This is a genomic window from Salinivibrio sharmensis, from assembly GCF_001995985.1.
GTDB classification, from domain to species: Bacteria; Pseudomonadota; Gammaproteobacteria; order Enterobacterales; family Vibrionaceae; genus Salinivibrio; species Salinivibrio sharmensis.
Genome location: NZ_MUFC01000007.1, coordinates 115,343 through 171,736 on the forward strand (window position 1 = coordinate 115,343; position 56,394 = coordinate 171,736).

Annotated in this window: 52 protein-coding genes and 1 pseudogene; 13 read left to right on the plus strand and 40 right to left on the minus strand. The window is 50.4% G+C overall.

Annotated features, from left to right (window positions below; genetic code table 11):
* Positions 1 to 185 precede the first annotated feature (185 nt).
* Positions 186 to 2,150 carry a bifunctional 2',3'-cyclic-nucleotide 2'-phosphodiesterase/3'-nucleotidase gene (locus tag BZG74_RS08845; protein WP_077772256.1) on the plus strand — a complete coding sequence of 655 codons (1,965 nt, stop codon included), beginning with the start codon at positions 186 to 188 and terminating at the stop codon, positions 2,148 to 2,150.
* Between the two features lie 79 nt (positions 2,151 to 2,229).
* A complete protein-coding gene (locus BZG74_RS08850) occupies positions 2,230 to 2,697 on the plus strand; it encodes a GNAT family N-acetyltransferase (protein WP_077772257.1) in 468 nt (155 codons plus the stop codon).
* A 63-nt stretch (positions 2,698 to 2,760) separates the two neighbouring features.
* Here the strand turns inward: BZG74_RS08850 and BZG74_RS08855 are convergent, their stop codons facing one another.
* The gene (locus tag BZG74_RS08855; protein ID WP_077772258.1) at positions 2,761 to 4,392 is read right to left on the minus strand and encodes a methyl-accepting chemotaxis protein; all 1,632 of its coding nucleotides are present in this window, start codon (positions 4,390 to 4,392) and stop codon (positions 2,761 to 2,763) included.
* Positions 4,393 to 4,798: 406 nt separating this feature from the next.
* Entirely contained in the window at positions 4,799 to 5,422 is a 624-nt protein-coding gene (locus BZG74_RS08860) for a LysM-like peptidoglycan-binding domain-containing protein (protein WP_162274011.1), read from the minus strand.
* A 125-nt stretch (positions 5,423 to 5,547) separates the two neighbouring features.
* Here BZG74_RS08860 and BZG74_RS08865 point away from each other — a divergent pair, with 125 nt between their 5' ends.
* Positions 5,548 to 6,168 (plus strand): FKBP-type peptidyl-prolyl cis-trans isomerase, encoded by a 621-nt coding sequence (locus tag BZG74_RS08865; RefSeq protein WP_077772260.1) that lies wholly within the window; start codon positions 5,548 to 5,550, stop codon positions 6,166 to 6,168.
* A gap of 47 nt (positions 6,169 to 6,215) precedes the next feature.
* Here the strand turns inward: BZG74_RS08865 and BZG74_RS15905 are convergent, their stop codons facing one another.
* The 13 genes from BZG74_RS15905 to azu form a co-directional block, all read right to left on the minus strand.
* The gene (locus BZG74_RS15905) at positions 6,216 to 6,554 is read right to left on the minus strand and encodes a transporter substrate-binding domain-containing protein (protein ID WP_201247370.1); all 339 of its coding nucleotides are present in this window, start codon (positions 6,552 to 6,554) and stop codon (positions 6,216 to 6,218) included.
* Positions 6,551 to 7,042 carry a transporter substrate-binding domain-containing protein gene (locus BZG74_RS15910; protein ID WP_201247371.1) on the minus strand — a complete coding sequence of 164 codons (492 nt, stop codon included), beginning with the start codon at positions 7,040 to 7,042 and terminating at the stop codon, positions 6,551 to 6,553. The genes BZG74_RS15905 and BZG74_RS15910 overlap by 4 nt, the downstream gene beginning before the upstream one ends.
* Before the next feature lie 199 nt (positions 7,043 to 7,241).
* Positions 7,242 to 8,477: an alanine racemase gene (alr, locus tag BZG74_RS08875; protein ID WP_077772261.1), complete on the minus strand. Its 1,236-nt coding sequence runs from the start codon at positions 8,475 to 8,477 to the stop codon at positions 7,242 to 7,244.
* A 228-nt stretch (positions 8,478 to 8,705) separates the two neighbouring features.
* Entirely contained in the window at positions 8,706 to 9,485 is a 780-nt protein-coding gene (locus BZG74_RS08880) for a phosphoadenylyl-sulfate reductase (RefSeq protein ID WP_077772262.1), read from the minus strand.
* Positions 9,478 to 11,193: an assimilatory sulfite reductase (NADPH) hemoprotein subunit gene (gene cysI / locus BZG74_RS08885; protein ID WP_077772263.1), complete on the minus strand. Its 1,716-nt coding sequence runs from the start codon at positions 11,191 to 11,193 to the stop codon at positions 9,478 to 9,480. The genes BZG74_RS08880 and cysI overlap by 8 nt, the downstream gene beginning before the upstream one ends.
* Positions 11,193 to 13,001, minus strand: coding sequence for an assimilatory sulfite reductase (NADPH) flavoprotein subunit (locus BZG74_RS08890; RefSeq protein WP_077772264.1), 1,809 nt, complete (start codon positions 12,999 to 13,001; stop codon positions 11,193 to 11,195). The genes cysI and BZG74_RS08890 overlap by 1 nt, the downstream gene beginning before the upstream one ends.
* 140 nt (positions 13,002 to 13,141) lie before the next feature.
* Positions 13,142 to 13,369 (minus strand): thymidylate kinase, encoded by a 228-nt coding sequence (locus BZG74_RS08895; protein ID WP_069361645.1) that lies wholly within the window; start codon positions 13,367 to 13,369, stop codon positions 13,142 to 13,144.
* A 123-nt stretch (positions 13,370 to 13,492) separates the two neighbouring features.
* Positions 13,493 to 15,001: an acetaldehyde dehydrogenase ExaC gene (gene exaC, locus BZG74_RS08900; protein WP_077772265.1), complete on the minus strand. Its 1,509-nt coding sequence runs from the start codon at positions 14,999 to 15,001 to the stop codon at positions 13,493 to 13,495.
* Positions 15,002 to 15,216: 215 nt separating this feature from the next.
* Positions 15,217 to 15,870 carry a TIGR04219 family outer membrane beta-barrel protein gene (locus BZG74_RS08905; RefSeq protein WP_077772266.1) on the minus strand — a complete coding sequence of 218 codons (654 nt, stop codon included), beginning with the start codon at positions 15,868 to 15,870 and terminating at the stop codon, positions 15,217 to 15,219.
* A 162-nt stretch (positions 15,871 to 16,032) separates the two neighbouring features.
* On the minus strand, positions 16,033 to 16,296 hold the full coding sequence (gene pspG, locus BZG74_RS08910) for an envelope stress response protein PspG (RefSeq protein WP_077772267.1): 264 nt from the start codon (positions 16,294 to 16,296) through the stop codon (positions 16,033 to 16,035).
* A gap of 158 nt (positions 16,297 to 16,454) precedes the next feature.
* Positions 16,455 to 17,483 (minus strand): tRNA dihydrouridine(20/20a) synthase DusA, encoded by a 1,029-nt coding sequence (gene dusA, locus BZG74_RS08915; RefSeq protein ID WP_077772268.1) that lies wholly within the window; start codon positions 17,481 to 17,483, stop codon positions 16,455 to 16,457.
* 183 nt (positions 17,484 to 17,666) lie between these two features.
* Positions 17,667 to 18,599, minus strand: a complete 933-nt coding sequence (locus tag BZG74_RS08920; RefSeq protein ID WP_077772307.1) for a glycosyl transferase family 90 — start codon at positions 18,597 to 18,599, stop codon at positions 17,667 to 17,669.
* A 98-nt stretch (positions 18,600 to 18,697) separates the two neighbouring features.
* Positions 18,698 to 19,144, minus strand: a complete 447-nt coding sequence (gene azu, locus BZG74_RS08925) for an azurin (RefSeq protein WP_077772269.1) — start codon at positions 19,142 to 19,144, stop codon at positions 18,698 to 18,700.
* Positions 19,145 to 19,426: 282 nt separating this feature from the next.
* Here azu and zur point away from each other — a divergent pair, with 282 nt between their 5' ends.
* Positions 19,427 to 19,870 (plus strand): zinc uptake transcriptional repressor Zur, encoded by a 444-nt coding sequence (gene zur / locus BZG74_RS08930; protein WP_046074361.1) that lies wholly within the window; start codon positions 19,427 to 19,429, stop codon positions 19,868 to 19,870.
* A 29-nt stretch (positions 19,871 to 19,899) separates the two neighbouring features.
* On the plus strand, positions 19,900 to 20,364 hold the full coding sequence (locus BZG74_RS08935; RefSeq protein ID WP_046074362.1) for a chemotaxis protein CheX: 465 nt from the start codon (positions 19,900 to 19,902) through the stop codon (positions 20,362 to 20,364).
* An 89-nt stretch (positions 20,365 to 20,453) separates the two neighbouring features.
* Here BZG74_RS08935 and pgi read toward each other — a convergent pair whose 3' ends face one another.
* Positions 20,454 to 22,109 (minus strand): glucose-6-phosphate isomerase, encoded by a 1,656-nt coding sequence (pgi, locus tag BZG74_RS08940; RefSeq protein WP_077772270.1) that lies wholly within the window; start codon positions 22,107 to 22,109, stop codon positions 20,454 to 20,456.
* Between the two features lie 229 nt (positions 22,110 to 22,338).
* Between pgi and BZG74_RS08945 the strand changes: the two genes are divergently transcribed.
* A complete protein-coding gene (locus BZG74_RS08945; RefSeq protein WP_077772271.1) occupies positions 22,339 to 22,773 on the plus strand; it encodes a secondary thiamine-phosphate synthase enzyme YjbQ in 435 nt (144 codons plus the stop codon).
* Positions 22,774 to 22,816: 43 nt separating this feature from the next.
* On the opposite strand, the gene alr (BZG74_RS08950) is transcribed toward BZG74_RS08945, so the two are convergent.
* The gene (gene alr / locus BZG74_RS08950; RefSeq protein WP_077772272.1) at positions 22,817 to 23,947 is read right to left on the minus strand and encodes an alanine racemase; all 1,131 of its coding nucleotides are present in this window, start codon (positions 23,945 to 23,947) and stop codon (positions 22,817 to 22,819) included.
* The gene (locus tag BZG74_RS08955) at positions 23,937 to 25,328 is read right to left on the minus strand and encodes a replicative DNA helicase (protein WP_046074366.1); all 1,392 of its coding nucleotides are present in this window, start codon (positions 25,326 to 25,328) and stop codon (positions 23,937 to 23,939) included. Before BZG74_RS08955 ends, alr (BZG74_RS08950) begins: the two co-directional genes overlap by 11 nt.
* 174 nt (positions 25,329 to 25,502) lie before the next feature.
* On the opposite strand from BZG74_RS08955, the gene BZG74_RS08960 reads away from it, so the two are divergent.
* Positions 25,503 to 26,252: a DUF481 domain-containing protein gene (locus tag BZG74_RS08960; RefSeq protein ID WP_077772273.1), complete on the plus strand. Its 750-nt coding sequence runs from the start codon at positions 25,503 to 25,505 to the stop codon at positions 26,250 to 26,252.
* A gap of 55 nt (positions 26,253 to 26,307) precedes the next feature.
* On the opposite strand, the gene rplI is transcribed toward BZG74_RS08960, so the two are convergent.
* From rplI to rpsF, 4 genes are read right to left on the minus strand one after another with little or no spacing between them, the layout of a single operon-like run.
* Positions 26,308 to 26,757, minus strand: coding sequence for a 50S ribosomal protein L9 (rplI, locus tag BZG74_RS08965; RefSeq protein WP_046074368.1), 450 nt, complete (start codon positions 26,755 to 26,757; stop codon positions 26,308 to 26,310).
* Positions 26,758 to 26,789: 32 nt separating this feature from the next.
* Positions 26,790 to 27,017, minus strand: a complete 228-nt coding sequence (rpsR, locus tag BZG74_RS08970; RefSeq protein WP_069589695.1) for a 30S ribosomal protein S18 — start codon at positions 27,015 to 27,017, stop codon at positions 26,790 to 26,792.
* Between the two features lie 16 nt (positions 27,018 to 27,033).
* Positions 27,034 to 27,336 carry a primosomal replication protein N gene (gene priB, locus BZG74_RS08975; protein WP_077772274.1) on the minus strand — a complete coding sequence of 101 codons (303 nt, stop codon included), beginning with the start codon at positions 27,334 to 27,336 and terminating at the stop codon, positions 27,034 to 27,036.
* An 8-nt stretch (positions 27,337 to 27,344) separates the two neighbouring features.
* Positions 27,345 to 27,773 (minus strand): 30S ribosomal protein S6, encoded by a 429-nt coding sequence (gene rpsF, locus BZG74_RS08980; protein ID WP_069361595.1) that lies wholly within the window; start codon positions 27,771 to 27,773, stop codon positions 27,345 to 27,347.
* 601 nt (positions 27,774 to 28,374) lie between these two features.
* Here rpsF and BZG74_RS08985 point away from each other — a divergent pair.
* From BZG74_RS08985 to BZG74_RS08995, 3 genes are read left to right on the plus strand one after another with little or no spacing between them, the layout of a single operon-like run.
* Positions 28,375 to 31,200: a glycosyl hydrolase family 18 protein gene (locus BZG74_RS08985; protein ID WP_077772275.1), complete on the plus strand. Its 2,826-nt coding sequence runs from the start codon at positions 28,375 to 28,377 to the stop codon at positions 31,198 to 31,200.
* 52 nt (positions 31,201 to 31,252) lie between these two features.
* Positions 31,253 to 32,425 (plus strand): lytic polysaccharide monooxygenase, encoded by a 1,173-nt coding sequence (locus tag BZG74_RS08990; protein ID WP_077772276.1) that lies wholly within the window; start codon positions 31,253 to 31,255, stop codon positions 32,423 to 32,425.
* A gap of 9 nt (positions 32,426 to 32,434) precedes the next feature.
* On the plus strand, positions 32,435 to 35,065 hold the full coding sequence (locus BZG74_RS08995; protein ID WP_077772277.1) for a glycosyl hydrolase family 18 protein: 2,631 nt from the start codon (positions 32,435 to 32,437) through the stop codon (positions 35,063 to 35,065).
* A gap of 323 nt (positions 35,066 to 35,388) precedes the next feature.
* On the opposite strand, the gene BZG74_RS09000 is transcribed toward BZG74_RS08995, so the two are convergent.
* The 5 genes from BZG74_RS09000 to nhaA all read right to left on the minus strand — a co-directional run bounded on the left by BZG74_RS09000 (position 35,389) and on the right by nhaA (position 39,926).
* A complete protein-coding gene (locus BZG74_RS09000) occupies positions 35,389 to 36,825 on the minus strand; it encodes an IS1182 family transposase (protein WP_077772278.1) in 1,437 nt (478 codons plus the stop codon).
* Positions 36,826 to 37,138: 313 nt separating this feature from the next.
* The gene (locus BZG74_RS09005) at positions 37,139 to 37,444 is read right to left on the minus strand and encodes an ArsR/SmtB family transcription factor (RefSeq protein ID WP_077772279.1); all 306 of its coding nucleotides are present in this window, start codon (positions 37,442 to 37,444) and stop codon (positions 37,139 to 37,141) included.
* A 66-nt stretch (positions 37,445 to 37,510) separates the two neighbouring features.
* Positions 37,511 to 38,404, minus strand: a complete 894-nt coding sequence (gene nhaR / locus BZG74_RS09010; protein ID WP_077772280.1) for a transcriptional activator NhaR — start codon at positions 38,402 to 38,404, stop codon at positions 37,511 to 37,513.
* 72 nt (positions 38,405 to 38,476) lie between these two features.
* On the minus strand, positions 38,477 to 38,752 hold the full coding sequence (locus BZG74_RS09015; RefSeq protein WP_077772281.1) for a hypothetical protein: 276 nt from the start codon (positions 38,750 to 38,752) through the stop codon (positions 38,477 to 38,479).
* Positions 38,721 to 39,926 carry a Na+/H+ antiporter NhaA gene (gene nhaA / locus BZG74_RS09020; protein WP_077772282.1) on the minus strand — a complete coding sequence of 402 codons (1,206 nt, stop codon included), beginning with the start codon at positions 39,924 to 39,926 and terminating at the stop codon, positions 38,721 to 38,723. The genes BZG74_RS09015 and nhaA overlap by 32 nt, the downstream gene beginning before the upstream one ends.
* A 419-nt stretch (positions 39,927 to 40,345) precedes the next feature.
* On the opposite strand from nhaA, the gene BZG74_RS09025 reads away from it, so the two are divergent.
* On the plus strand, positions 40,346 to 41,494 hold the full coding sequence (locus BZG74_RS09025; protein ID WP_077772283.1) for a Na/Pi symporter: 1,149 nt from the start codon (positions 40,346 to 40,348) through the stop codon (positions 41,492 to 41,494).
* A 100-nt stretch (positions 41,495 to 41,594) separates the two neighbouring features.
* Here BZG74_RS09025 and BZG74_RS09030 read toward each other — a convergent pair whose 3' ends face one another.
* The 5 genes from BZG74_RS09030 to rppH all read right to left on the minus strand — a co-directional run bounded on the left by BZG74_RS09030 (position 41,595) and on the right by rppH (position 46,927).
* On the minus strand, positions 41,595 to 42,434 hold the full coding sequence (locus tag BZG74_RS09030; protein ID WP_077772284.1) for a thymidylate synthase: 840 nt from the start codon (positions 42,432 to 42,434) through the stop codon (positions 41,595 to 41,597).
* An 88-nt stretch (positions 42,435 to 42,522) separates the two neighbouring features.
* Entirely contained in the window at positions 42,523 to 43,320 is a 798-nt protein-coding gene (gene lgt, locus BZG74_RS09035) for a prolipoprotein diacylglyceryl transferase (RefSeq protein WP_077772285.1), read from the minus strand.
* Positions 43,321 to 43,332: 12 nt separating this feature from the next.
* Positions 43,333 to 44,139 (minus strand): sulfite exporter TauE/SafE family protein, encoded by an 807-nt coding sequence (locus BZG74_RS09040; RefSeq protein ID WP_101494690.1) that lies wholly within the window; start codon positions 44,137 to 44,139, stop codon positions 43,333 to 43,335.
* Positions 44,139 to 46,397: a phosphoenolpyruvate--protein phosphotransferase gene (gene ptsP, locus BZG74_RS09045; protein WP_077772287.1), complete on the minus strand. Its 2,259-nt coding sequence runs from the start codon at positions 46,395 to 46,397 to the stop codon at positions 44,139 to 44,141. Before ptsP ends, BZG74_RS09040 begins: the two co-directional genes overlap by 1 nt.
* 17 nt (positions 46,398 to 46,414) lie before the next feature.
* The gene (gene rppH / locus BZG74_RS09050; RefSeq protein WP_077772288.1) at positions 46,415 to 46,927 is read right to left on the minus strand and encodes an RNA pyrophosphohydrolase; all 513 of its coding nucleotides are present in this window, start codon (positions 46,925 to 46,927) and stop codon (positions 46,415 to 46,417) included.
* Positions 46,928 to 47,545: 618 nt separating this feature from the next.
* Here rppH and mutH point away from each other — a divergent pair.
* Positions 47,546 to 48,220 (plus strand): DNA mismatch repair endonuclease MutH, encoded by a 675-nt coding sequence (mutH, locus tag BZG74_RS09055; RefSeq protein ID WP_077772289.1) that lies wholly within the window; start codon positions 47,546 to 47,548, stop codon positions 48,218 to 48,220.
* 48 nt (positions 48,221 to 48,268) lie between these two features.
* Here mutH and BZG74_RS09060 read toward each other — a convergent pair whose 3' ends face one another.
* Entirely contained in the window at positions 48,269 to 48,571 is a 303-nt protein-coding gene (locus BZG74_RS09060) for a DUF6482 family protein (protein ID WP_077772290.1), read from the minus strand.
* 199 nt (positions 48,572 to 48,770) lie between these two features.
* On the opposite strand from BZG74_RS09060, the gene BZG74_RS09065 reads away from it, so the two are divergent.
* The gene (locus BZG74_RS09065; protein WP_077772291.1) at positions 48,771 to 49,805 is read left to right on the plus strand and encodes an NADP(H)-dependent aldo-keto reductase; all 1,035 of its coding nucleotides are present in this window, start codon (positions 48,771 to 48,773) and stop codon (positions 49,803 to 49,805) included.
* Between the two features lie 90 nt (positions 49,806 to 49,895).
* On the opposite strand, the gene BZG74_RS09070 is transcribed toward BZG74_RS09065, so the two are convergent.
* The 7 genes and pseudogenes from BZG74_RS09070 to BZG74_RS15515 all read right to left on the minus strand — a co-directional run.
* On the minus strand, positions 49,896 to 50,126 hold the full coding sequence (locus tag BZG74_RS09070; protein WP_069362108.1) for a hypothetical protein: 231 nt from the start codon (positions 50,124 to 50,126) through the stop codon (positions 49,896 to 49,898).
* 413 nt (positions 50,127 to 50,539) lie between these two features.
* The gene (locus BZG74_RS09075; RefSeq protein ID WP_077772292.1) at positions 50,540 to 51,472 is read right to left on the minus strand and encodes a GNAT family N-acetyltransferase; all 933 of its coding nucleotides are present in this window, start codon (positions 51,470 to 51,472) and stop codon (positions 50,540 to 50,542) included.
* Between the two features lie 108 nt (positions 51,473 to 51,580).
* Complete coding sequence (locus tag BZG74_RS09080) at positions 51,581 to 52,513, minus strand: EAL domain-containing protein (protein ID WP_077772293.1); 933 nt, start codon at positions 52,511 to 52,513, stop codon at positions 51,581 to 51,583.
* 400 nt (positions 52,514 to 52,913) lie between these two features.
* Positions 52,914 to 54,809: a methyl-accepting chemotaxis protein gene (locus BZG74_RS09090; protein ID WP_077772295.1), complete on the minus strand. Its 1,896-nt coding sequence runs from the start codon at positions 54,807 to 54,809 to the stop codon at positions 52,914 to 52,916.
* Positions 54,810 to 54,840: 31 nt separating this feature from the next.
* Complete coding sequence (locus BZG74_RS09095; protein ID WP_131825629.1) at positions 54,841 to 55,404, minus strand: hypothetical protein; 564 nt, start codon at positions 55,402 to 55,404, stop codon at positions 54,841 to 54,843.
* Between the two features lie 129 nt (positions 55,405 to 55,533).
* Complete coding sequence (locus BZG74_RS09100; protein WP_158020639.1) at positions 55,534 to 56,169, minus strand: helix-turn-helix transcriptional regulator; 636 nt, start codon at positions 56,167 to 56,169, stop codon at positions 55,534 to 55,536.
* Between the two features lie 51 nt (positions 56,170 to 56,220).
* A pseudogene (locus BZG74_RS15515) lies at positions 56,221 to 56,394 on the minus strand (ISAs1 family transposase); the annotation flags it as partial.

Genomic DNA, 56,394 nt, shown 5'->3' on the forward strand with positions numbered 1-56,394 from the left:
ATGAGGTAAAGGTCACGGTAACAGAAAGGATTAACGATGACTGAGATCGCAAAGCGTGCAAGATCCTTATGTTAAGCGGTAACCAAGGTTGATAAGCCGATCAATCGCACAGCTTTTTAGGTATGAGAAACGGCATAATTCATCTGCCTGATAACTAACGCACATTTTTCACTGGAGACTTTGTTATGCGTTTACTGCCTTCTGCTGTCGCCACCGCTGTGGTAGTCGGCTTATTTGCTGCCTCTGGCAGTGCTTTTGCCGACACCATCAACCTGCGTGTGATTGAAACCACCGACATTCACACCAACGTGATGGACTACGACTACTACAAAAACAAGCCCTCGCAAAAAATCGGTTTGGTTCGCGCCGCCACCGTGGTTAAGCAAGCGCGTGATGAAGCCAAAAACGCACTATTAGTGGATAACGGTGACCTTATTCAAGGCAGCCCGATGGGCGACTACATGGCCAGCAAAGGCATTAAACCCGGTGAAGTACATCCGGTATATAAAGCGATGAACTTGCTCGATTATGAAGTGGGTAACATCGGCAACCATGAGTTCAACTACGGCTTAGCGTTCTTAAAAGAGTCGATTAACGATGCCAACTTCCCGTATATCAACGCCAACGTGTTTGATGCAGAGACCGGCGAGCATTACTTTGACCCCTATTTAATTAAAGAATACCAACTGCAAGACGAAGACGGTGACAGCCACACCATCAAAGTCGGCTACATTGGGTTTGTTCCGCCGCAGATCATGACCTGGGATAAAGCCAACCTTGAAGGCAAAGTGATTGCCAAAGACATTAAACAAACCGCTGAAAAGCTTGTGCCAGAGATGAAAGCCAAGGGCGCGGATGTAGTGGTGGCTATTCCACACTCTGGTATCTCCCAAGCGCCGTATAAAGCGATGGCTGAAGATTCCGTGTATTACCTCACCAATGTCGACGGCATTGATGCGATTGCCTTTGGTCACTCACACGCTGTTTTCCCTGGCGAGGACTTTGCCAATATTCCCGGCGCCGATATTGAAAAAGGCACCATCAATGGCGTGGCCAGTGTGATGGCCGGCCGCTGGGGGAGCCATGTTGGGGTCATCGATCTTGCCTTGGAGCAAGTGGACGGTCAGTGGCAAGTCACTGATAGCAATGCGCATGCGCGGCCGATTTTTGATCGCGCCAACAATAAGGCACTGGTTGAAGCCGATAAGGAGGTGCTTGACGCGGTAGAGGCCGATCATAAAGCCACACAAGATTTTGTGAACCAACCGATCGGTAAAGCCAATGATGTGATGTACTCTTATTTAGCATTGCTCCAAGACGATCCGACTGTGCAGATTGTTAACCTTGCGCAGCAAGACTATGTCGAGCGCATGATCCAAGGCGATCCAGACTTGGCTGACCTCCCGGTTGTCTCTGCCGCTGCGCCCTTTAAGGCCGGTGGACGCAAAAACGACCCGAGCAACTTTACCGAAGTGGAAGCTGGGCAACTGACCTTCCGCAACGCCGCTGATTTGTATTTGTACCCCAATACTTTGGTGGCGCTGAAAGTCTCTGGCGCCGAACTCACCCAATGGCTGGAGTGCAGCGCCGGCCAGTTTAATCAAATCGATCCAAACGCGGCGCAGCCGCAATCGCTGATCAACTGGGACGGTTTCCGCACCTATAACTTTGATGTAATTGATGGGGTGGAATACCAAATTGATGTCACCCAGCCCGCGCGTTACGACGGCGATTGTAATGAAGTGAACCCAGACGCATCACGCATAGTTAACCTCACCTATCAAGGCGAGCCAGTTGACCCCGAGCAAACCTTCTTGGTGGCAACCAATAACTACCGAGCGTATGGGGCGAAGTTCCCAGGTACCGGCAGCGATCATATTGCCTTTGCCGCGCCGGATGAAAACCGTACCGTGGTCGCTAACTACATCAGTCGCGTGAGTGAAGAGGAAGGTGAGGTCACCGTTAGCGCTGACAATAACTGGTCAATTGCCCCGATTAAGGGAGATGCTGTGGTGAGCTTTGAAACCTCCCCGAGTGAGCAAGCAGCGCAGTTTATCGAGCAAAAAGGCCGCTGGTCGATGACGCGAGAAGGGAAAGATGAGGTCGGATTTGCCGTTTATCATGTTGATTTAGGCCAACCTCGCCAGTAATTAACACAGAAAGATAAATAGCCTTTGAATACCGCAGCCTGTCTGCGGTATTTTTTATGTTCAATCAAGAGGAAATGACATGGAGTGGCAACAGGCAACCTTTGACGCGCTGGATACCCGCACCTTATTCAAACTGATGAAATTGCGTGTCGATGTGTTTGTGGTCGAGCAAGCCTGCGCCTATCCAGAGCTGGATACGCACGATATCGCGCCAGATACCGTGCATTTAATGGGCTGGCTAAACGGCGAGCTTGCCGCCTATGCCCGTATTCTCGCCCCAGGGGCGAGCTACCCAGGGAGCAGCATTGGTCGGGTGATCATTGCCCCCGCACATCGCAGTGGGCAATGGGGTCATCAGCTGATCCGCCAAGCCGTTCAAGTATGCCAGCAACACTGGCCCGAGCAAAATATCGAAATAGGCGCTCAAGCACACCTACAACGCTTTTACCAAAAACACGATTTTGTCGCGTTTTCCGACGTTTACTTAGAAGACGGTATCCCCCATATCGATATGCGTTTAGCGGTCAGTGAGACGTCTGCTGTTTAAGCAAAAAAATCCCGCTCAAGGAGCGGGATTCACGGTAGTAAAGCATGCGCGGTCATTTCGCGATTATTTTGTCAGGCGGAAACGCTGCATGGTGCTTTGCAGTGATTGCGCCAATTGGCTCAACTCGCTACAGGCTTGCGCGGTTTGATCGGCGCCACCCGCCACTTCTTGGGCTGAGTCATTGATGCGCTCGATATTGCGGCTTAGCTCATCCGCTACCGAATCTTGCTCACCACAAGCACTGGCGATCTGCATACCCATATCAGCAATATTTTCCACTGAGGTTTCAATCCCACGCACCAATTGCTGCGCCTGATCGCCCTGCTCCACACATTGCTCGATGCTCTCACAACTTTGGGTGGTAGCATTGCTAGCCTGAGTTGCAAACTGCTGCAGTTTCTCAATGATGGTGGTGATTTCACCGGTCGAGTCTTGCGTCCGGCCCGCCAGGGTGCGCACTTCATCCGCGACCACCGCAAAGCCACGACCAGACTCACCCGCACGCGCCGCCTCAATTGCCGCGTTCAAGGCCAACAAGTTGGTTTGCTCAGCGATATCACGAATCACATCCACCACCATGTTGATTTGTTTCGACTGCTGATCCAACTCATTAACGGTATCACCGGTTTGACGCATGTCCTCGGCGACTTTACGAATCGAGGCCACCATGCCGTCAATGTCTTGTGCGCCCATGCGAGATTGCTCGCTGGCCTCATTAGCCGCGGTGGAGGAGCTTTCAGTATTCTGCGCCACATCCGCCACAGTGGCTTTCATTTGTGCCATCGCGGTCGCCACTTGTGAGACTTCATGCTGCTGGTTTTGCATGCCGCTGGAGGTTTGGCTAGACACCGCACTCACTTCTTCCACCGCACTGCTTAGCTGGGTTACCGCGGCAATCACTTCTTCAATCAGCGTGCGCAAGCTGTCTTGCATAGCGATACTGGAATCGGCCAATTTACCCATTTCATCATTGCCAATCTGGCTACGATCTAACTGGTAAGTCAGGTCGCCCTTGGCAATCGCAGACGATTGCTCCATCACCATACGTAGCGGATTAATGATCGCGCGGGTGAAGACCACCGCTACCACAATCATAAAGGCGATAACTGCAAGCAGTACCCCGATAATTGTCATGCTCACCGTCGACACTTGATTCAGCATGGAGGTGCGGTTTGAGGTAATAAAGCCTTGAGTCAGCTCAGACATTTCTTCAAGCGATTTCTCCAACTGACCAAAGGTGCCGAACGAGTTAGATAGAATTTGTTGTGCCGCGGTCAGTTGCCCGTCTTCAACAAGGTCAGGAAAAGCACTGAGCTCTTGATTGTATTGGTCCCAATTGTTCTGGATACGAGTAAAAATAGCACGCTCGCTGTCGTACCAAAGAGTTTCTTCATACGCATCGAGCGCGCGGCTGTAATCGCGCGTCATGGCATCGATTTCGCCCAAGATTTCACGTTGTTCTGCCGGATCACTAAAGGTAAGCACCGCATACTGATCTTGACGAATAAGAACGATTTCTTTATTGAGTCGCTCGACCTCAAGTACCGCAGGCAGGGTGTCGTCAGTAAAGTTCAGCATAGTATCGCGCATGCCGCTGACTTGGGTAAAAATGTAAAACCCAAAGATCACCACAGCGATACCAATTAGGGAAAAAGCCGCCGTAAACTTTTTACCAATAGATAGATTTTTCAACATGGAAAAGCGAGTCCTCAACAAAATAGTGATTAGCGTGTTAATGCCTAGACATCCATGTTGAGGCGGGCTTGCGTGTCTGTCCTACACAGCGGCACGAATGCTAGCACAAAAAATAACCAAAGTGTGATGAAAGACTCATTATTTTTGCAAAAAGTCTGTCATACAATGATGGCTGATTGAGTAGACATTCTTGCCCTGAACAGCAACTTATCCCTTTTCCGCCCCAATGGTGTAGCGTATTCGGCCCTATTGACCGATTTATAAAAAGTAGATCAAAAATCGTCCGGCAGCGACTTTAATCACACATCGAGTAGAAAAAAGACAGAACAAGGCTGAGATAAAGAGAGGCTGAGTACCGAAAGCACCCTGTTACTGTGCTTTCGGTTGGATTCTTGACATCAAAAGACTAACGCTGGCGAGCAAAACCGCCATCAGACAAACGGAAATAGAGTACCGATTGCCCTTTTTCGGTTTCGATTTGCAGGATGTCTAACGCACCACTCGGTGTACGTTTAAAGCGGATCCACTGCCCTGGCTGGATGCGACTAATCGGCTTTCCCTCACCTTCAATATTGGCAATCGCATACAAGTCGGTTAACGCTAAATCGTAGCGACGAAAGACTTTGGCCAGCGTGTCACCGGGTTCAATTTGATGGCTTACCCATGGGCTACCCTCTGTGGTTTCCGTCTGTTGCGCTGTTGGCTGAGCGGTTGACACGGCGACTGACGAATCATTTTGCGACGCTGACGATACATTCGACCCTGTATTCAGGGCAACGGGTTGACGAGTTTGGGGCGAGGGAGCTTTGGACGAGGGACTGGGAAGCACAGCCAACACCAATACGAGGGGGATCAGCACCATCAGTAAACGCCGATGCAAGACAGGAAGACGGTGCCAAACCTGCTTTAACGACGCTAAACCACGAAGGCCATGGTTCAAGTAGGGCCGATTTACTCTCTTCGCGTTCAGTTTCTCTCGCCATCCAGCACGCAGTTTGTTCCAGTGCGAACGCATTGCTGTTAACTTCATTGCCACTCCGCGCATGTTTTGTTGTTTTGTCCTCATCTTGGACGCCTTATTGGCACAAAAGTTTACCCACGAAACCATCACCTGTTATCCTTTCACACTTTATTGACGCAAAAAAGAGAGACGTTATGTCTGACGTACAACTGGAAACTGTCGAGCAAAAAGCAAGCTATGGTATTGGCCTACAAATGGGTCAACAGCTTGCAGGTAGCGGCCTGGAAGGCTTGCATGTTGATGCGATTGCAAAAGGCATCAGCACCGCACTCGCTGGCGAAATGCCAGAAATTGAAATTGACGACATCAATAACGCACTGCGTGAGCTTCACACAAAAGCGGAAGAAGTTCGTCAAGAGGCTGCAAAAGCACAGGCTGCAGAGGGCGACGCTTTTCTCGCAGACAATGCCAAGCGTGAAGAAGTGACCGTGACAGAGTCAGGTTTGCAGTACGAAGTACTGGTACAAGGTGACGGTGAGATCCCAACCAGCGATAAGCAGGTACGTGTCCACTACCACGGTCAATTGGTTGACGGCAGCGTATTTGACAGCTCTGTTACGCGTGGCGAGCCGGTTGAGTTCCCTGTAACAGGTGTGATTAAAGGTTGGGTTGAAGCCCTGCAAATGATGCCAGTTGGCTCTAAGTGGAAGTTGTATGTGCCACAAGATCTCGCCTACGGTGAACGTGGTGCTGGCGCCGCTATCCCACCGTTTGCGGCACTGGTATTTGAAGTCGAGCTGCTAGATATCCTGTAAGGATAGTGCGGTTTCTATTGCAAAGCGATGCCTCTGGCATCGCTTTTTTATTGGCGTTGGCACAGTTGTGATGTAGCGATCCCATCTGGATATTGCGCTTCACGGTAACCATATTTTTTTACCCGCTCTAACATCTGTTGGCTCCCCATATACTTGGCTTGCGCCTCATCAAATAACTCCACAAACGCGTTATCTTCTTTACGAAAACCAATACCGATATAGTGCCCTGTTTGGCTCGTCGCTCTCGCCGGATCACTCACAGAGATACTATCGGGTGCCTGTTTAGCAAGGTATAACGCCGTGAAATATGGTACCGCTCCTACCTCAGCACGCCCCTCTTTCACGGCGGAAAGAATTTCAGCAGGCCCGGGTACTTGAATAATCAAAGACTCGCTGAGTCCGCATCACGCGCCGAGGTGGTCATGTTGTATCCCACCCCCGTCACCAAACGCGCGCTTTCACGTACAACGTCTGGATAATCATGAATATCTTTGGGGTTACCTTTCGGCACAATAAAAGCGTCGCGAAAGCGCCCGATGGGTTCAGAGAATGCAACTTTCTGACAGCGACTACCAAGGATATACATCCCGCCAGTGATGATATCGAATCGCTTCGCGCGCAAACCGGGAATTAATCCGCCCCATTCAGTGAAAACAGGCTCGATATGGTTGATCCCCATGCGATTCAATATATCGATGGTATAATCATTAATCAGCCCAGTAGGTTTGCCATCACTGTCCAAGTAAGCCCAAGGCTTTTCATTCGCAAACCCTAACCGCACAGGTTTCCCCGCTTCGATCCGTGCGTTTAGCGTCTCTGCCGACACAGAGCTAATCAAAAGCAGACTGGCGATGATAATGACGATTTGGCGCATGGTGCATCCTTGAGACCCTTCACGGTCAATCAGTGATGATGTAATGTTAGTAAAAACCAACACCTCGCCTTAAAAACTAAGCACACAATAGCTAAAAACGCCAACCTACCCGTCCCCACGATTGCGACAACACGTCGCTGGTTTCGCAACATGGATTCAGGGATAAAAAAGCCCGGCTCGGGCCGGGCTTAGGTTGAGATTATTGCACGTACTCACGTGGGTTCACCGCTCCCCACCAGCTATAGATTTCGGGGAAAATCACATCCGCATTGGTCTCATACTCCACCGCACCAATGGTTTTATCCCCTTGCTGACCGAAGAGCACCACTTCGTCATTGGGCGCCACTTGATCAGCAATATCAGTAATATCAACCATAATGGTGTTCATAGAGGCAACCCCAACGACAGGCACCCGATGGCCCTGAATAAGCACATCGGCATCATTACCCATTTTACGTGGGAAACCATCCGAATAGCCGACCGGTAGGTTAGCCAATATAGAGTCACGCTCTAAAGTATAGGTGCTGTCATAACCGACCGTGCTACCAGCAGGCAAATGATGAACAGAGGCCACCTTGGTCTTAAAGCTCATGATGGGTGGGAACTCTCGGTTTGTGGGCTGATCACCATACAGCGCACCGCCAGGGCGAACCATGTCAAAATGCCCTTCTGGCACGTTTAAGGTGACAAACGAGTTCGCCGCATGCAGCAAAACCTCTTCACGCTTCAAACCAGCCTGTTCAATCAACCATTCGCTGTTTGCTTTAAATTGCCCTAGCTTGCTGCGGACATAGTCTTCTTGGTAGTTAGGGAAATGCGTCATGATACCGACCACGTCAAAACGCGCGTCAGTGGCAATATCCACAGCAACTTGCTTACCAGACTCCTCATTCATCTCGATGCCATTACGTCCCATACCACCGGCATTAAACGCCATATGAACGGGAATGGTCACGTCGTGTTTGTCGGCAAGTTGGCGCATTTGCTCAGCTTGTTCCGCTGAACCAACCAGTTCTTGAATATTAAGCGCTAAGCCACTTTCCATCTCTTGCAAAGTCGCGGTGCGCACACGCATGATTTCTCCGGTAAAGCCGCCCTCGCGAATAGTACGCGCCTCTTCGTTGCTGGCAATGCCAATACAATCAATCCCGCTAGCAATCACAGTCGGCAGTAGCCCTGCAATGCCGTTACCGTAAGCGTCGGCTTTCATCACCGCACAGATCTTGGTGCCTTCACTGACTTGCTGCTGAACACGCTGAATATTGTCGCCAAAGGTGGAGGTGCTCACTTCTAGCCAGCCGTTGCCATGGCCCATATAACGGTTACCCGTATCTGGCGTTGACGGCGCAGGTGAGGAGTAATCGATAACGGCGGGCGCCCCAAGGGCAACAACACCGGCGACGGCAAGCGCCACTAAAGAGAATTTTTTGTTCATAAGCTTCACTGTTGGTCACATAAATGGAGCATCCGTGACGTGTTGAAATAAAAGCTTGGCGCTTCTATTTGTGCCTCCTGGCATTGCGCGCTGTTTATATCACAGAACACTTCACGGCTGACGAGTCACTCAATAAAAAAGATAGACAAGTTCCGCCCACTTGAACAAAAAAACGCCACCCCACGGTGGCGTTTGAGAGAAGCATGGTTGCAGACAAGATTCAACCAGCTAGATGCCAGCCCCATCGTTCAGATCGTCTTCATGCAATCCACATTCGCGTTTTAAACCAAAAAAGCGCGTTTGTTCATCACGCATCCCTGGCTCCAAGCGCTGGGTAGTATGCACATCGCCCACCGACACATAGCCTTGATCACGCAAGGGGTGATACGGCAAGTCGTGCTCGCGCAGATAATCGTCCACCGCTTGATTCGACCAATCAATCACCGGCAAGAACTTAAACACCCCATGCTGAATACTGAGTATCGGCAAATTAGCGCGAGAGTCTGATTGCCCGCGGCGCAATCCCGAGAACCAGGTGCCAGCGTTGAGCTCTCGCAGCGCACGCTTCATCGGCTCAACTTTGTTGATTTGATTGTATTGGGTGATCCCGTCCACGCCTTGCTCCCACAGTTGGCCATAGCGTGCCTCCTGCCAAGCGGGACTGAGTTCGGCACGATATACCCGTAAGTCTAAATCCAACCGAGTGGTTAAGGTATCAATAAACCGGTAGGTCTCCGCAAACAAGTAGCCCGTGTCGGTTAGAATCACCGGAATATCCGATTTCACTTGGCTAACCAGATGCAGCATCAGCGCGGCTTGCACCCCAAAGCTCGATGAAAGGACAAATTGCCCCTCAAGGTGCTCTAACGCCCAGGCGACACGCTCAGGTGCCGAAAGTGTCTCCAAGGTGGCATTGACCTCCGCCAATGCCAGCGCTCGCTGGCTTTTATTCATCGCGGCAATGTCAGCTAAGGCTAACGTCGCGTTGGGTTGAATGGTTTCAGGCATAAAAGTCCCTCTTAGATACATGCACGGGGGCAACCACCTCGCCACGGATCAAGAAATCACCAAAGTGCTCGCCCGGTTCGCGCTCTGTCGCCCAGCGACCAATTAGCTGATCCAACTCCTCGAGGATTTGGCGATCGGTGATATTCTCTTTATACATTTTGGGGATCCGGGTGCCTTCCCAATTTCCACCTAAGTGCAGGTTGTAACGCCCAGGCGCTTTACCTACCAAACCGACCTCAGCCAGCATCGCGCGACCACAACCGTTCGGACAACCGGTTACGCGCAGCACAATCGGATCATCTTGCACTTGATGCTTTTGCTGAATTTTCTCCACTTCCGTGACAAAGTCCGGCAAGAAGCGTTCGGCTTCTGCCATCGCCAGTGGACACGTTGGGAAGGCCACACACGCCATCGAGTTTGTACGCTGAACACTGTGTTCATCGTCAATTAACCGATAACGACGCGCTAACGCCTCAATCTCGTCTTTTTGCGCTTCTGGGATCCCAGCAATGATCAGGTTTTGGTTGGCGGTCATGCGGAAATCGCCTTGGTGTACCTTGGCAATCTCTGCCATGCCGGTTTTGAGCGGCTTTTCTGGCGTATCACGCAAACGGCCATTTTCGATAAACAGGGCAAGGTGGTATTTACCGTCAATGCCTTTGGTCCAGCCTAAGCGATCGCCGCGTCCGGTAAAGGTATAAGGCCGGCTTGGTGCAAAGGTCACACCAGCACGCTTTTCCACTTCCGCTTTGAACACATCTGCGCCAACGCGATCAAGGGTATACTTAGTCTTCGCATTCTTACGGTTGGAACGGTTTCCCCAATCACGCTGGGTGGTGACCACGGCCTCAGCAATCTGCAACGTATGCTCTAGCGGAATAAAGCCAAAGTCATCGGCACGACGCGGATAGGTGTTGGTATCACCATGGGTCATCGCCAGCCCGCCACCGACGAGGACGTTAAAGCCGACAAGCTGCCCGTTTTCCGCAATCGCGACAAAGTTAAGATCATTGGCGTGCACATCCACATCGTTTTGTGGCGGGATCACCACCGTGGTTTTGAACTTACGTGGCAGATAACGCTCACCCAAAATAGGCTCTTTATCTTGGCTGCCTTCGACTTTTTCACCGTCGAGCCAAATCTCTGCGTAAGCGCGGGTTTTGGGCAGCAAGTGCTCGCTGATGCGCTTTGCCCAATCATAGGCTTGCTGATGGAGCTCTGACTCCACCGGGTTAGACGTGCACAACACGTTGCGATTGACATCGCCGGCGGTGGCAATCGAGTCAATGCCATATTCATTCAAGGTCTGGTGCATAAGCTTGATGTTCGGCTTAAGGATACCATGAAACTGAAAGGTTTGTCGGGTAGTCAGGCGAATACTGCCATAGAGCGAGCTCTCTCGCGCAAACTTATCAATCGCTAGCCATTGCTGGGGCGTAATGATCCCGCCCGGCATCCGCGCTCGCAACATCACATTGTGCAAAGGCTCAAGTTTTTGCTTTTGCCGCTCAGCGCGAATATCGCGATCGTCTTGCTGATACATGCCGTGAAAACGGATCAGTTGGAAGTTATCATCGGTAAAACCACCCGTGATAGGATCCTGTAAGTCTTGATCAATGGTGCCACGCAAATAATCACTGTCTTTTTTAAGCCGCTCATTATCGGCCAGTGGGCCCAGTGTATCGCCCTCAAATTTCTGTTCACTCATTAGTACACATCCCTTTGATAGCGCTTATCTTTGCGCAATTCATTAATAAAGGTTTCCGCTTGCTCACGGCTTTGTTGACCCTGTGTCTGGGCAATCTCAATTAAGGCTTCATGGACATCTTTCGCCATTTGGTTGGCATCACCACACACATAGATGTAGGCGCCGTTCGATAGCCATTGCCATACCGCCTCAGCACGCGCGAGCAACCGATGCTGGACATACACTTTCTCAGCCTGATCGCGGCTAAAGGCCACATCCATCCGCGTCAGCAAGCCAGATTTAAGGTATTGCTGCCATTCAACCTGATAGAGGAAATCGTCGGTGAAGGTGCGATCGCCAAAGAATAACCAGTTATCGCCTTTCGCCTCGCGCTGCTCTCGCTCTTGCAAGAAGGCGCGAAACGGCGCGATGCCGGTACCGGGGCCAATCATAATGATGGGGGTGTCATCGCTGGTTGGCAGTTTGAAGTTATCGTTGTGCTCAACAAACACTTTTACCGTCTCGGCCGCTTCAGCGCGGTGGGCAAGAAAGCTCGAGGCGCCACCTTGGCGTGACTCTCCACTCTCATGCTGATACTCCACCAGCCCTACGGTAAGGTGCACTTCGTCCTCCACTTCCGCTTGGCTAGAGGCGATCGAGTACAAACGCGGAGTCAGTCGGCGCAATATTGATTGAAATTGCTCGACATTTAGGCTGACGTCCGCCAGTGCCAAGACATCGATCAACTGGGTGCGATTAGCAAACTCGCGCAAGGCGGCTTTGTCTTCGGTCAATGCGGTGAGTGTGTCGCTCTCAGATAACGCAGCCAACGCTGTGATCTGCTGCGGGTTAGAAGCGGTGATCTCATAGTGGGCAATTAACGCGTCTCGCAGCGAGAGGCTATCACCGTCGATATCGACGCTTTCATCGCCACGCAGGCCCACCTTGGCGACGATGCTGTCCGCCAATTCGGGATCATTTTGGTACCACACCCCCAACGCATCGCCTGGCTGATATTCCATGCCGGATTCATCGAGATCGAGTTCAATATGGTAAACCGCTTTATCAGATCCACGCCCGGTAATGCGCTGGCAAGTAAGTAGCTCAGCCGTATAAGGCGACTGTTTAGTGTATTTTACCTGCGCGGTGGTTTGATGAAGAGGCACCACCTGCGCATCACCACTGGCCTTAAATTGTTGCTTCACCTCGGCTAAGGTTTGCTCTCGCCAAGCGCTGGCCGTGGCTTCATAATCCACATCGCAATCAAGACGAGCGACCATCGGCTTGGCGCCAAGCTTTTGCAAAAAGCCATCAAAGTCTTTACCTGTCTGGCAAAAATACTCATAGCTCGAATCCCCCAAGCTCAACACCGCATAATGCAGGTGATCAAGTTTGGGCGCTTTCTTGGATTGCAAAAATTCATGCAGCTCAATGGCGTTGTCCGGCGGCTCGCCTTCTCCATTGGTCGAGGCGACGATTACAAGATGGGTTTCTTTGCCCAGCTGCTTGCCTTTGTAGTTATCTGCCGCCACCAATTTAGCTGGGATCCCAGCCGCTTCCGCTTCCTGATGCAGCGCCTCCGCTACGCCTTTAGCGTTGCCGGTTTGTGACGCATACAAAATGGTCAGAGTCTGGTTAGGGGCAGAACTGGCTTGTGGCATAGCATTGGGTGCCGCCGCTTCACCAGCAGGTGTTTGGCTTAACCCCCAAAAATAACCACTAATCCAGGCCAGTTGCTGCGGTGACAACTCCGCCACGGCTTGTTGCAACTGGCCTATTTGCTGATCATTAAGCGGGCTGGTTAACCCGGAGAGATCCTTGAGTAACATGGTGACGACATTCCTTGCTAACATTGCGTGAATGCTAGCGTACCCTCACCAATTAATAACAATAAAGAATAGATACGAATGTTTTATAACGTTTTGTAAGGTAGGTACGTAATCGCGTGTCATTGAGCGGGAAAATAATGTTAGTCAGCAATACGTACTTGCTGAAAACCAATCTCAAGCGCGTTCAAGGTCGCTTGGTCAATATCGGTAAAGCATTGTTCAATCCCTTCAGCATTGGTAAGCGCCATTAAACCGCCACTGGTGTGGCGACACTCAACCACCCACCCTTCGCTATCTAACGAAGGCTCAACGACCGCTTCAATCAAAAGCTGTTGACGGTATAAAGCACGGAGCTGTTCGGCTGTCATGATGCTTTGCCCACTCAATTGGATCACTTATTGAGTTTAGTCTCAGATAAGCAAAGCTGCCATGCGGGAAGCTTGATGCGCAGAGGCGATGTTATCACCGCCCCTGCTTTGAGGGGTTCTCTATTAAAAGAAGCCCAATGGATCAATGTCGTAGCTAACGAGTAAGTTCTTCGTTTGTTGGTAGTGACCCAGCATCATTTTGTGTGTCTCTCGCCCAATCCCTGATTTTTTGTAGCCGCCAAAGGCGGCGTGTGCAGGATACAAGTGATAGCAGTTAGTCCAGACACGACCGGCTTCAATCGCACGTCCAACACGATAAGCGCGGTTCATATCGCGGGTCCAAAGCCCTGCGCCCAACCCGTACTCGGTGTGGTTGGCAATCGCCAACGCTTCCGCCTCATCTTTAAAGGTGGTCACCCCAATCACCGGCCCAAAGATCTCTTCTTGGAAAACCCGCATATTGTTATGGCCTTCCAATAAGGTCGGCTGCACATAATAGCCGCCGCCCAAATCCTGGTGGCTACCGCCAATTAAGACCTTCGCCCCTTCTTCTTGTCCGACCTTCAAATAGCTCATGATCTTATCAAACTGCTCATCGGACGCTTGCGCGCCCACTTGGGTCTCGGTGTCGAGCGGGTTGCCTTGTTTTATCGTCTCTGCACGCTCAATCACCCGTGCAATAAAATCGTCGTAGATGCTTTCCTGGATCAGCGCGCGCGACGGACAGGTACACACTTCGCCTTGGTTGAAAAAGCCAAGCAACAGACCTTCAACCGCTTTATTGATATACGCCTCTTCTTGCTGCATTACATCTTCAAAATAGATATTAGGCGATTTGCCGCCCAGCTCAACGGTTGAAGGAATGAGGTTTTCCGCCGCGCAACGTAGAATGTGCTGACCCACTGGCGTGGAGCCTGTAAACGCCAGTTTGGCAATCCGAGGCGATGTGGCGAGTGCTTGTCCCGCCTCTGCGCCATACCCATTGACGACGTTCACCACACCCGCAGGCAGCAGATCGCCAATCAACTCCATCAATAGCAAGATAGTCGTCGGGGTTTGCTCGGCCGGCTTGAGTACCACGCAGTTGCCCGCTGCCAATGCTGGCGCGAGTTTCCACGACGCCATCAGCAAAGGAAAATTCCACGGAATGATCTGCCCCACAACACCTAGCGGCTCGTAAATATGATAAGCCACTGTGCCTGCATCCAGCTCCGCCGCCGTGCCTTCTTGGGCGCGAATACAACCAGCAAAATAACGAAAGTGATCGGCGCAGAGCGGAATATCCGCCGCCAAGGTTTCACGCACCGCTTTACCGTTTTCCCAGGTTTCCGCTACCGCAAGCATTTCCAGATTTGCTTCAATCCGATCAGCTATTTTTAATAGGATATTGGCCCGATCAGTGACAGCGGTTTTGCCCCATGCGTCTTTAGCACCATGCGCGGCATCTAATGCCAAATCCACATCGTCGCTACTTGAGCGCGGCACTTCAGCAAGGGTTTCACCGGTACACGGTGAGGTATTGGCAAAATACTGCCCTTTCACCGGCGGCACCCATTCACCCCCAATAAAGTTTTGATAACGCGACTTAAAACTTACCACTGACCCATCTGTTCCTGGTTTTGCGTAGATCATACTCTTTCCTTATTCCGTGTTTGAGTAGATGGCGGAGCACGTACTGCTCTCTCCTTGCCGTTATTGCTCAAAAAGCGTRGCAGAGATTTTATTGGCTGGGTATTAGGCGAAAGTCGCAGTGAGACATGGGAAACAGAAGCGGACACGCGGATGATTAGGTATAAAAAAACCGCGCCTATGCGCGGTTTTTACTTGTCGTCTTGACGTTCAAGCGATTAAAAGTCGAGCTCTGCACCGACAAAGAAGCCAGTCACATCAAGCTCTCCGTCATTATTGTCAAAGTAGTCGAAGTCATGGTCGATCATCCGATACCCGCCTCGCACGTTCAAATCAGCGGCCACTAAACCTAACTGATATTGCAAGCCCGCTTCGGCATCCAAGGTGCTGGTACCATCAAACTCGCCTTTGCTCACGGTGGCAAATACAAATAAAGGCGTGCCGACTAGACCTACACGTGCATCGGCATACAGGTTTGGCTGCCATTCGTCGAAGCTCTCCCCGTTGAATTTACCAGATTGGAAACGCTGTAAATTAACGCCGGCATCTACCGACACGAGATCGTTATCGAGAAACTCGTAATAGGCAACAAAATCGATTTGGTCAAAATCGACTTTTCCCGTATCTGTTCCATCAACACTCACCGAGGTTTGACGGATCTTGGCATTGGGAATCAGCGGAAGTGGGTGCTCAATCGCCGCGTAATAAGAGCCCGCAGTGCTCGCATCATCGGCTTCTACATTATTGACATCAGCATCCATAAACCAGGCATCGGCGCCGACTTTTCCCCCGGCAAGGGTTGCTGCTTGAGACGGCATGGCCAGTAGCGCGGTAAACGCTGCGGCGGCAAGCGTCATTGAAGTGGTTTTCATGAGACTCTCCACATTGTCGATTAAAAAGTGTCGTCACGCGGAGGCGGCAAAGCCATGCCTTGTCGCCGGTTGCTTAGAATAATAGCAAGCTTTATGCCGAGGTGAAGAGAAAAACCCGCAACGGCGTGTGTTTGCTGTGTCAACGCGCAAAGTTTGCCCGCCTTAGCGGCGACGGAATCGTGCCCAGCGCTTTTCATTGATAATCACTTCAGGCTCACGTTTACGGCTGCGACGTTGGCGTTTAACCAGCCACACGATCAATGCGATCACCAAAAGCCATGGCAATAGCTTAAGCAGCGTACCTATCATCCCGGCCAGCATCATCACGGCAAAGCCTGCCAGCATGGCCAACACCATGCCCATGATGCTCACGCCTGTCATGAATAACACAACAGCAAAGCCAATCAGAAAGAGTATTTCGATCATTACGATCTCCTTGTCTTGGTAGCGAGACAGACTTTGCAGGTTTCAGGCCAATTTGTCACTCGATAATTTCTCATTAATTCAATAGATTACAACGCCGCCTTCATGGATAAATGAAGATACGGTTAGATTGACACCAACAAGTGGTGATTTTCACCGGATCAGGCGTCGAGCCATTGCTCAGGGATATGGCTCATTGCGGTGGTCAGTACCTCAACCCCCGCACCCGGCTTGTGCGCATTCTCGCTGATATAACGGCGCCATTGCCGCGCGCCTGGCATATTTTGGAACAGACCTAACATATGGCGGCTAATATGGTTGAGTTGCGCCCCTTGAGTAAGCTGCTGTTCGATGTATGGAAACATCGCCTCGACTGCTTGGCGACGTGTAATGCGAGGGGTTGTCTTGCCAAATAAACGCTGATCGACCTCGGCCAACATAAACGGGCTTTGATAGGCTTGGCGGCCAACCATCACACCATCAAGATGCGCAAGGTGCTGCTCCGCCTCCTCAAGGCTTTTCACGCCGCCATTGATGGCAAGCGTCAGGTGCGGAAAATCTTTTTTCAGCTGGTACACACGCGGGTAATCCAGCGGTGGGATCTCCCGATTTTCTTTAGGGCTCAGACCTTTCAACCACGCCTTACGTGCATGCACGATAAACATATCGCAGCCACTCTTTTCACTGACGATACCCACAAAGTCAGTCAAAAATTCATAGCTGTCTTGTTCATCAATACCAATGCGAGTTTTCACCGTAATAGGCACATCAGTCACTTCACGCATCGCGGCCACGCACTGCGCCACCAGCTCAGGTTCAGCCATTAAGCACGCCCCAAATCGCCCGTTTTGCACCCGATCCGATGGGCAACCAACGTTGAGGTTAATTTCATCATAACCACGCTCGGCCGCCAGCTTGGCGCACGTTGCCAAATCCGCCGGATCCGATCCCCCCAGCTGCAACGCCACCGGATGCTCCTGCTCGTTGTAAGCAAGATAGTCCGCTTTACCATGAATGATCGCGCCCGTGGTCACCATCTCGGTAAACAACAAAGTGTGTTCTGATAGTAAGCGATGAAAATAACGGCAGTGACGATCCGTCCAATCGAGCATGGGCGCAACAGAGAAACGCTGCATCACCGTTTTTGGCGTCACATCAGGGCTGGCGGCAGTTTTGCTGGAGGTAGTCATGGTCTCGAATCTCTGCAAATTACGTTAAACGACAGTCGTTTTCGACAGGCGGACGCGGATTATACACATTGCATCGGTAAGATTTAAGCAGAACCATCCCGCCTGACCACCAGGCAGATGAAAAGCATAAGCTAATAGTATGGCACCGCTGTGATGGCTTAAACGAAATGTGCCCCTGTGAACCTATAGCTGCTGCGAGAGCCGAAAGTATTTCTCTGCCACCAAGTAGCTGATCACCGCCTCTTTTTGTCGGTCGCGGAATTGATTCACCCATTGATGAGCATTGTTGATGATCGCTTGTGCTTCATGCGGATGAGTGAGGTAATAGTCGATGACTGCCTCTAGGTTGGAGAAATCAGCGTTGACCTCGGCATAGTGAACCCCGGGGATTAATTGGCCCTCCATAAACCAGGTTTCATATTCCATTGGGGGTGACAAGCAAAGCGAGTTGGAGGACATGATCCATTTTAAATTGGTGGCAACGTCTTTCCCTTCCACACTGAGAACAAACTTATGCTGAAGCTGCGCTTGCGGTGTAAGCGGGGCTTTTCGGTAAGCTTGGTCATTATCACTCGCTGCGCGTGTATCCCCAACATCAATGGTTGGATGCGTGTAAAAGCGCTGAAGAAGCTGGCGGCGCTTGTCATTGAAGCAGCGCCCACGCCATACCGCGCTATCACGTTTTTCCCCAAACGGCACAGGATCATTAATAAATTGGAAGTGACGCACCGCGTTGAGCTTGAGCAGGACAGCGTTTTGATTGTCGCCATGAATCGGTCGGCTTTTCACGAATGCGGGACAAACTGGTACATCGATAACATCCCCACCGATGTAGTGCATCAATAGCCCATCTGGAAAACGCCGCATGACTTGCAACATGTCGAGATAATAGGCTGAGCCACAGTCGCGTTTCAGATTACCTGTTAGGTGCTTGGTGAGCGAGGGCACAAAAGAAAACGGGTGAGCTAGACGGTTATAATATGCGACCCGATCATCAATGTAATCTTTGTGTTGATGATAAAGCCTATAAGTGTCTTTATTTAGTAGTTTACAATATAAAGACTTAGGGATTGCGTTGATCGCAATATTATAACTGTAGTATTGAAATTTCTTCACACTTGGTAATTTATCGAAAATGCCAGAACAAGAGTGCCAAATCAAAGAGGCCTTGGCAAGCGAGAGAGTCGGACGAGGTACTCTCTCGCAAACAAGACTTATTCGATGGTGAATTTGCCTTTCATCACAGTCCAGTGGCCTGGGAAAGAGCAGAAATAAGTTAAGTCTTTGCCTTGCAATCCTTCAGTTGAGAAGGTGGTGGTGGTGCTTTCGCCGCCGCCAATTAGTTTAGTGTGTGCCAAAATGCGATCGTCGCCTTGTGGCAGATAGTCGTTATCTGCCCCTGCACCGGCACCTTTCATGGCGATATCTTGCAAGTTAGACGTTTCCGACAGCACCCAGTTGTGGCCCATAGAGGTCACAGGCATTGAGCCTTGATGCTCCAGCGTTAGCGTGACTTCGCTACAGCTTGCTGGTACGGACAACGATGACTGGTCGTAGGCCATTTTATCGCCGGTGGTGACAGTTAACTCACACTCATTGGCAGCCGCTTGCGTTGAAACAGACGCGAACGCCAGGGCGGCGAGGGCTAACAGTTTTTTCATCGGTACATACTCCTATTATGGATGTAAAGGTATGTTTTTAATGCCTGTGGCACGCTGTCATCATACTGACATGACAGCGCAAAACAGTTAGCCGATTCAAAAATCGACTGATTGTTTTTTATTTTTACTTCTATCATTACTGTAGGGTAACTGATCGCGATCAAGTGATATTGGACTACCTATTTACACATGTGGCAAAGCGCATAGGATGACGATAAGTGGGGTGCGATGTTATACAGCTATGATAAGATAACTGACTGACTGTTAGCACTTTGAGGCGCTATGACCAACACCACTGGGTTACTGCACCGCGCACAGCAGCTTTGCGAGCAACGCGGCGTGCGATTAACGCCGCAGCGGACGCGCGTTTACGAGATTATCGCCAACTATTCACGTGCGATCACCGCCTATGAGCTGCTAGACGAGCTGCGTGAAACAGAGCCACAAGCCAAACCGCCAACGGTTTATCGTGCGCTAGACTTTCTGTTAGCGCAGGGGTTTGTGCATAAGGTAGAGTCAACCAATAGCTATATCGCTTGTTGTCATCTTGGCCACCAGGGGCACTGCTCCCAACTGCTCATCTGTGATCAATGCGGCACCGTTGAAGAGTGTCACACTGAGGAGCTTTCTGAGGCGTTGCGTGAAAAGGCGCAAACAATGGGGTTTGAGGTTCAACATCACGTGATTGAAACCCATGGTACCTGCGCACAATGCCTAGCCCACTAATACTGAATTGATTAGGACGGACATTCTTTATGGAAGCACAATTCGTCAACCCATTTCTTACTTCACTGATCAATGTGCTACAGACGATGGCACAGCTGGAAATCCAGCCAGAGAAGCCTCACTTGAAAAAGTCAGAGATCGCCAAAGGGGACGTTTCTGGGTTAATTGGTATGGTCGGCCCACAGACTAAGGGCTCCTTTTCCGTTACCTTTGATGAAGATATGGCGCTTGAAATCATGCAGCGTATGCTCGGAGAGCGGTCCGAGTCGATTGATGAAGAAGTGACGGATATGGTCGGTGAGATCACCAATATGGTGACAGGTGGCGCGAAGCGTATTTTGTCAGAAAAGGGCTTCGAATTTGAGATGGCGACCCCTGTGGTCGTATCCGGCAAAGGCCATACCATCAACCACAAAAGTGATGGTCCAGTGATCATCATGCCATTTAAATCCCCGCACGGCACTGCCTTTATTGAGATCTGTTTCGATCACTAAGCGGACGAACGTCGCTGACAGCCACAAAATATAAAAACGCCGCGATGGTTATCGCGGCGTTTGACGTTCTCAATCGCGGTTAGCTCAGCTTAGGCTTGGCGCCACTGCTTAAACGCGTTGATCAATCCATTGGTCGAGCTATCGTGGCTCTCAACCTGTTGTGCATCTCCGAGCTCTGGCAGGATGTTACTCGCCAGCTGTTTACCCAGCTCAACACCCCACTGATCAAAGCTGAAGATATTCCAAATTACCCCCTGGGTGAAGATCTTGTGCTCGTACATGGCAATCAGCGCGCCGAGTGTATAAGGGGTAATTTTCTCCACCAAAATCGAGTTGGTTGGTCGGTTGCCTTCAAACACTTTAAATGGCGCAATCGCAGCCACGTCTTCGGCTGATTTGCCCGCTTGCGTCAACTCAGCTTCGACTTGCTCACGGCTCTTACCAAAGGCCAGCGCTTCCGTCTGGGCGAAGAAGTTCGCCATCAATTTGGCGTGATGATCGCCAATGGCGTTGTGGCTATGTACCGGTGCGATAAAGTCACATGGGATCAGCTTGGTGCCCTGGTGAATCAGTTGATAGAAAGCATGCTGACCATTGGTGCCTGGTTCACCCCAGATGATTGGGCCGGTTTGGTAGTCAACAGGATTACCGTTGCGGTCGACATACTTACCGTTTGATTCCATATTGCCTTGTTGGAAGTAGGCAGCAAAACGGTGCATGTATTGGTCATACGGTAAAATCGCTTCTGATTCCGCCCCGTGGAAGTTGTTGTACCAAAGGCCAATCAACGCCAATAACACCGGCATGTTTTGTGCCATGGGTGCGGTTTTGAAGTGGTTATCCATTTGGTGCGCGCCATCAAGCAAGGCAACAAAATTGTCGTAACCCACGCCCAAGCAGATAGAAAGACCAATCGCCGACCACAGTGAGTAGCGGCCGCCAACCCAATCCCAAAACTCAAACATGTTGGCAGTATCAATACCAAAGTTCGCCACCGCATCAGCATTGGTTGAAAGCGCGGCAAAATGCTTCGCCACCTGGCTCTCATCGCCCGCAGCGTTCATAAACCAGTCACGCGCTGTGTGTGCGTTGGTCATGGTTTCTTGGGTGGTAAAGGTTTTTGACGCCACCAAGAACAAGGTGGTTTCCGGGTTAAGGGCTTTTAACGTCTCGGCCATATGAGTGCCATCGACGTTAGAGACAAAGTGCAGATTGAGGTGGTTCTTATACGGTGCCAACGCTTCAGTGACCATATAAGGACCCAAATCTGACCCCCCGATACCGATGTTAACTACATCCGTAATCGCTTTGCCGGTATAGCCTTTCCATTCGCCACTGATCACGCGCTCGGAAAAAGACTGCATTTGTGCCAATACCGCGTTGACCTTAGGCATTACATCTTCGCCGTCAACCATCACAGGTGTGTTGCTGCGGTTACGTAGTGCTGTGTGGAGTACCGCACGATCTTCTGTGCGGTTGATTTTCTCACCGCTAAACATTGACTCAATCGCTTCAGCCACTCCGGTTTCGTCGGCGAGTGCCAATAACTTGGTCAGCGTTTCTTCACTGATCAGGTTTTTGGAATAATCCAACAAAATGCTGTCTTCGAATTGCGTTGAGAAGTGGGCAAATCGCTCTGGGTTATCAGCAAACAGATCAGCCAGTGTGTAGTCCTGCGCTTCTTCAAAGTGGGCGGTCAGTGATTGCCACGCCACGGTCTGAGTGGGATTCGTTGTCTTTAGCATCATGTCATCCAAATCGCGTTGTGAGTGCTGCTGTGGGTATCACAGCAGGCAAGGATCCTGTATAACGTCAGCACCACCACGCTGTACGCAGCGGTCATTGGTGTAATATTACATAATCATGGCTCGATTCTCACATCTAATCGCTGTGAGTAGGTTGCGATCAATCATAGAATAGTTGGATCGCCTTTGAGCCAACTGCATACGATAAAGATCACAACAAGGATTGCTTATGTGGTATCAAACTGAGATTCGTCTGCGTGCCCGGCCGCGCGGCTTTCACCTGATCACCGACGAAGTCGTTAATGCGCTGCCTATGCTGAACGATGTGGAAATGGGTGTGGTACAGGTGTTTATCAAGCACACCTCGGCGAGCTTAACCCTCAATGAAAACGCCGACCCGACCGTGCGCCAAGATATGGAGGCGCACTTTAATCACGCAGTGCCAGAGCGCGCGCCCTATTATCGTCACACCTACGAAGGGAACGATGACATGCCAGCGCACATCAAAGCGTCATTGTTAGGCGCAAGCGTCACGGTGCCAATCAGCCAAGGTCGGTTGAATCTCGGTACGTGGCAAGGGATTTATCTGGGCGAGCATCGCGATGCAGGCGGCACGCGCACCTTGGTGGTGACTTTGCAAGGCGCGCCAAAAGCCAACGTCTGATGTCATCGACATACAGGCTTGAAAATTAACGGATGACGCGAGGTTATCCCGCCGCCCGTTGGTCCGAGCTGGCGGTCAGGTATTGGCGCGGCACACGCCCGGTCACTTGGCATACGAGCTCATAGCCGATGGTGTCGACGAGACGTGCGATACGTTCAACCGGTAGCTCTGGCCCCCACAATACCGCTTCGTCACCCACTTTATCGGTTGCATCTGGACCCAGATCAACGGTGATCATATCCATCGATACCCGCCCAGCTAGCGGCACTTCGCGGCCATTCAACCACACTGGCGTGCCATCAGGAGCCAGCCGTGGATAGCCATCACCATACCCGATGGCAATCACACCAATCAGGGTGTCGCGCTCAGTTCGCCACCGGGCGCCATACCCCACCGGCTCACCGGCTTTTAGCTTGCGAACGGCCATAACACGTGACGTTAAGCGCATCGCCGGTTTTAGGCCCAGCTGTTCACCGGTGAGTTCAATACGCGATGAAATGCCATACAAACAAATACCCGGACGCACCCAATCAAAATGGCTTTGTGGCCAAAACAAGGTCCCCGATGATGCCGCCAATGACCGCTCTCCAGTCAGCCCTTCCGTCACCTGTGTGAAGGTATCTATTTGCGCTTGCGTAATGGGGTTATCCATTTCATCGGCACAACCGAAATGACTAAGAAAACCAATTTGCGGTGCCACATTGTCACAGGCTGTCAGAGCAGAGAGCGCGTCTGGTACTTGCTCAGGCTGAAAACCCAAGCGATGCATCCCTGAGTCGACCTTTAGCCACACCGGTAAAGGCTCACTCAGCGCCGCCTGAGTCAACATGGTAACTTGTTCGTCACAGTGCACAGTAGCGGTCAGCTGGTGCTCAACCAATAGCGGGAGCTCGTCAGCTTCATAGAAGCCTTCCAACAAGACAATAGGCAAGCTGATACCAGCCTGACGTAACGTCAATGCTTCTTCAATCCGCGCCACCCCAAAAGCATCACTATAGGGCGCAAGCGTGGTGGCAACCGAGATTAAGCCGTGACCATAACCATCAGACTTCACCACTGTCATTACTTTGCTGTGGGGAGCTTGGCGGCGCATCACCTGAATGTTGTGTACCATCGCCTCCGGATCGATAACGGCTTTGGCGGCATTGGTCATGATAAAAGGATTACTCGTCATCAAACGCCGGTCCTGCATAATTATCAAATCGCGAATACTGGCCTTGGAACGTTAGTCGCACCGAGCCAATCGGGCCGTTACGCTGCTTGCCAATCAAGATTTCTGCGATCCCTTTCATCGCACTTTCCGGGTTATAGACTTCGTCGCGGTAAATAAACATGATCAAATCAGCGTCCTGCTCAATGGCGCCCGATTCACGCAAGTCTGAGTTCACCGGGCGTTTGTCTGCGCGCTGCTCCAACGAACGGTTGAGCTGTGAAAGCGCCACCACAGGCACGTTAAGCTCTTTGGCAAGCGCTTTGAGCGAGCGGGAAATCTCGGCAATTTCAAGGGTTCGATTTTCTTGTAAACCCGGCACGCGCATCAGCTGCAGGTAATCGACCATGATCATGCTCACGCCTCCATGCTCACGGGCAACGCGACGCGCGCGTGAACGCACATCAGTGGGCGTCAAGCCGGAGCTGTCATCGATGTACATGTTCTTTTTCTGCATTAAGATCCCCATCGATGAGGAAATACGCGCCCAGTCTTCATCATCAAGCTGGCCGGTTCGGATCTTGGTTTGGTCGACCCGTGAGAGCGAGGCCAACATACGCATCATCAGCTGTTCCGCTGGCATCTCGAGCGAGAAAATGAGTACCGGCTTTTCTTGATCCATCGCTGCGTTTTCACACAGGTTCATCGCAAAGGTGGTTTTACCCATCGAGGGGCGCGCGGCAACGATCACTAAGTCTGACGGTTGCAAACCTGCCGTTTTTTTATTGAGGTCGGTAAAACCGGTCGAAACCCCAGTGACCCCATCTTGTGGGGTTTTAAAGAGCTCTTCGATACGCTCAAGGGTCTTGCTGAGCACAGAATCAATATGCTGCGGCCCTTCTGTCTCGCTGGTGCGCGACTCAGCAATGGCAAACACCTTGCTCTCTGCCATATCCAGCAGATCTTCTGATGTGCGACCTTGAGTATCATAGCCGGCGTCCGCAATTTCATTGGCCACTCCAATCAAATTACGGACCATGGCACGTTCACGGACAATATCCGCATAGGCGACGATATTCGCGGCACTTGGCGTGTTTTTCGCCAATTCTGCGAGGTAGGCAAATCCACCCACATCATCCAAATGTCCGCCTTTCTCCAAATGCTCAGACAGGGTGATTAAATCCAGTGGCTTGCCTTCATCAAGCAAAGACTTGGTCGACTCATAAATCAATCGATGCGGGCGGCTGTAAAAATCATGGCCAACCACTTTTTCCGCAACCGCATCCCAGCGCTCATTATCCAACATCAAGCCACCCAGCACAGACTGCTCGGCTTCGATGGAATGTGGGGGCACTTTAAGGTTAGCGACTTGCTGATCTTTTGCGGGTTTACGATTGTCTGCCATAAAAACTCACCTATTGCTACTGGAGGTCATTATACCCGCTGTCCTCGCAGGACGCTGCCCCACGCAGCATTTTTTTCCCAACGCTGAAGAAGTCGCCGCGATTTTAACGGAAATTTGACGGCTTAGGCAGCCCACCCACCTAGGATAAGGCGCGATATTGTCAACAGGTGATTCATGATGAAAACGCCGTCTCTTTTTCTTCTGATGTCCACATTGTATATGCCATGTAGCCACGCTGCGGCGGCCGATTCGTCGCCTTGGCAAAGCGATCTATCCTTAGGTCTGCAACAGTTGAGCGGGAATGCCGACTCACAAACAATCAACGGTGAAATAAGCGGACAGTACGACGGAAAGCACACACGTTACCAGGCCAGCGCGAGTGTACTGCAAGTAGAAAAAGATGGAGAAGAAGATAAACGGAAAACCGAGTTAGAAACGCAGGTAAGCCGCGGCGTCAGTGCTCACAGCTATGTTTTACTCAACGCCACCTATGTCGCAGATCGTTACGGCCCTTATTTTGACGATTTTATGCTAGCAACAGGACTCGGTCATCAATGGTGGCAAAGTGACACACTCACACTGAGCACAGAAGTGGGGCCAGGGTATCGCTATCAACGTCCGAATCTTGATGAACTCGACGATGACGATCTCATCATGCCTTACTCGGTGCGTGAGCCAGTGATTCGGGCACAAGCCAAGGGGCAGTGGCAATGGGTGGAAAATGTCAGCTTAGAGGGAAGAAGCATAGTGATTTCGGGTGCCAGTAATACCAGCGTGGAAGGCGCCGTCACTCTGGCTTCGACCATCACCGAGAAGCTTTCGATAAAGATAACGAGCAAACACAACTATATGACAGATGTTCCACCAGGGCTCAAAAATCACGATAGCGTGCTCACACTCGGCCTTCGTTATCAATGGCTATAAAAGATGAAAAAAAACCAGCCCGAAGGCTGGTTTTTTTCGACGTCTTGGTGCGCAATTACGCAGCAACAACGTTTACTTTTACAGTTGCGAACACGTCATAGTGCAGCTGAACGCTGATTTCGTACTCGCCAGTGTGACGCAGTGCGCCCTCTGGAAGACGAACTTCGTTTTTCGCAATTTCAACGCCGGCTGCAGTCACAGCATCAGCGATGTCACGGGTACCGATAGAACCAAACAGTTTACCTTCATCACCCGCTTTAGAAGCGATTTCAACCGCTTCTAGTGCTTCAACTTTCTCTGCACGCGCTTGAGCAGCAGCCAGTTGCTCAGCAACTTTTGCTTCTAGCTCAGCACGACGTGCTTCAAAATGTTCGATGTTGGCTTTGGTTGCCATAACTGCTTTACCCTGAGGGATAAGGAAGTTACGCGCATAACCAGATTTAACAGTTACCTGATCACCTAGGCCACCCAGGTTACCGATTTTATCAAGTAGAATAACTTGCATTCTTCAATCCTCTCTAACTTGGACAGTTCCGATTACTGATGCTTGTCAGTGTACGGCAGCAGGGCCAGGTAACGAGCGCGCTTGATAGCACGAGCCAGTTGACGCTGATACTTAGCACGAGTACCAGTGATACGGCTAGGTACGATTTTACCTGATTCGGTAATGTAGTTTTTTAGAGTCGCTACATCTTTGTAGTCGATCTCTTGTACGCCTTCTGCAGTGAAACGGCAGAATTTACGACGACGGAAGAAACGTGCCATGGGCTTATCTCCTGATCTAAATGTCTATGATGTTGTCGGCATGCAATACCAATTTGCCCTCGCCTTGTCGGCTGGTTTGGTAGGCGAGAAACCCGCTTACCTTGATATGGCTGCCTAAAGCTAAATTTTGCGTTTGTTGTGTTGACACTTGCCCGCTGGCTACCACTGATAAGCGACAAAACACTTGTCGAGGTAGGTCAGCTTCAACCTGCGTGGAACGATGCTCTAGCACAAAGTGACAGTGCGGAATTCCAGCGGGGCTTTGGCGACGGACCGGACCTTTACTGATGACACCAGCAAGCTCCAACCGATTGGTCATCACAGCAATTACTCAGCTGCGTTTTCGCCTTCAGCTTGCGCTTCAGCTTTTGCTTCTGGTTTCGCTTCTGCACGCTCTTCGCGCTCAGGGCGATCTTCACGCTTAGCGGTACGCTCTTCTTTAGCCTTCATCATCACAGATGGCTCAGTGATAGCGTCTTTGGTACGCATGATCATGTTACGGATCACCGCGTCGTTGAAGCGGAACATGCTTTCCAGCTCATCAATCACAGCCTGCTCAGCTTCCACGTTCATCAGAACGTAGTGTGCTTTGTGCAGCTTGTTGATTGGGTAAGCCAGTTGACGACGGCCCCAGTCTTCTAGACGGTGGATTTGACCGCCTGCATCTTTGATAGACGCAGTGTAACGCTCGATCATGCCAGCAACTTGCTCGCTCTGATCAGGGTGCACCATGAATACGATTTCGTAATGACGCATTGAGTTGCTCCTTACGGATTAATCAGCTTCCACAATTGGCTCGGTCGTCCAGCGGAAGCAAGGAACGAAAAGTAAAAGACCGAGAATCAGGCGCGAGATAGTACAGAATTGCAGCGCCATAAGCAAACAGATTTTGTCTTAACTCGCTTATCTTTCAATCAGCGTGTCACCACAACGTCAAACGGTCCTCGTTGCGCTCTCGCCGGAACACGTCCCTTACCCTTTACACACAGAATACGCACACCACTTAATTCGCTTAAAACAACAACATAGTAATAACACTCTCCGTAACATAGACCGAAAAACATGACAAATCGCAAAAAAATTAAGAAATCAAGCCTGCAAATTGTCAAGTTTGTTTAATTTTCAACCGGAATCACGCTATTGATGTACTTATTTTTTACAAATAATTAATTTCTGAACCCGCGCTCAAATTATTACACCTTCGCCTCCATTTCTTGGCATCAATTGCCCAATATAACCACTTTGTTGCCTAGGCTTGACCTGAAAGTCGGTTTTTTAGTGCAAAAAGCGTAGGGAAGGACGCATCAATCACTGACTGGATTGATGAAATTCGCTTCAAAAATTTTGGGAGCAAAATATGAAACTGATGACGCCATCACGTGCCGTCGCGCTAGGTTTGGCGGGACTCGCGTTAAATAGCCCCAGCGTATACGCTGCGGTTGATTGCCAGCCACTGCCCGGTTGGCAGAATGGCAATACCTACACCAAAGGGGATCAAGTTAAAGCGGACGATACCGCCTATGAGGCAAGGTGGTGGACGCAAGCCGATCCTGCCACCCAATCAGGGGAGTGGAGAGCGTGGAAAATCCTCGGCCAGTGCGCGGGCAGCGTCAACCAAGCCCCTACCGCAACCTTAACCGTCTCCCCGTCAGGACCCGTTAAGGTTGGCGACACACTCACCTTCACCCTCGCCGGGACAGACACGGATGGCACAGTGACCTCATTCGTACTCTCACAAGGCGAGACTGTCTTATATGAAGGTGCAGAAGCGACCACCATTGACTGGCAAGCCGAACAAACGGGGCGTTTTACCTTTACGCTCACCGTGACCGACGACAAAGGCGCGACCGATACCCAAACATTGCAGCAGGTGGTGGGTGATGACCAAACTGGCGGCGATGAGTATGCCTGTCGTCCGGCGGGTTTATACACCACCCCAGCTGTCGAGGTGCCGTATTGCTCGGTATATGACGAAAACGGCCTTGAAGACATGGGCGCCGATCACCCTCGCCGTGTCATTGGCTATTTCACTAGCTGGCGAAACGGCGCCAACGGCCAGCCTGCTTATTTAGTCAGTGATATTCCTTGGGACAAGATCACCCACATTAACTACGCCTTTGCCCACGTCAACGCGGACAACCAACTGTCTATCGGCGATCCCAATGCTCCTGATAATCCCGCGACCCAGATGACCTGGCCGGGCGTGGCCGGCGCAGAGATGGATCCAACCCTGCCGTACAAAGGCCACTTTAACTTGCTCAACAAGTATAAAAAGCAGTACCCCGACGTGAAAACGCTGATCTCCGTGGGTGGCTGGGCCGAAACTGGGGGCTACTTCGGTGAAAACGGCGAGCGTATCGACAGTGGCGGTTTCTACACCATGACCACCAATGCCGATGGCAGTGTCAACCAAGCTGGCATTAAGGCTTTCACCGACAGTGCCGTCGCCTTCTTGCGCCAGTATGGCTTTGATGGACTAGACATTGATTATGAATACCCATCGTCAATGAAAGACTCAGGCCATCCTGACGATTTCGAGTACTCCAACCCACGTCGTGCGCACTTGAATAAATCTTACCAAGTGCTGATGAAGTCGCTACGTGAAGCGCTCGATAAAGCCAGTGCACAAGATGGCAAGCACTATATGCTGACCATTGCCGCACCGTCGTCGGGTTACTTATTGCGCGGGATGGAAACCTTCCAAACCACCCAATACTTAGATTACGTCAACATCATGAGCTATGACCTGCACGGGGCATGGAACGATCATGTTGGCCATCAAGCGCCGCTGTACGACACCGGCGAAGACTCGGAGCTTAAACAGTGGAATGTCTACCAAACCCCTGAGTTTGGCGGGATTGGTTATTTAAATACCGACTGGGCTGCGACCTACTTTATGGGCGGTATGTCTCCCGGGCGCATCAATATCGGTATCCCATATTACACTCGCGGCTTTAAAGACGTGCAAGGTGGCGACAAAGGCCTTTGGGGACGCGCGCCATTGCCAAACCAAAGTGAGTGCCCAGCAGGCACCGGTGTCGGTGAGAAAAACAAATGCGGCAACGGTGCAATCGGGATAGATAACCTTTGGCATGATGTGGACGAGCTCGGCAACGAAGTGCCTGCTGGCTCCAACCCTTTATGGCATGTGAAAAACTTGCTCGACGGCAAACTACCGGCCTATGCGGCGGAATACGGACTCGACCCTGAGCAAGACCCCACTGATCGCCTTACTGGTAGTTATCAGCGTTATTACGATGACATCGCCAAAGCCCCGTGGGTTTGGAACGAGGAAAAACGCGTATTCCTGTCAATGGAAGACGAAACCTCGATGGCCGAGAAAGTGGACTACGTAATCAACAAAGGCCTAGGCGGGGTGATGTTCTGGGAGCTAGCGGGGGATTATCGCTATGATGATCAGCGTCAAGCCTATTTTATGGGTGACACCCTGACCTCGCTGGCGTACCAAACCTTTAAGCAATCCGGCAGCGACTACTCGCTACAACGTGGCGACGCCAACTTCCAAGTGCCAAGCGAGCAAGTGGATGTCACGTTTGACGCGCTGAACTTCCCAGTGGGCGATGACAACTACCCTATCCGCCCCACGTTCCGCTTTACCAACCACTCCGATCTGGACTTATCGGGCGCCACCATCAGCTTTGATGTGCCAGTGTCTACCTCGGCCATTTTTAAATCTGACTGGAACGCCCAGAAAAAGCTGCGCATGGAAGTCGTACGTGATAGCAGCAATGCCAGTGGTAACAACATCGGCGGGTTTGATGCCACGCATCATCGCTTTGCCATCACCTTGATCAACGAATGGGGTGGTATAGAGCAAAGCTTTAAGCCGGGTGAAACCTTGGACGCTCAGGTGATGTACTACATGCCGATCACTAACCCGACCAATATCACCATCGAGAAAGATGGCCAGCGCTATGCGGTGAAGCAGGAGTATCCAAGCCTTCCGCCTGCGCTACCCGGTAGCACCAGCCAAAGTGGCGGAGAGTCTCAGTGTCCCGGCGTCGATGTCGCCAGCCTGAGTACCTACCCTGACTGGCCTAACGGGGGCAACCATGCCAGCGGTGGCGACCAACTTATCTACCAAGAGGCGGTATGGGAAGCCAAATGGTGGACCCAAGCCGCACCCGGTGGTCAAGCTTGGCGCCAAGTCTGCAGCCTCTAATCCATTTCTGGTCTTGAATGCGGGGGCCGCGTGCCCCCGTTAAGGAGTCGTTATGTTCAAGTCTTCGTTCACACAGTTTTCCTGCCGTACCGCCGTGGCCCTTGCGCTGGTCGCAAGCAGTTCACAAGTGATGGCACATGGCTATTTAGAAAGCCCCAAAGCGCGCCAAGCGATTTGCCATGAGCAAGGAGGTTATTGGTGGCCTTCAGATGGGTCACGTATTCCTAACGCTGCCTGTCGCGCTGCGTTCTTAGAATCGGGACACTACCCGTTTGTGCAACATCATGAATCAGCGCAATTGGTGGCGGATTATCGCAATATGGATGCGGTGAAAGCGGCCGTTACCGATGGCAACTTATGTGGTGCCGGCGATCCCAATAAAGCCGGGATCAGTTTGCCCTCACCGGATTGGCAACGGACCGAAGTCACCCCAGATGGCAATGGCCAGATTGACGTGCGTTTTCGCGCCACCACACCGCACAACCCAAGTTACTGGGAAATTTATCTAACCAAGCCAGATTACAACGGCGCGACCGATGCGCTGACGTGGGATAATCTCGAAAAAATCGACACCTTTGGCGATCTGCCCATTGTGGTCGGCGATGACGGTAACCGTTATTACGAGATGACCGTGACCTTGCCCGCCGATCGCCAAGGTGATGCCATTCTCTATAGCCGTTGGCAACGCATTGATCCGGCCGGTGAAGGCTTCTACAACTGTGCCGACATCACCATCACCCCTAGTCAGACAGCGCCAGCCCAGTGGCACGAGCTGGGCTACTTTGTCCCACATCCACAAATGGCAGCATTGGGCGATCGCGTGCGTGCCCGCTTGCACAATCGCCAAGGCCAAGAAGTGGTGGATGTCACACTCACCCTGATCGACCAGAATGTAGCGAATTGGCCACACGCGCTGGCCAATCTTATCGAACAACAAGCTAACGAGCCCTTGCGTATCGGGGTGATGCGCCACGGTGAGATCCAGTTTAATGCCGATGACGTGGTGCAAAACCAAGTCTTTAGCCATCACGATAGCTATAGCTTCAACCTGTCGGTGATCCCGGCTACCGACGAACCCACCAGCAACCTACCCGCTTGGAGTGCATCTGACGTCTATGTGGCCAAGGATCGCGTGCGCTACGGCGACAACATCTACCAAGCAAAATGGTGGACACGCAACGAGCAACCCGGCGCTGCCCTTGTTTGGCAACGCGTGACACAATAAGGAGCAAACATGAAGCCAATGACCCTACTCTCTCTGGCGATTGCTGGGGCACTGGGTGCCAGCCACGCCGTGGCGGCCCCCTCAACCCCAAGTTTGGACTGGAAGCCACAAAACTATTCTTTTGTTGAAGTCGACGAATATGGCCGCGGATCGTACAAAGATCTGGTGCAACGCGTGGATGAAGTCCAAATTGAGATTAAATGGAATGCGTGGTCCGGTGATGGCGGTGACAGCTACAAGGTGTACTTTGACGATCAGGTCGTCAATCAAGGCACCTTACCGGCAGGAACCAAATCTGGCATTGTCACTTTTCCCTATGACAAAGGCGGCCGCCACCAGCTTAAACTCGCCTTGTGTGAAGGCGGCGTGGATGGCCAGTGTGCGACCAGTGCCGCCAAACCCATCGTGATCGCAGACACCGACGGCGTGCATCTTGACCCACTGCCGATGAATGTCGACCCCAATAACAATGACTACCCCAAACAGCCTGATACCGTGGTAGGGGCATACTTTGTCGAATGGGGCATTTATGGCCGTAACTTCGATGTCAGTCAGGTGCCCGCGGGTAATCTCACCCACATCTTATATGGCTTTATCCCCATTTGTGGTCCCAATGAGTCTCTCGGTAATGTGGAAAATGGCAACAGCTTACGCGCGCTGGAGCTCGCTTGCCAAGGCTCAAAAGACTATGAAGTGGTGATCCATGACCCTTGGGCAGCGATTCAGAAAAAACTGCCCGGCACACCAGCTAAAGATCCGATTGGTGGCACTTACGCGCAAATGATGGCGCTCAAGCAGCGCTACCCGGATCTGAAAATTCTCCCATCCGTTGGCGGCTGGACCCTATCAGACCCCTTCTATGATTTCACCGACAAAGCCAACCGTGATGTCTTTGTTGCCTCGATGAAAGAGTTCCTACAAACCTGGAAATTCTATGATGGGGTCGACATTGACTGGGAGTACCCAGGCGGTGGCGGTGCCAACCCAGATTTAGGCAATCCAGATAAAGACAGCCAAGCCTACGCGGCGTTAATGCGTGAGCTGCGCGCGATGTTGGATGAGCTCGAGGCCGACACGGGCCGTGAGTACCAACTCACCTCGGCCGTCGGGGCAGGTTATGACAAAATCGCCAACGTCGATTACAGCGCCAGCGCGCCGTACATGGATTACATCTTTGCCATGACCTACGACTTTTTCGGCGCATGGAATAATGTCACCGGTCACCAAACCGCCATTTACTGCGGCAGCCATATGAGCGCCGATGAATGTGATGGTACTGGCGTCGATGACAACGGCGAGCCCCGCAAAGGCCCTGCCTACACACTCGATAATGGCGTGCAATTACTGCTCGAAAGCGGCGTGCCACCGGAAAAAATGGTGATCGGTACCGCGATGTACGGCCGTGGCTGGGAAGGCGTTTTCCCTGCCAATGCAACCGATCCTAGCAACCCGATGACCGCTCCCGGTAACGGCCCAATCAAAGGCAGCACCGCTGATGGTATTTGGGAAGCGGGCGTGATTGACTACAAAGGCGTCGTCAAATCAATGCTTGGTAGTGCGGGGAACGGTATCAATGGCTTCCAACCCGGTTATGATGAGCAAGCTGAAGCGGCCTACGTTTGGAACCCAGACAACGGCAAGCTAGTCACTTATGACAACCAGCGCTCGGTCAAAGCCAAAGGCCAGTATGTGCGCAACCACAACTTCGCCGGTTTGTTTGCTTGGGAAATCGATGCCGACAATGGCGATATCCTTAATGCGATGCACGAGGGCTTAGCACAGGATGGTCAACCACCCGTCAATAGTGCTCCTACCGTCACCCTTGCGCAGCAAAGCTATACGCTGGCGCCCGGATCGTCGTTAACCATTGCCGCCAATGGGCGTGATCGGGATGGCGATACCCTGACCTATCGCTGGCAAGGCGATGCGGCGTTGGCTCTGACCAATAGCGACACGGATTCGGTTACCGTGACCGCCCCCGATGTGAGCACCAGCGCCGACTATTCCCTGTCGGTGACGGTGTCAGACGGCCAAGCCAATGCCGAGGCCAGCACTACGATTAAGGTGGTGGTACCGGGTGAAAACCAAGCCCCCACCGTGGCGTCTATCGCCCCAGTTAGTCTGAAAAGTGGTGAGCAAACCCGCGTAACGATTGAGGCAAACGACCCAGATGGCGATGCACTTAGCTACACCTACCGTGCATCCGGCGATCTGGCCGTTTCTGGCACTGGTGATCAGGTGACACTGACCGCGCCCACCGTGACGGAGAATCGCGACTATGTGGTCACAGTCGAGGTCAGCGATGGCGACAACACCACGCAAGCGCAATTCACGGTTACCGTGACGCCGGCCAGTGGCTTGCCAGCGTGGGATGAAAACACCGTGTACGTTGGCGGCGATCGTGTCCTGTATCAAGGGATTGAGTATCGCGCCAAGTGGTGGACTAAAGGCCAGCGCCCAGACCAAGGCGGCCCATGGGAGCGCGTCGGGGATAGCCAAGCCAACCAAAGCAGTGAATGGCAAGCGACCGTTGCTTATTCAGGCGGCGATGAAGTTGAATATAACAACCAACGCTACCAAGCCAAGTGGTGGACGCAAGGCGACAAGCCGGGCAGCGCCGCGGTCTGGCAACTACTGTAACGAGAGGCTTTTCCTGCCAAACAAAAAACGCCCCAGTTGGGGCGTTCAGATTGCTGACGAACCCCGCCTTTTTAGGCGGGGTTCTTTTTGATAAGCGGCCGTAGGCCGCGATCGCGATATTTTTTGTTAGAGAGTGGTCGCTACCGACCAACGCCCAAATTGGCGGATAGAAGCCAGTATTTGCCTTATATCCGCCATGTTAAAGCCACATTTTCTTAGATAGCTCACCACTAACGCTATNTTCAGATTGCTGACGAACCCCGCCTTTTTAGGCGGGGTTCTTTTTGATAAGCGGCCGTAGGCCGCGATCGCGATATTTTTTGTTAGAGAGTGGTCGCTACCGACCAACGCCCAAATTGGCGGATAGAAGCCAGTATTTGCCTTATATCCGCCATGTTAAAGCCACATTTTCTTAGATAGCTCACCACTAACGCTATCTTCTTGATGTTTTGAGCAGCCGCCGCCAGCCAGCATTGCATTTGCACATTTGCAAGCCCTCGGAAGCGTGCGTAGCGGTGTCCATGATGCTGCTTGGCGTCGGCGAAGCTTCGCTCCACAGTCTCACTTCGTCGCTTGTATATCTTTTTGCCATAACGAGACAGTCGCATTTCATTGGCACGCTCTACTGCATCAGTGTAAAGATGACGCGTGATGACCTTTTGCATGGTCTTACTTTGCGTACAGTCGTTTCTAACCGGACAGAACGCACACTGCTTTGGGTCTGAGTGATAAGTACGATAGCCGGCTCTTGTGGTTGTTTTATAGATAAGCGTTTGCCCTTTGGGGCAGCGATATGTGTCGGTTTTCTTATCGTATGTGAAGTGTTTTTTCTTGAACGTATTCTTCGTTCGAGAAGGGCGACGATAGCCGAATACGCCAAGAATGCTGCGACGCTCTAAGGATTCGGCAACCGGTGCTGTGAAGTAGCCAGCATCGATGCCCACGGCAATAGGATTGAGGTTAAATTGCGCGAGTGTGTGGTCAAGGCGACGGATATACGGTTGTGAGTCGTTGACATTCCCTRGGGTTGTATACGTATCAACGATGATACCGTGCTTGCCATCAACGGTCCTATGGTCAAGATAGAAGAAGCCTTGGGGCTTATTATCTCTGGTCATAAAACCACTTTCAGGGTCAGTCGTACTCACTTTTGTGTTTTTGACGTCCGTCTTTAATGGCACGTCCTTGAACGGCTTTTTTCCTTCTGCTTTGCGGTCACTGACGATGTCTTCATCCAACATCTCTAGGTAAGCGCCGGCGCTCACCGGGCGCAGTTTATTCACATGCTTATTTTTGTTCGCACTGGCTTTAAGGTGCGTGCTGTCGGTATACAGCTCTTGCCCTGCGACTAAGCCCTTCTCCATGGCTTGAACCACAATATGGTTGAATATGCGTTCGAAGACATCCGTGCCATTAAAGCGACGAATACGATTTTGGCTCAGCGTAGACGCATGGATGACCTTCTCTGTCAGCGACATACGCAAGAACCAACGATAAGCAACGTTGACTTCAATTTCTTTAACAAGCTGACGCTCGCTTTTGATGCCGAAGAGATAGCCAAGCAGGATAATTTTAAACAAGCGAACGGGGTCAATCGGTGGTCGGCCATTGTCTTTGCAATAAAGGTGGGCGACTTCATCTCGAATAAACTCGAAGTCGATGGCACGGTCGATTTTACGAACAAGATGGTCTTTGGGAACAAGTTGTTCCATCGTCACCATTTCAAGTTCATATTGGTGTGGAGAAGGTTCTTGAAGCATACCGGAGCATCCCTATTGCGACACTCCTATTAGATCAAAGGTCTAGCTCGAAAGCTAGACCTTTGTCAGCAGTCTGAACGATAAACTCGAAGGTCGATGGCACGGTCGATTTTACGAACAAGATGGTCTTTGGGAACAAGTTGTTCCATCGTCACCATTTCAAGTTCATATTGGTGTGGAGAAGGTTCTTGAAGCATACCGGAGCATCCCTATTGCGACACTCCTATTAGATCAAAGGTCTAGCTCGAAAGCTAGACCTTTGTCAGCAGTCTGAACCGGCTTCGGCCGGTTTTTTTATTGGTTAAGAACGGGGTTAATCCACGGTTTCCTTACAATACAGATCATGTAATAACTGAATAACCGCTTCGACTTCATGACTTTTCAGCGAGTAATACACGGTTTGCGCTTCTTTACGCGTGGCGACTAGGCCGTCTTTACGAAGCCAAGCAAGGTGTTGAGACAGCGCCGACTGGCTTAGAGGCACGCGATCCACGAGCTGCCCCACCGACAACTCTCCTTGCAATAAATAACACAGAATGAATAGGCGTTTCTCGTTAGCCATGGCCTTGAGCAAGTTTACCGCCTTCGGCCCATTCTGCTGCATACGGGCTAAATCCATTCAACTTCCATCATTGATTAATACTCATTGCCGTGAGTCTAGCACGATCTTTATGTCAGCTTGTAACTAAACAAATAAGCGACTGTAATCTGCCTCACAAATCCGCTTGACCGCTGGATGCTGGATCATCCTCTCAGCGAATATCACATAATATTCTTCTTTAACCGCGCTCAGCTCGACAATTTGTACCGCTTGCCCCAAGCGGGTCACTTCTTCAGCATAAGAGGTGGGCGCAATAAATAACGCCTGATGACTAATGCCAAAAGCTTTCATCAGCGCAGAGTCATCAAACTCCCCCAGTATGTTGGGCACAATCCCCTGCTGATCAAACCATTGTGTGAGTTTTCGTCCCATGGCCGTTGCTTTGCTCGGCATCAATATTTTTTGCGTGGCCAGACGGATCGGTAACGGCACATCGGGTGGCTCTGCGGGATTAGAGGAATACAAACTCATGCTGCTCTCACCAAGCTTGACGCTAAAAAGCCCTGCCTGTTGCGTGGAGTCGACCGGACAATCGGACAGGATCATGTCCAACTTATGCTGAGAAAGCTGTTCGAGTAGCATCTCGTGCGTCGATTCAAAACAACGTAGGTGGATAGCATTATCATTCGGAATAGCATGAAGTAAAATCTGGCTAATCAGGCGCTTAGATAAAGCATCGGCCACGCCTACATCAAATAAGATGTTTTCTTGTTGGCTATAGTTAACAATATCCAGCATCTCATAACTTAAGCCAAACATCCGATCCGCATATTGAAACACCAACTGACCCAGTTCGGTGGGCTCAACATAACGGCCATTGCGTTTAGTGAGCTTGCCATTTAAGCGCTGTTCCAACGCTCGGATTTGCCCCGTCACGGTTTGTGGTGTTAAACAAAGTTTGTCCGCCCCTTGGGTGATCGAACCTTGCTTGCAGACCATCCAAAAATAGTAAAGGTGGTTGTAGTTTAGGTGAGCCATGCTGATTGATAAAAAAACGCCAGAGTGGCAGCTTACGCTGCCCCTCTGGCGCCTTCAAGCGTCACGCACGTTTTAATCTTTTACATCGTCTTTATCAAGCGGCTTTCTCACCCGCTCTCCGGCTCGATGCTCTAACGCTCGCTCGGAAAAGCTCGACCCATTGTCGGCATTGTCTTTGTCGTTTAATGAGGCTGTCATCGCTTTTCCATCTGCCACGCCCGCTAGGTAGGCTTGACACACGTCGCTGTTATCCATTTCTCCGTGGCAGTACATCTCTTGGTTCGCCGCCATGGCAGAGCCAGAGACGGCAACCAGGCTAGTAATCAATGCTAGTGTCGCCTTCTTCATACTCGTCTCCTCGTTCATCAGCAAGCGCGCTGGCTGGGGGCAATGCAAAGTGCAACACTGCATAACCAATCACCGCGGCCAAGGTTGATCCTATCAAGATCCCCAGACGGGAGAGTGTGACGAACTCGCCATTCACACCGACAAAGGCCAGTGACGAGATAAAAATAGACATGGTAAAACCAATACCACAAAGCACTGACACTGCGAAGATATGGGTGAAATTCACACGTGCTGGTAATTTGGCAATGCCTAGTTTCACCGCTGCCCAGCTAAAGCTAAAGATACCCAAAGGTTTACCAACCAGCAGACCCAATGCGATACCTAGCGGCAACATTTCGGTTAAGTTTGCCAAAGAGACGCCATCCAAAGACACCCCAGCATTGGCAAAGGCGAAGATAGGCAAGATCAAGTACGACACATAAGGATGGAGGGTGTGCTCCATTTTTTTCAACGGTGATGGGTCATCATCCGTTTTCCCCTTAAGTGGGATAGCAAAACCAAGCACCACACCGGCGAGGGTCGCGTGAACACCCGACTGTAAAACACTGAACCACAGCACCAAACCGACCACCACATAGGCAGTGATACTGGTGACTTTGCGCATGTTCATCGCCACCAAGACTAAGGTGGCAGCAAACGCACTGGCTAGCGCAACCACTGACAAATCACTGCTGTAGAACAGTGCGATGATCACTATCACGCCAAGGTCATCGATAATCGCAAGTGCCAACAAGAACACTTTCAACGCCAATGGAACGCGGTTACCCAATAACGCTAGCACACCCAAAGCAAACGCAATATCCGTTGCGGCAGGAATAGCCCATCCCGATACTGCAAGAGGGTCGCCCCAGTTAAAGGCTAAATAGACCAATGCGGGTGCGAGCATCCCACCAATGGCGGCAACCGCCGGGAAAGTCGCTTTGTCTTTCGAGTTTAAGGCGCCTTGCACCAACTCACGCTTCACTTCCAAACCAATCAGCAGGAAAAAAATCACCATCAAGCCATCGTTGATCCAGTGACCAACCGATAAACCGGCTATATAGGTATGAAGGGTGCTGTCATATAAAGGCTGTAGATCCGAGTTCGCTACGAACATCGCCAATACCGCCGCAATAATCAGCACAATACCTCCTGCGGATTCCATTTTCAGAAACTGACGAATGACATCAGTCATTTAAGCACTCCATACAAAAAAAGTGGATTTCCGTAGTCTAGTCAGCCAGACCACTTTTAGAAAAATCGTTTGTTCTGATAGTAAACATCGTAAAAACCGACATCAAAACTAACTTACCATTGATTTATTCGCAGTTTAATCTTTTTTATCCTTGCTAACCGCCCTGTGTCTAGCATAGTGTCAACGTGCGCCTCCCTGTTACATTTTTCCCACGGATTTTTTTACGGCAGCTAACGGGCACAAATAATACTTAAAATCAGCAAGCTAACTGGCGCGAATTCCACTGATAACCTCGTCCAGATCGGATTTTCAAACCACTGCAGTATTTGTGTCATATTTCTGAAATATTACCTTCTTACTATCGCCGCAGATTTTTGCTTTGACACTAAACTGACATCTAACTGTCACGGAGATATCTTATGACTCCCCATGCTACAGCGGTAGAGGCAACCCAGAGCTCCTCAAATTGGTTCCGTTGGACCAAGCTTGCCGTCATGCTTTACCTCCTACTGGTGGCCGTTGCCATGGTAGGAAGCGGCTTCAAGTGGGCCGTCGGCGACGAAGCTAAGACGCTCTTCGCGTTCGCTTCTCATCCCGTAGCTGGCTTAATGATTGGTATTGTTGCTACCGCATTGATCCAATCGTCAAGCACAGTCACCTCTATTATAGTTGGCTTAGTCGCAGGTGGCCTCCCCGTTGAAGCCGCGATTCCAATGGTCATGGGGGCAAACGTAGGCACCTCGGTCACTAACACGATCGTGAGCCTTGGGCATGCCCGCTGTAAAGTGGAGTTTAGTCGCGCATTTAGTTGCGCCACCGTCCATGATTTCTTCAACCTTTTTGCCGTGGCCATCTTCTTGCCATTAGAAATGGCGTTCGGTTTACTGAACAAGATTTCTGAGTGGTTGGTTTCACCGCTGACGCAAGCCAGTGACATGAGCATTAAAGGTTTGAACTTTGTTAAACCGCTGACAAAACCCGTGGTTAACGCGGTGCAATCACCGCTTGAAGCCGCCCTGCCTGGTAACATTGGTGGCGCTATCATGATTGTCATGGGGATTGCTGCCATCGTGATTGCGATTACCATCATGGGCAAAGTGATGAAAAAGCTGATGGTCGGTCGTGCCAAAGACATGCTGAAGAACGCGATTGGTCGTGGCCCGCTACACGGTATTTTCTCAGGCTCTGTGGTCACTGTTTTAGTGCAGTCTTCATCGACAACCACCAGCTTAATGGTGCCGCTGGTCGGCTCAGGCGTGTTGAAAGTCCGTGATATTTACCCATTCACCTTGGGCGCCAATATCGGTACCTGTATCACTGCCTTACTCGCCGCCACAGCGGTTACCGGTGAGTTTGCTGTCTTTGCTCTGCAAATTGCACTGGTGCACTTAAGCTTCAACATTCTGGCGACGACCCTGATTTTCGGTATTCCGTTCTTGCGTGAGTTACCACTTAAAGGCGCCGACTGGCTCGGTAAGTTGGCTGCTAAATCTAAAGTCGCCGTGCTCGCATATATCAGCCTTGTCTTTGTTGTCGTGCCAGGAAGCATAGTGCTGCTATCTCAGTAATCTCCCTGTCACCCCCGAAAAAAACCACCGTCTAAACGGTGGTTTTTTTATTGGCTCAACGGCACTGGAGCTCGCTGCGTATCGCGAACCCGCGACATCATTAAATGGCGATCGGTGCTTTAATGGTCGGGTGTGGGTCGTATCCCTCAATCTCAAAGTCATCAATTTGATAGTCAAAAATAGACGCCGGTTTGCGCTTTATCACCAAGCGAGGTAGCGCACGAGGTTCACGTTTAAGTTGCTCGTAAACAATCTCGTCGGTTAAATGATTATGGTAAAGGTGCACGTCCCCAAAGGTATGGACAAAATCGCCCACGGCTAAACCACATTGTTGCGCAATCATATGAGTGAAAAGCGCATAGCTGGCGATGTTAAACGGCACCCCCAAAAAGTAATCGGCGCTACGCTGATAAAGCTGGCATGAGAGCTTGCCATCAGCCACGTAGAACTGGAATAAACAATGGCATGGGGCTAAAGCCATCTTGCCTTGTTCGGCGTTCTCAGTCGGGCTTATCGACTCATCAGGCAAGTCAGCAGGGTTCCAAGCGGTAATGATGTGACGACGTGAATTAGGTTTCGTTTTAATTTGCTCGATCAATTGTTCGATTTGATCCACGGTCGACCCATCAGGACACGCCCAAGAGCGCCACTGTGCGCCATACACTGGACCAAGGTCACCGGTTTCGGTTGCCCACTCATCCCAGATACGTACCTTGTTATCTTGCAAGTACTGCACGTTAGTGTCGCCGTTAAGAAACCATAAAAGCTCATGGATAATGGCGCGCGTGTAGAGTTTCTTGGTGGTCAGTAGCGGAAAACCAGCGGCAAGATCAAAGCGCAGCTGTCGACCAAACACAGACCGTGTTCCCACGCCGGTGCGATCGCCTCTATCCGTCCCATTATCGAGAATATCCTGCATCAAAGCCTGATACTGCTTCATAGTGTTTCCTATCATTGGCCAAACGAACAAAAGGCACCGCTGAGGTGCCTTGGTGGTTCACTTACTATAACCGATTCACGCTATGCGGTCACTTGGCAGGTTGGCGTCGATACGCCCATCCCACCATCACTGCCCCTGCAATAATCATAGGTAACGATAACAGTTGCCCAATACTGAAAATACCAGCGAACAAGCCTAGGTGAGCGTCGGGTTCACGGAAATACTCGACGATAAAGCGGAACGTCCCGTAACCGGCCAAGAAAAGCCCCGAAACGGCTCCCATCGGTCGCGGCTTTTTGATGTAGAGGTTGAGGATGATAAATAGCGCAACCCCCTCTAACGCAAACTCATAGAGCTGTGAAGGGTGACGCGGCCAAGGGCCTCCCGTTGGGAATACCATCGCCCAAGGGACATCGGTCACCCTTCCCCAAAGTTCACCATTAATAAAATTCCCTAGTCGCCCCGCCCCGAGGCCAAACGGCACCAAAGGAGCGATAAAGTCGGCAACGGTAAAAAAGTGGCGTTGGGTCTTGCGCGCATACCACGCCATCGCAGTGATCACACCCAACAGGCCCCCGTGGAAGGACATGCCACCTGTCCACACTTTGAATAAAAACAGCGGATCGGCAATAAAGGCATCAAATTGATAAAATAGGACGTAGCCAATGCGTCCCCCGAGCACCACGCCCAAAAAGCCAGCAAAAAGGAGATCACTGACCTCTTCTTTGCTCCAACCGCTATTCGGTTTGGCCGCACGATGATTCGCCAGCCATAAGGCAAACACAAACCCCAGTAAGTACATTAAGCCGTACCAGCGCACGGCTATCGGACCAAGTTCAATTAAAATGGGATCTATCGACGGAAAGGTGATGTAACCTTCGGCCATGAATTTTATCCTTTACTTCAACAGCATGCTTACGCCGACAATAACAAGAAAGACGGCAAAAATACGTTTTATTTGCGCAGTCGGTAGTCTGACTGCAAGCTGAGCCCCTACCCGTGTCATCCACACCGATGTTGAAACGACACCGAGTAAGGCAGGCAGATACACATATCCGACACTGAGTGCGGGTAAGGGTTCCGTTTGGTGCCACCCCAGCCACACAAAGCTGATCATTCCACCCACCGCCAACATTGCGCCCCCCGCCGACGCGCTGCCAATAGCTCGATGCATACTCACTCCACGCCAGTGGAGATAGGGCACGGTAAAAGACCCCCCTCCAATACCCGCTAAACTAGAGAGTGTACCGATCAGCGTTCCCGCAAAGGACAGTCGCAGCCAATGCGGTAAAGGGCGCGCGCGATAGGGACGCCGATTGAGCGACATTTGTAGCGCCATGGCAAGCACGATAACCCCAAAAAGGCGGGGCAACCAGTCGGGGGGGAGTCGATCTGCCAGCGCGGCCCCCAAGATGCCGCCCAGCATCATGCCAGGGACGAGCGCTTTAACCGCGTTTAGATGAACATTGCCTAAACGAAAGTGACGCCAAGCGGAGGCGCTTGAGGTCAGTACGATGGTGGCAAGAGAGGTGGCGAGCGCGATAGGCATCACCACAGCAGGGGCAATACCAAACACGGGAAGCAAGAAGGTGAGCGCGGGCACCACCACTAATCCCCCACCAATCCCCAGAAGGCCAGATAAAGTCCCCACACAGGCCCCCAGCAGCATACACACCACAAACAGCAGCACGGTGAGGCTGGTGATCATCGCAGCTGTCCGATTTTGACCAACGCCTCTAGCCCTTGCGCGGCCAAAAAGGCTTCGGTGGCGGCGCGGATCTCGTCTGGATGATCCAGCGCCAACATCTGATTGGCCTGCATGACCAAGCGCTCATGGGGTAAGCGGCTTAGCAAGTATTTAATTTTGGCCACATTGCGGGTGTTCATACTCAGTTGGTGGTAGCCCAAGCCCACCAATAATGAGGCCCCAACCGGATCGCCGGCTAGTTCACCACACACACTGACAGGTAATTGATGACGCGTTCCCACCGCGGCAATCGACGCTAATGCGTGTAATACCGAGGGGTGCAGCGCATCAAAGATATCAGCCACGCGCGCATTGTTGCGATCAACGGCGAGTAGATATTGAGTGAGATCATTGGTGCCGACCGAGAGAAAATCGACATCTCGGGCGATGCTATCAAGCTGATACAAAATAGAAGGCACCTCAACCATGATCCCTAATAAAGGGATGTTGAGACTCTGCCCTGCGTGCTGGGCCTCTTGACTGACCTCTTGATAAGCTCGGCTAATGAGCGCTTTTGCCTCCAGTAGCTCGTTACGTCCCGAGATCATGGGTAACAATAGCTTTAAATTATTGAGGCCTATACTGGCACGTAACATCGCACGTACCTGAATTAAGAAGATATCTGGATGATCGAGGGTAAAACGTATCCCCCGCCAGCCTAAAAATGGATTGTCCTCTTCAATACTTAAATATGGCAATGGTTTATCGCCACCAATATCCAAGGTACGCATGACCACAGGTTTATCGGGATAACTGGCAAGAATCGCACGGTATTGTTTGACCTGCTCGTCTTCCGAAGGAAAACGTCGCTGCATCAAAAAAGGGACTTCCGTGCGGAACAACCCAACCCCGTCAACGCCCTGATTGATTGCAATTTGGCTATCAGCGCTCAGGCCAGCATTCAAGTGCACTTCAACACGTGTGCCATCCTGAGTTTGTCCCGGGGTCGCCAGTGCTGTCTCAAAGGTAGATTGCAGGCTCGCTTCTTCTTGAACCAGGTGCTGATACTCATTGATCAATGCCTCGGCAGGCTCGATCATGAGTACCCCTTTGTGGCCATCAAGGATCACGGTTTTTTGATGAAGCTTTGCGGGCGAAAAGCTGACGCCCATTACCGCCGGGATCCCTAACGCACGCGCCAGAATCGCCGCATGCGAGTTCGCTGCCCCTTCTTCAGCGACCACCCCTGAGAGTAATGCGCGCGGGATTGACGCAAGCATACCCGCGGTTAACTCCCGAGCAAGCAGAACGATGGGCGTCGAAATAGGAGGCGGACTGCCCGCCGGAGCGATTAAAAAGTAAAGCAGCCGCTGTCCTAGCTCTTTGACATCGCCGGCACGTGCTTTTAGATAAGGATCATCCATCGCGGCAAACCGCGCGGAAAAGGCTTCTACTGTTTGTCTCACCGCCCACGTTGCCGCATCCCCCTGCTGGATCCGCACCGTCATGTCTTCACGCAACATGGGATCGTTTAGCAGGTGCACAAAGAGATCAAAAATAGCCAACGCGTCTTTTTGTAGCTCCTTGTCGAAACGCTTACGCAAGCGACGAAACTCGGTACTGGCATCATCAATCGCCGCGTCCAGCCTGTCGAGTTCACCTTGTGTATCTAGGTGGCAAGCGGGCGCCACCTCTTCTAGCCGCGGTTGCGAGTCATCACACCAGGCCTGTGCTATCCCTATCCCTGGCGAGGCCGGCATTCCCTCCAACAATACCGGAGAGGGAGCACCTTGCCAGCCACCTTGCGCATGGGCATGGGCAAACACCACCGCCAGCTGCGCAGCCAAGGTCACGAGAAAGGATTCTTCACTCTCATCAAACTGGCGGGGTTGATGTTGCTGCACCACCAGCACCCCAAGTACCTTTTTACGATAAATGATCGGGGTCCCAAGAAAGGATTGAAACGCATCCTCACCGGTAGAGGGGAAGGCTTTAAACGCGGGGTGTTTGCGCGCATAGGCAAGGTTTAATGGCTCAGCGCGCTTGCCAACCACGCCGACTAAACCTTCACCAAACGCCATCGACACTTGCGCGGACGGATCTAAGCCTTGCGTCGCCATCAGTTCAAATCGTTGCTCTTCGGCATTGGCAAGATACACGGAGCAACACTCCGTGCGCATGGCCACGCAGGTTTGTTGCACTAAAGTGTGTAGCGCCTGCTCAAGATCTGAAGACGCGGCCACACTTTGCACAATATTCCTTAACTGCGTGAGCACCCACTCTCTCCTTACACTTATCCTCGCTTATGTCGACGCCGAGGTTTGCGTTCTTTAAACGGCATCGCAAGTGGCGCAAATTCTTTCATCGCGCGCCGATAGACCTCACGCTTAAATGCCACCACTTGTCGCACCGGATACCAATAACTCACCCAGCGCCAACCATCAAACTCAGGTGTGCCACCACGTGTGACGTTGACACGTGATTCTTCACACTCGAGTTTTAACAAAAACCACTTCTGCTTTTGCCCAATGCACACGGGCTTGGAATCCCAGCGCACCAAGCGTTTGGGTAACTTATAGCGCAGCCAATGTCGACTGGTCCCTAAGATGCGTACATCTTTCTTGGTCAGACCTACCTCTTCGTACAACTCCCGGTACATCGCTTGTTCAGGGCTTTCCCCTTCATCGATGCCTCCTTGTGGAAACTGCCACGAATGCTGACCATATCGACGAGCCCAGAGAACTTGACCGTGGCCGTTACAAATTACTATCCCCACATTGGGACGATAGCCATCGCCATCAATCACTGGACGACCTCAATGATAAATCTCTACTGAACCTGATTTTTTCACAAAAAGCGGTAAGGGGTAAACAAACATTGTGGATTGACCTTTGTTTTTGCGCACTCGTCGTCATCTGAGGATAACTTAGGGCCTAACAGGAAGTTATAAACATAGCAATGAGAGTTTGCGCACATTTATTCACGCTTTCTGTGGATAGATTTGTGAAGAAGACTAGAAAAAGTTCAGATATCGACCACTTAAGGATCATCTTATCTAATAAAAAACAAGACAAAATGAAACAAATCCCTTTAATATTAATGTTTTACATCCAGGTAAAGCCAAAGGGATCTTTCACAAGATCGAACGATCATCATATAAACACAGATCGCTCAAAGATCCACCAGTCAGTAAATTATCCACATCGATAGCGCAAAAAAACGTCAACCAAGGCGATAGGTCGCTTTTTATCGTCGCTAAGCTACTGTATATTTGATCATGATTGGAGTTGGCTGCTTAAAATAATACTCATCTGTGGATAACTTAATAAGCTGCAGGTTGATCCCCGCCGCCAGATCCGCTTGCAGCCCACATCACAGTTCTTGATAATGCACACCCATAACCAAACCTGCAGGATCCAATACCGTGACACCAGCCCCCGCATCAGAACAGATATTGATGGAGCGCGCGCTCGCGTTGGCGGGTCTTACACTCGGCGAAGTGAGTGACGCCCAGTCAATCCGCTGTCCAGAGACACTTGCGCGGGAGAAAGGCTGGATTGGCATGTTACTCGAAACCTGTTTAGGCGCCAGCGCAGGCAGTAAACCTGAACAAGACTTCGCACATTTAGGTATTGAGCTAAAAACCATTCCCGTCAACCGTGAGGGAAAACCACTGGAAACCACCTTTGTGTGTGTCGCGCCACTGACGGGTATAGCAGGGGTACGTTGGGAAACCAGCCACGTAAGGCAAAAGCTATCACGGGTTTTGTGGGTGCCGGTTGAAGGCGAACGCGATATACCGGTATCACAGCGCTGCATTGGCACGCCATTATTATGGTCCCCCAGCCAAGAGGAAGAAGCGCAACTGCGTGCCGATTGGGAAGAGTTAATGGATTGGGTGGCGCTAGGCCGCGTAACAGAAATTACAGCCCGCCAAGGTGAGTCTCTCCAACTGCGCCCCAAAGCGGCCAACGGCAAAGCGCTGACCGACGCTTTCGGCCCCGATGGTGAGCCGATCCGTACCTTGCCGCGCGGCTTCTATTTGCGCACCCAGTTCACCCATAAGATCTTGCGTCGTTACTTTGTGGATCCGAAATAAGCGTCGATCCGCACGGACGATTACCTGCCCTGCGCGTTTAGGTTAAGGTCAAAAACGAATTGACATATCTTCTCGACAACCTGGCTCTCCGCCCGTGGCAAACTCATCATAAGGATCCATCAAGCGCAGTACGCCCTCTTCAATTCCCAGGGCTTTGAGTTTCTCACCCACCTGCCCGACATGATCAAACTGCATCACTTCACCGGTTTGGTCCGAGCGTAAAGGCTCTAATTCATGCTTCACTTCTACTTCGACCGAGTATTTCGCGCCGCCTGCATGGGCCATCACATAACATTGTGGGCATGAGCGAGGATCCGCGCGCATCCATGCTTTGAGCTGTGAGTAGTTCATCTTACCTTCCTCTAGGTTACGCTTTCTCGTGTCCATCGTGCCTAGCAATAACACCGCCCTCAGACCAATACGATCGGACAATCCATTTAGTAATGGTCAATATTTAACCAGCTGTCAAGCTGCCGCTAAACCGCTTTCGATCATTTTTAAAATTCTCTACTATGGACTGCCATAGGTCGATTGCAGACAAGGAGAAAGGATGCAATACCACCGTTTGCCCCATTCCTCGCTAGAGGTGAGTAAAGTGTGCTTAGGCACCATGACATTTGGTGAGCAAAATAGTGAAGCTGACGCCCATGCGCAGCTCGATCTTGCCTTTGAGCGGGGCGTCAATTTCATTGATACCGCAGAAATGTATCCCGTTCCCCCCAGCCAACCTACGCAAGGGTTAACCGAACAATACATAGGTAGCTGGCTAGAAAAATCCGGGAAGCGCGATCGTGTTATCCTCGCTACCAAGGTAGCCGGACCACGCAATGTTCCCTATATCCGTGACAATATGTCGCTTAACCGACGCCATATTCATCAAGCCGTTGAAGATAGCCTGACACGACTAAAAACCGACTATATCGATTTGTATCAAGTGCACTGGCCACAGCGGCACAATAACTGTTTTGGTAAGCTCAATTATCCGTACCAAGATGAACACTCTGGGGTCACCATCCTCGATACCCTGGATGCACTGAATGAACTCGTCCAAGCAGGAAAAATTCGCTATATCGGCGTCTCAAACGAAACGCCTTGGGGAGTGATGCGCTATTTGCATCTGGCAGAGAAGCACGGCCTCACGCGTATCGTTTCTATTCAGAACCCTTATAATTTGCTTAACCGCACCTTTGAAGTCGGCCTGTCGGAAATCAGTCATCATGAAGGGGTGGAGTTGCTCGCCTACTCGCCGCTGGCGTTTGGCGCGTTGAGCGGTAAATATTTGCAAGGCGCACGCCCGAAAGGGGCCCGTTGTACACTACACCAACGCTTCGCACGCTACTTTACCGAGTCAGGGCAAAAGGCCACGCAAGAGTATGTCGATCTTGCCCAGCGCTATGGTCTTGATCCGGCACAAATGGCACTCGCGTTCGTCAATAGTCGTCCTTTTGTCGCCTCTAACATCATTGGCGCCACGACGCTAAAGCAGCTGGAGAGTAATCTCGATAGCTTGGATCTAACGCTGAGTGACGATGTGCTTGCCGGTATTGATGAGATCGCTAACCGCTACCCTAACCCCTGCCCTTAGATCGCAAACGGCAGCCAAGTTGGCTGCCGCGCAGTGTTTTATTCGATGATGGGGCGGCGTATCAACCGATACGCCGCTTTCTGGGGCCCATTATAGCCACCGCCATCGTCGTCGCCATGTCACCAGATAACGTTTTGCCGCAAATTGTGTGCTAACAGGCAAGGCATCTTGCTTGTCAGGTGCAATACCAATATCACGCTGTAGGTGACGATTTAACGCCACGTCTGTGTAGCGATAACGGTGTGTGCTCGCACGACGCTGACGAATCGCATCCAAACGAACCAGTGCTTGGGCTAACGGTAATAAAGATAGTTGAGTCATGATGGCTCTCCTTTTGGGTTATAGGAGGCCACAGGCATAAAGCGAGGTGGTACTGCAAATTAGCCGCGTTATACCTGCGGCCAATTACAGTTGGACGCAGAGTCAGATGCGTGAGCGGGTATCCTGAGCCGAATCGTTGGCACAGTGACGCGCAGAGGCAAAAATGACATCGAGGTTTTTCATCGGAAAATAAGTCATGGCATTTACCTCCTAGGCATATGAATCTGCGTGAATGGAGTTAATAGTATTCAATAACTTATAACTAATATCAATAAGTTATATTAATATCGTTCAAATAAAGCGCAACACTCTGTCTAGCTATAAAGACATGGTGGATTGTGCGATTAATTATCTCTCAGTTTGATAATTCGTAGACATTTGTCCCGCCGCTGTCGGCGTGTATGAAACCACAGTCAAGCAAGCTTGTTTAACGAGTAATGATTTAACGTCCTAAAATGCGAAAAACCAGCTTGGCAATAGAAATACTTGAGCCCATCGCCATAAGCTCCCACATATACATGCCTGAAGCCTTGATACTTCAGCGCGGTCATGACAAAACGCAGCAGAATCGTTCCCATGCCTTTTCCTTGATACTGAGGTGCGACAGCAACCGGTTCCAGATACACACTATTATCGGCATGATTTTGCCATCCAGTACACGCGGCAATCACTGTGTTTGGATAACGTGGATCGACTAAACAAAAATCTAAATCCTGACGATAATTAGGCGCGTTTTCAGTCATTTTATAACTTGATAATAAATCATAATGCGAGCGATCCTGAAACGCCGAAGCAACACATTCCATCCGGCTTTCATACAAGCAGGGATCGACGAGAGTGCTAAGTAGACAATGACTGGTTGCCGAAGACTGCGGATGTTGATTTAAGTCACAGACAAGCAAATACTCCTGCCCGATATCCTGATCGAAACCATGCTCTTTAAGTAACGTTATTAGCAGGTTATCATCTTGATCCGCCCAACATGTCATCCTTTTTCGTCCACCTTCTAGGCAATAATTCGTCTCCATTGCCCAGCCCAGCATTTGCTTAAGTGAAGCAGATCGATGCTCTGAAGCTGTTAAGAAAAAGCTGTTGAAATCGGCAGCCTCAGACAGAGCGATGCCCACTAGCTTGCCATCACTATCTCGCCACAACGACACATGGTCTTCCCAGTCAGTAATCCCTCTCTTCTCGAACAATGGTTTAACCAAATATCGCGCATATTCAAACCGGCTCGGGTGCCAGCAAGCATCTACCGTCCTCTTTTTAAACAACGAATCAAAAAAGCGTTCCACTTCATTAAAAGCATCACTATGATATTTACAAACGTTGAGTGGGCTAGTCATGTGCTTTCTCTATTACCTTATATCTATACAAAGTGTCATAAACACATGACAAAAAACATAGTACTTAGGGGCTAATTTCTACACTGTGATTACTAATACAAAATACATTTACATATTTTCTTCCGTTAACCACCAATGCGGGAGTTGTGGTCGATACATATAATACCCTTGCACATAGGGGATCGTTATTTCTTTTAATTTACTCACTGTCATCTCATCTTCTACCCCTTCTGCCACGATCTGTACCCCTTCTTTTCTACCATAGCCACATAGGTAGGTTAAAAAGTCCAGACAGGGTTGTGAGACAATGGATTCACTCACTAGCTTTTTGTCTAGTTTGACTTGATAGAGAGGAAGGTTAAACAAACTGGTGATTGCACTCATTCCTGCACCAAAATCATCAATCGAAAGCTTAAATCCAAATTGATTAAGCTTTTCGAGCACTGCGTTAACTTTCATCCCTCCGTCCAATGGATAAGACTCAGTGACCTCCAATACGATGCGTTCAGGGGATAAGTGGTACATTTTGACAATATTGAGAATATCTTCGACGACATTAGGATAAGTGAGTTGTTGAACTGAGATATTAATGTTAATCATTGGTCGAGTCTCAAACAACTTATCGTAATCAGTGAGGAATTGGCAGGCTTGACTGAGCACCTCTAGACCGAGTGCATGGATATGACCCAAATGTTCAGCAATAGGGATAAACTCATCAGGAGATATTGGCCCCATGATAGGATGCGTCCACCTGGCGAGGGCTTCAAAACTAAATATTTCTCCGCTTTTTACCTCAACGATCGGCTGTAAAGCTATATGGATACCGCATTCTTTAATTGCGTTTATGAGCGAGTCTGTGATCTCAAAATGCCGTTGCTCTCCGCTACATAACCGTTTATCAATGGTCATATCAAAACCAATCATATTTTTTAAAGACTGTTCATAACTCGCCTTTTTCACTTTTAGCCCAACTTGTCGACAACAAGGGATGCACTGAGGCTTATAGGCCTCCTTGGAAATACCACTATAAGCCTCCAGCATATTTCTCCCCTAAAAAACATTATAAATAGCTAGAGTAATAATCTCGCTACCAGTTTTCGAAAAATAACCCGCAACAATAGCCTAGTATGCACATGGATGAGAGCTAAAGTAGAGCTTCAACAAGGCCGCTTCCATATCAAAGCTTTTACTTCGGCACCCATGAATAAAGCCTCGCATATCTTGACGTATCGGCTTATATTTTGGGTTATCTAACATGCGTTTATAGTAAACAAGCAACAAACGCTTCCGCTCCTGTAAAGAAACATACTTATCTACACTGTCAATGTAGGAGTAAAGTCTTATTAAGCTATTCACAACAAGTTCAAAAAAAAGCCGCTCTTGTGTGTCATTTATGGCGTCTGACATACAACGGTTGCCATCCATCAACACCGACCTCGCTTTAAACTCTGAACCGCTTAACCGTTTCATGCAGGCGTGAGTTCAGACGACCAATTTTCTCGGCTTCTTCTGTGACCACATCACTCCCTTTGCTAATTGACGCTACAATGGTCTTAATCCTATTCATGTTTTCGCTGATATCCGCAGACACCGCTGATTGCTCTTCAGCCGCTGTTGAGATTTGCGTACTGGCATCGTCGGTCTCTTTTGCGTACTCCGCCATTGTTCTCAAGCTTGTAGCCACCTGCTCTTGACCGGAAGCCGTATCAACACACATTTCTTTTGTGCGATTAATCGCTGCAGACATTTGTTCGCTACTAGCTAATAGCGCAGAAAGCACCTTATCGATTTCCTTGGTGCTGTCCATTGTTCGACTCGCTAACGTCCGGACTTCATCCGCGACGACCGCGAAGCCTCGTCCCTGCTCACCGGCACGCGCCGCTTCTATTGCTGCATTAAGCGCCAACAAATTGGTTTGCTCTGCAATTTCTCCAATTACTTTCAATGCGTCATTAATGTTGTCACTGCTGGCGTTCATGTCGCTTACCAAGGCAACAGAGGCTTCCATATCTTCTAGCAAGCGCTCGTTGAGCGACTGCGCTTTTCTCACCACTTCTTCTGATTGCGCACCTAACTCTGCTGCATCTACAGTGATCTGGGACGCTTTGACCGCGCTTTGTGCGACAGAATGGGCGGTACTGTTCATTTCTTCAATGGCTGTTGCAACTTGCTCAGTTTCAACCGAGTGCTGACCCATACTCTTAGCGTTTTCTTCGGTGAGTGATTGCAAACGCTCGACATTATCGGCTAGCCCTAAGGAGACCTCGACGATATCAGCAACGGCACGATGGACTTTATCAATAAATGCATCAATACCTCGACCAATGTCACCCAAGTCATCATTGCGCTCAAGGTTAAGACGTTTAGTGAGATCGGCTTCACCACTGGAAAGATCCTCTGCCAACACACGAAGAGAGGTGATAGGACGGTACAGCTTATTGATCAACAGATAGAAAGCAGCGATGGCTGCCAGGATGCCCGCAAACACCATGAGTATTGTGGTGGTGCGAGTTTTATAAATCGGCGCAAATGTTTTTTCGTCCTCTAGAGCGACGCCCAAAAACCACGTTGTATCAGCAATCTCTAGCGGCACCGAGAAAAATACTTTTTCAACTCCCCCATAGCTATACTCTTGATACTTGGGTTGAGTACTATTGATAACAACCCTCGCAACATTGGAAAAGCCCGCCAGTGATACGGCTTTCTCACCATTAGAAATATTTGGGCTTGACGAGGCGAGAACGGTCGAGTGTCCATCCATAATCACCGCGACTGCCCCATCCATCTCTTGGAAAGACTCAACCGTCTTATTCATTTTTGACAAGTCAAAATCAAAAGAGAGGACATCGTTTCCGACTTGAGTGGCCATCGACATCCACATTCTCCCGGCGCCTTTATAAGCTCGCGTTGTCGCAACGCCATTTGTCGATACGGCAGCTTTATACCACTCTCTATTTCGTGCATCGCCTTTATATATGTGTCCTGGCCAGTCATCACCCTGTTGATTCCAATAAGCCTGACCATTTTTAGAAGTGAATACCACACTATCCGTATTGGTTGAGGCGGCGATATGCTTGACCAGTGCTATTTTATCAGCTGGTAAAGGGTTGCTTTTGTAGTACTCGGATAGATTTGATAGGACACTTTCTTTTTCATCAAAGTAGGATGAAATGGTTCCGGCATTCGCTTCTACATATTCCCTAACCGTTTTCTCTTTATCCTGCCTAAATGCGTCATAGACATTAAGATATGTCAAAAGACTGACCACCCCCAATGATAAGGATACCAATATCAACACCCCCATCAGGAGCGATTGTCTAAACCCTAACTTCTTCATTCCCCTCTCCCATAAAACTGCTATCTAGGCATTAAAATTTATACAAGACACCAAGAGAAAACAGACAGTTATCATCAACTTCCTGTTCAGAGCCTGTTATATATACATCATCTTGCGAGGACTCATAGCCGAGACGAGACATCACATGAATGTTTTCGCTTAAGGATCGCATCACGATGCCGCCGAGTTCATACCCCCACTCATGCCCAAAGTCTTTTGGCTCATCACTCTCATCGACATCGAACTCATAATGCTTATAGGTGAGTCCCCCGTATAACCCTGCTTGGATACCGGCATAATCACGCGTTAAGGTCAAACCAAGGGAATAGCCTGTTTTATCGATACCCTCTAATGATAGATGGCTTTTATGCTCTATTGCGTCATAGCTCCACCCAGCATAGATTGAGGTACCCTCTAACAGTTGATAGTAATAGGTGAACTGAGCGCCGTTCGCACGTCCGTCAATTATTTCTCCACTGTCATAGAGAGAGTGTCTATACTCAATTGATATTGCATTATGAGTGTTAGAGTAAGCAGAAAAGGAAGCGCACGAGGCCAGCAGTGATAGCAGGTAAAAAGCAGGCGTATTCATCATAAAATACCAGGTAAATAGAACTTAGTCAGAAATTACCGCCAGGGGCTATACGGGTAAATGGTACTTTGGTACGAAATATAAGGTACCCCAAAAAAAAACAACAAATCCTAGCTGCTTTATTAACAAAACTCATAATAAATCATAGCGTCCCTTAACACCGAGTTTCTTATATATATTATTTGCATGGGACTTAACCGTGTTGATGGATATATTTAGTGCACTAGCAAGATCTTTGTAAGAGTAACCCAGCTTAAGCAGCTCCACGATTTCTCTCTCCTTTTTAGATAAAGCATGACAGCTTGTACCCTCTTTTTGTAAATCTATGGCTTGCATACTTCGCTTCAAACAGACAAAAAGAATGGGCGGCTTGAAGTCACAAGGTCTATTTCTCAAGTAATTTCTAATTTGCTCTTGATAAAAATGCTCAACAAAAGACGCTTTTACAATACACGGCAGTCTGACACGTTCGTCTCGACATCGAGCTAACTCATACAGCGAGTAGAAATCAGGGGTGTTCCAAGCTTCTGATACCTGGTTATACTCGTAAACCGAGATGAGTTTTCTCTCAAACGCAACAAAGCTCTTAAAGGAGAACCGCTCTCTTGATACCTCGATTAGCATATTGCAGTACAAAGAGTATATCTGATAAAAACAGTTATCAGCAGATGATAAATAATCACGCTTAAAGCGAGTTATATATTTATCTATGGTGTGTAAACCTTTCCCTGCCCAAATTGAAGAAATGATAATAGCTACCGTTGTCATGTACTCCATTTTATGTGTTCGGTAAGGTAGTCAGGGCGAGCGCATGAGTGTTCATTTTTCAACCATCGCCGGTATGCCTGCGGCTAAAACCTTCTCTAAGAAGCTGGGATTCATGAGACAGCGCTTCTGTTTGGCCACCAAGCTGATCTTGGTCGGCTCAGCCCGCACCATGTTTGAGGCCATGTGTCGCAGACAGGCAAAGTTCGCGGCCCCATTGTCTTTATA

Coding starts and splice junctions, on each gene's coding strand:
- BZG74_RS08845 (WP_077772256.1), top strand. CDS start 186: ATGCGTTTACTGCCTTCTGCTGTCGCCACCGCTGTGGTAGTCGGCTTA.
- BZG74_RS08850 (WP_077772257.1), top strand. CDS start 2,230: ATGGAGTGGCAACAGGCAACCTTTGACGCGCTGGATACCCGCACCTTA.
- BZG74_RS08855 (WP_077772258.1), bottom strand. CDS start 4,392: ATGTTGAAAAATCTATCTATTGGTAAAAAGTTTACGGCGGCTTTTTCC.
- BZG74_RS08860 (WP_162274011.1), bottom strand. CDS start 5,422: ATGAAGTTAACAGCAATGCGTTCGCACTGGAACAAACTGCGTGCTGGA.
- BZG74_RS08865 (WP_077772260.1), top strand. CDS start 5,548: ATGTCTGACGTACAACTGGAAACTGTCGAGCAAAAAGCAAGCTATGGT.
- BZG74_RS15910 (WP_201247371.1), bottom strand. CDS start 7,042: ATGCGCCAAATCGTCATTATCATCGCCAGTCTGCTTTTGATTAGCTCT.
- alr (WP_077772261.1), bottom strand. CDS start 8,477: ATGAACAAAAAATTCTCTTTAGTGGCGCTTGCCGTCGCCGGTGTTGTT.
- BZG74_RS08880 (WP_077772262.1), bottom strand. CDS start 9,485: ATGCCTGAAACCATTCAACCCAACGCGACGTTAGCCTTAGCTGACATT.
- cysI (WP_077772263.1), bottom strand. CDS start 11,193: ATGAGTGAACAGAAATTTGAGGGCGATACACTGGGCCCACTGGCCGAT.
- BZG74_RS08890 (WP_077772264.1), bottom strand. CDS start 13,001: ATGTTACTCAAGGATCTCTCCGGGTTAACCAGCCCGCTTAATGATCAG.
- BZG74_RS08895 (WP_069361645.1), bottom strand. CDS start 13,369: ATGACAGCCGAACAGCTCCGTGCTTTATACCGTCAACAGCTTTTGATT.
- exaC (WP_077772265.1), bottom strand. CDS start 15,001: ATGATCTACGCAAAACCAGGAACAGATGGGTCAGTGGTAAGTTTTAAG.
- BZG74_RS08905 (WP_077772266.1), bottom strand. CDS start 15,870: ATGAAAACCACTTCAATGACGCTTGCCGCCGCAGCGTTTACCGCGCTA.
- pspG (WP_077772267.1), bottom strand. CDS start 16,296: ATGATCGAAATACTCTTTCTGATTGGCTTTGCTGTTGTGTTATTCATG.
- dusA (WP_077772268.1), bottom strand. CDS start 17,483: ATGACTACCTCCAGCAAAACTGCCGCCAGCCCTGATGTGACGCCAAAA.
- azu (WP_077772269.1), bottom strand. CDS start 19,144: ATGAAAAAACTGTTAGCCCTCGCCGCCCTGGCGTTCGCGTCTGTTTCA.
- zur (WP_046074361.1), top strand. CDS start 19,427: ATGACCAACACCACTGGGTTACTGCACCGCGCACAGCAGCTTTGCGAG.
- BZG74_RS08935 (WP_046074362.1), top strand. CDS start 19,900: ATGGAAGCACAATTCGTCAACCCATTTCTTACTTCACTGATCAATGTG.
- pgi (WP_077772270.1), bottom strand. CDS start 22,109: ATGCTAAAGACAACGAATCCCACTCAGACCGTGGCGTGGCAATCACTG.
- BZG74_RS08945 (WP_077772271.1), top strand. CDS start 22,339: ATGTGGTATCAAACTGAGATTCGTCTGCGTGCCCGGCCGCGCGGCTTT.
- alr (WP_077772272.1), bottom strand. CDS start 23,947: ATGACGAGTAATCCTTTTATCATGACCAATGCCGCCAAAGCCGTTATC.
- BZG74_RS08955 (WP_046074366.1), bottom strand. CDS start 25,328: ATGGCAGACAATCGTAAACCCGCAAAAGATCAGCAAGTCGCTAACCTT.
- BZG74_RS08960 (WP_077772273.1), top strand. CDS start 25,503: ATGATGAAAACGCCGTCTCTTTTTCTTCTGATGTCCACATTGTATATG.
- rplI (WP_046074368.1), bottom strand. CDS start 26,757: ATGCAAGTTATTCTACTTGATAAAATCGGTAACCTGGGTGGCCTAGGT.
- rpsR (WP_069589695.1), bottom strand. CDS start 27,017: ATGGCACGTTTCTTCCGTCGTCGTAAATTCTGCCGTTTCACTGCAGAA.
- priB (WP_077772274.1), bottom strand. CDS start 27,336: ATGACCAATCGGTTGGAGCTTGCTGGTGTCATCAGTAAAGGTCCGGTC.
- rpsF (WP_069361595.1), bottom strand. CDS start 27,773: ATGCGTCATTACGAAATCGTATTCATGGTGCACCCTGATCAGAGCGAG.
- BZG74_RS08985 (WP_077772275.1), top strand. CDS start 28,375: ATGAAACTGATGACGCCATCACGTGCCGTCGCGCTAGGTTTGGCGGGA.
- BZG74_RS08990 (WP_077772276.1), top strand. CDS start 31,253: ATGTTCAAGTCTTCGTTCACACAGTTTTCCTGCCGTACCGCCGTGGCC.
- BZG74_RS08995 (WP_077772277.1), top strand. CDS start 32,435: ATGAAGCCAATGACCCTACTCTCTCTGGCGATTGCTGGGGCACTGGGT.
- BZG74_RS09005 (WP_077772279.1), bottom strand. CDS start 37,444: ATGGATTTAGCCCGTATGCAGCAGAATGGGCCGAAGGCGGTAAACTTG.
- nhaR (WP_077772280.1), bottom strand. CDS start 38,404: ATGGCTCACCTAAACTACAACCACCTTTACTATTTTTGGATGGTCTGC.
- BZG74_RS09015 (WP_077772281.1), bottom strand. CDS start 38,752: ATGAAGAAGGCGACACTAGCATTGATTACTAGCCTGGTTGCCGTCTCT.
- nhaA (WP_077772282.1), bottom strand. CDS start 39,926: ATGACTGATGTCATTCGTCAGTTTCTGAAAATGGAATCCGCAGGAGGT.
- BZG74_RS09025 (WP_077772283.1), top strand. CDS start 40,346: ATGACTCCCCATGCTACAGCGGTAGAGGCAACCCAGAGCTCCTCAAAT.
- BZG74_RS09030 (WP_077772284.1), bottom strand. CDS start 42,434: ATGAAGCAGTATCAGGCTTTGATGCAGGATATTCTCGATAATGGGACG.
- lgt (WP_077772285.1), bottom strand. CDS start 43,320: ATGGCCGAAGGTTACATCACCTTTCCGTCGATAGATCCCATTTTAATT.
- BZG74_RS09060 (WP_077772290.1), bottom strand. CDS start 48,571: ATGAACTACTCACAGCTCAAAGCATGGATGCGCGCGGATCCTCGCTCA.
- BZG74_RS09065 (WP_077772291.1), top strand. CDS start 48,771: ATGCAATACCACCGTTTGCCCCATTCCTCGCTAGAGGTGAGTAAAGTG.
- BZG74_RS09070 (WP_069362108.1), bottom strand. CDS start 50,126: ATGACTCAACTATCTTTATTACCGTTAGCCCAAGCACTGGTTCGTTTG.
- BZG74_RS09075 (WP_077772292.1), bottom strand. CDS start 51,472: ATGACTAGCCCACTCAACGTTTGTAAATATCATAGTGATGCTTTTAAT.
- BZG74_RS09080 (WP_077772293.1), bottom strand. CDS start 52,513: ATGCTGGAGGCTTATAGTGGTATTTCCAAGGAGGCCTATAAGCCTCAG.
- BZG74_RS09090 (WP_077772295.1), bottom strand. CDS start 54,809: ATGAAGAAGTTAGGGTTTAGACAATCGCTCCTGATGGGGGTGTTGATA.
- BZG74_RS09095 (WP_131825629.1), bottom strand. CDS start 55,404: ATGATGAATACGCCTGCTTTTTACCTGCTATCACTGCTGGCCTCGTGC.
- BZG74_RS09100 (WP_158020639.1), bottom strand. CDS start 56,169: ATGACAACGGTAGCTATTATCATTTCTTCAATTTGGGCAGGGAAAGGT.